Origin of the sequence: Nostoc sp., assembly GCF_036917635.1 — a bacterium.
Classification (GTDB): Bacteria; Cyanobacteriota; Cyanobacteriia; order Cyanobacteriales; family Nostocaceae; genus Nostoc.
Genome location: NZ_JBALCW010000038.1, coordinates 57,672 through 115,342 on the forward strand (window position 1 = coordinate 57,672; position 57,671 = coordinate 115,342).

Consider the following 57,671-nt stretch of genomic DNA (forward strand, 5'->3'; position numbering starts at 1 on the left):
GGTTTGATTTTCGCTCTAGGTTTATTAGCTTGGCGCTTAGAACAAAAGAAGATTCACTTTTTGACTTTGAGCCAAATGTATCTGACTTGGTTGGTATTAGCAGGATTATTTGCTTACCAAAGTTATAAAGCTTGGCAGGTAAACCGAGAACTTCTAATTGGTAAAAAAACCTACACTCCATCTGAACGCTTTCAATTTGGTCAAGTAGCTTTACTCGAATTCACTTACATAACTAGCTTTGGCAGCGAATTAGCAGTTGTTTCCATGCTCCCGGCATTCTTTGAAAAAACTTTTGCTTTAGAGCATGTTATAGCTGGGATGATTGCTGCTAGCTATCCATTCTTAAATTTGGTTTCTCGTCCCAGTGGTGGCTTAATTTCTGATAAATTTAGCTCCCGCAAATGGACAATGACAATTATCAGTGCCGGCATTGGAGTTAGTTATTTGATTGCACATTTTATTAATAGTAGCTGGCCAATTCCGCTAGCGATCGCAGTTACAATGTTGGCCGCCTACTTTGCCCAAGCTGGCTGCGGTGCAACCTACAGCATCGTACCCCTAATTAAAAAGGAAGCCACTGGACAAATTGCCGGTAACGTGGGAGCTTACGGAAATTTTGGCGGCGTAGTTTACCTAACAATTTTTAGCTTAACCGACGCTCCAACACTATTTAGCACAATGGGTATAGCTGCTTTAGTCTGCGCTTTCATGTGTGCCTTCTTCCTCAAAGAACCAAAAGATTCCTTTGCCGCGGCATCTGAAGGTGAATTACCAGAAACCCCAAATACTATCTTCTTAACTGAAGAATAATCAGCTGAACGATGGAGTAGTAAAATTAACCATAAAATCTAAATAAAGTAACTTTACACTTCATCCTTCTATACCAGTCTTAATTCATGAAAATCTCTTTTTCCTCTCTCTGCGCTCTCTGCGTCTCTGCGGTTCGATAAATTAAGCTTTCTAGCAATTGCATTACACACAAATTTCTCAACCCGTCGCTACATCTGAGGTTGCACAATCCAAATAACAAAATGGTACAACCGTCATGAGTGAATTTACTAAAACCCTTTGTCCCTACTGTGGTGTTGGCTGTGGACTAGAAATTTCACCCCCAGCCCAACTTGGCAAAGCAACTAATCGAGATAGCCAAGGAAATCCAACTTGGCGAGTGCGCGGTGATAAAGCCCATCCATCTAGTCAAGGAATGGTTTGTGTCAAAGGCGCAACCATCGCAGAATCTTTAGATAAAAATAGATTACATTACCCAATGGTGCGAGACTCCTTGGATCAAGAGTTTCGCCGCGTTAGTTGGGATGAAGCTTTTAATATCATCACGCAGCGCATTCAAACAATACGCTTTGCCCAAGGGCCAGAAGCCTTATGTATGTATGGTTCTGGCCAGTTTCAAACTGAGGATTATTACATCGCCCAAAAACTGATGAAAGGCTGTCTGGGTAGTAATAATTTTGATGCCAACTCTCGCTTATGTATGTCTAGTGCAGTGGCTGGCTACATTCAAAGCTTTGGCTCAGATGGCCCGCCCTGCTGTTATGATGACTTGGAGTTAACTGACTGTGCATTTTTAATTGGTACTAATACAGCCGAATGTCACCCCATCGTTTTCAATCGGCTGGAAAAGTATCACAAAAAGAACCGCAAAGTCAAAATGATTGTGGTCGATCCCCGGCGCACACCAACCGCAGAAGCAGCTGATTTGCATTTAGCAATTCGTCCCGGTACAGATATCGACTTGTTAAACGGCATCGCTTACTTGTTGATGCGCTGGAACTATATTGATCCGATGTTCATGGACGACTGCACCAGTAACTTTCCGGCTTATGCTGAAGTGATTCGCCACTATCGACCAGAAATAGTAGCTCGTCAATGTGGAATCAGCATTGAAGATTTAGAAACAGCAGCTCGTTATTGGGGTAAATCAGAGCGGGTACTATCTTTGTGGTCAATGGGTGTAAATCAATCCTCAGAAGGGACGGCTAAGGTAAGAACTATCATTAACCTGCACCTGATGACTGGACAGATTGGCAAACCTGGGGCTGGCCCTTTTTCCCTGACTGGTCAACCAAACGCAATGGGAGGACGAGAAGCCGGAGGTTTGTCCCATTTATTACCGGGTTATCGGACGGTAAAGAATCCTCAGCACCGAGCAGAAGTTGAGGAATTTTGGGGACTTCAGCCAGGACAGATTTCGCCAAATCCCGGTTTGACTGCTTGGGATATGATTACTGGTTTGGAAGATGGCGCTGTAGAGTTACTGTGGATTGCGGCTACCAACCCAGCTGTGAGTATGCCAGATTTGGAGCGGACGAAGAAGGCATTATTGCGATCGCCTTTCACTATTTACCAAGACGCATATTATCCCACAGAAACCTCTGCTTATGCTCATGTTCTGCTACCCGCAGCCCAATGGGGTGAAAAAACTGGTGTGATGACAAACTCCGAACGGGTGATAACTTTATGTCAAGCATTTCGCCAACCGCCAAGAGAAGCGAAAGCCGATTGGGAAATTTTCGCCGAAGTTGGACGGAGATTAGGTTTTGAGAAAGAGTTTGCCTTTGCTAACTCCGCCCAAGTTTATGCTGAGTTTGTCAAACTAACTAAAACTCGCCCCTGCGATATGACGGGTATCACTCACGCGCAATTACAATCAGAAGGCCCAACTCAATGGCCTCATCCTGAAGAGAGCAGGGGGAGTAGAGGAGCAGGGGAAGCAGGGGAAGCAGGGGAAGCAGGGGAAGCAGGGGAAGCAGGGGAAGCAGGGGAAGCAGGGGGAGAAGTATTTGCTCACTCTGGGAAACGGTTATATACTAATTTGCGCTTCCACACCCCTGATGGACGCGCTCGATTTGGGGCATATTATTCAAAGGGATTGGCAGAACCACCAGACCCAGATTATCCTTTTGTGCTAACTAATGGACGACTTTACGGACACTGGCATACCCAGACGCGTACCGGGCGAATTGAAAAAATTTGTAAAATGCATCCCGAACCGTTTATCGAAATTCATCCCCGTGATGCTGCTAAATTAGGTATTTTAGATAATCAGTGTGTGGAAGTGCGATCGCGTCGCGGTAAAGCTCAGTTTCCTGCTAAAGTCACAAAAGCGATCGCGCCTGGTACAGTTTTTGTCCCCATGCATTGGGGTTCACTGTGGGCAGATAATGCCGAAGCCAACGCCCTCACCCATCCAGAATCTTGCCCCGATTCGCTCCAACCAGAATTAAAAGCCTGTGCTGTCCAACTGATACCAATCTCTGTGCAAGTTACAGCCAAAGATAAAGATTATCAAACCGCTTCGCAAAGTCATTAGTTATTAGTCCAAGAGAAACCACGCCCACAATGCACTTGGTTTGAATTAGTCCAATATGATTAGTTTTTTCCCCCACCACGAGCGAGGTATGTACCAAAAACTCTTCATCAAAAAATTGGGTTTAAAACTTCCTCATAGGTAATTAATAATCACCAATAGGTAAATTAGTCAATAATGAATAGCCAATAGTGATTATAATTTTTTATGGCTCTCTACTATTGACCCATACCAATTACCATATTTCAAGAGGCTAAATTTCTAGTAACCAGAGGTTTGACCATCTCCAAGTTAAGCTATGGGAAAAAATAAAAATCAGATAGTATTACAAATCATATTTTTTTAATCCTCTAGATTTATCTATGGGATTTTCTTTTATTTAAAAATCAGGTGCAGCATTATGAAAAAGTTACTGAGGGAAATTGTCGGGGCTACCAAAGATGAGAACTTCATGCACATCATTGAAAACATAGAGGTGATAGTTTCTAAAGTTCTATCTATTTTTATGGTGATCGTAATTTTGGTAGCGATCGGGGATTTGGGAATATTTATTTTTAAAGAGCTATTTACAGCACCTTATGCAAAGTTTTACACAACGTTGTATAAAATTTTTGGGCTATTTTTAAATGTTTTAATTGCTTTAGAAATTTTAGAAAATATCACAGCATATTTACGAAAACACGTTTTTCAAGTTGAATTAGTTATTGTCACATCTTTAATTGCTGTTGCCAGAAAAATTATTATTCTTGACTTAGAAAAAGTTGGAGGTATTGATATAATTGGTTTAGGAATTGCTATTCTCGCCCTGTCAATTAGTTATTTGATAATTCGTCTTAGTAATTCCAAAAATACCCGTTAAAAATTCCACATGTCTGGTCTACAATTTAGTTAAATAAGTAGGTATACGTAATTAAACATCTATACAAAACCTCACCCTCAATCTCTCTCCGATGCTTTGGAGAGAGATTGAGGGTGAGGTTTTATATTTAATTTGACCCACTTAAATATTAGGTTAGTCTCAACTTTTAGCAGACAATATATGGGAGCATCCCAATTTTGGCTTAAATCTTTTCCCTCACCCCCAGCCCCTCTCCCATAATATGGGAGAGGGGAGACATAATTCTAGTTCCCGGAATCCTAAATGATGGGATTTGGGGTTAGGGGATGAGGGCTATCAAGGTTTTTGCACCTGACAGGATGCTCCCCAATATATAGCAATTTGATTTGATTTATGAAAAAATCTAGGTATATGTAGGGTGTGAAAGCGTTGCGTAACCCACCGTCCATTGATGGTTAAAACCGACTTTCCGCACTTCATCGTGTAATATGCGTAGATTTCCCATAGGTGGAAAAAAATGGTTAAATCAACAACATAAATCGCCAATGGTATTCAATATTAATACTTAATAATTTGAACATTATTAGGAATTTTTATTGAAAAGATAGATAATACATTTTGAAGTGCGGAATGTGGGTTAAAAAGTTTTAATTTTGAATACTTTCTTATGACAGATTTCTTTGAATTTGAAGCAGACTTTGTTGATTCCCTGCGCTGCATCCCCATGCAGGTGCGTTGCAAATTAGATACTTGTGGCATTAAACTAAAATTGTCTGATTGGAATCAAATGACTACAGCCGAGCGTCAAGCTTTAGTCGAATTACCTTGCACTACAGAAAGAGAAATTCACTCTTACCGCGAGCATATCCAACAATTAATTCTACAGCGCACGGGTATCGCAGCTACAAAATTGCCCATCGAGTCTCATCCTGGATGGCTAGATGCCACTGTACCATCTAGCCTCCAGGAAAAAGCTCAAGAAATAGGTGTAACCTTGACACCGCAACATTGGGCAGGTTTAACGCCCTTACAGCGTTTTGCCTTGATTAAACTCAGCCGCCCAGGACATGAAAATCAAAATTTTAAAAGAGCGATCGCAGAATTCCATCTGCTTTAATTAGTCAATAGTCATTAACACAACAAATGTGTAGGGTGCATTAAAGTTTGTTAACTTGCCTGACAATTCAGGTCATCTGGAAAACCTTACTTCTATTTCTCTCTTCCTTTAAGGAGGAGCCACTGCGCCCTTGCGGCAAAGCCCGACAGCCAGCAGATGGCGTCAGAGACTTTGAATTTTCCCCCTTAGAGCGTCGGGAAGGGGGTTAGGAGGTTTTTCCCCCAGCAAGAACTGCCCACTGCCCCTTTTCCTCCTCATTGACTTTTGCCTTGCCCTACTAACTCATAAAAGACCACTGAAAATTATATATTTTTGGAATACAACAAAATGCAATAAAAAATACTATTCTTTGATAAATTGCCGTGGGTTTAATTTGCAGTTAGGATGTCTTGAGTACACAGCCGATACAATCTGATTTATCCGCCTAACAAGCCAGTTTCAGGATAAACTCAAGAGTAAATGGAATACTTATTTACGTTAAGTAAAACAATTTAAAATTTTGCTTCTATAAATTTAAATTTCTTAGCAGGAAGTGAAGCTATAGTGGATTTAGCAATGCTGCTGTTAATGTGGCTAAGGTTAGTCCTGCTGCCAAATTATATTGAAGAATTAGTTTAGAAACGCACTTCTTATCGATGACAGGCAAACACGCAAGACATAATGCATTTCTGCGGCTAGTGTCTGGTAATGGGGCAGCTTTTGGATCAGAATCTCGCTATTCCCTGCCCCCCAGTAAAGAGATGGTAATTGGACGCGACCCCAGCTGCCAAGTTGTGTTGGATGCCATGATGTACCGAATGGTATCTCGTCGTCATGCAGTGGTTCGTCCCCTCTCTCTATCGCCAGATAGCAAATTCAGCTGGGTGCTTTGTGATTTAAATAGTGCTAATGGCACTTATTTGAATGGACAACGCTTGTATGAATGTCAAGAATTGCACCCAGGCGATCGCATTTCTCTAGGTGCTGATGGCCCGCAATACGTTTTTGAGTACGAGTTTACCTCATTCACCCCGGCCACGACAGTTAACCAAGTTACACCATTACCTTCAGCGACAAATCACCACAGCCACACCCAATTAAAGCAGCCAGATTCTGTTAGCTTCACCCAGCTTTTTCCGATTATTTCCACTGGTAAAGATTTAACTCGTAAAGCTTACCTTATACCGGGAATACTGACTGTAATCTTTGTAGTATTAATGTTTGCTACAGTCGGTCAGCCTCAAGCTAATCAAGTGATTGTAGCTACTTACATCGCCTTCGCTGCCTACTATTTTGTTTACCAACTTTGCGGTAAACAGAAGCCTTGGTGGGTGCTAATGGCTGCGGCACTAGGTACAATGCTGATTTTGCTAAGTCCGCTGTTGGATTTATTTATCTTCGTGTTTCGCACCGTCCTACCTGGAAATTTGCCCTCATCGCAAGAATCTACCACCTTTACAGAGTTGCTGGTGCGGATGTTTTTTGGCGCTGGCTTGATGGAGGAATTACTCAAGGCATTGCCTGTACTAGGGGCTTTTGCCATCGGGAGAATATTGTCTTCACCTTGGCGGGAACGCATAGGCGTCTGGGAACCTCTAGATGGTATTCTCCTGGGAACAGCTTCTGCTGTGGGCTTCACTCTCTTGGAAACTCTCGGACAATATGTACCAGATATTACTCAAAATGTGACGCAACAGGTGGGTACAGGCGCTGCTGGTCAACTGGCGGGTTTGCAACTGCTAATTCCGCGAATTTTAGGCTCCGTAGCTGGACACATGGCTTATAGTGGCTATCTGGGTTATTTTATTGGGTTGGCTGTCCTCAAACCCAGTAGAAGTTGGCAAATTCTCTCTATTGGTTATCTTAGCGCTGCGGCGCTCCATGCTTTGTGGAATGCTACAGGATCAATCAATGCCTTGCTGTTGGTGGTTGTTGGGGTATTATCTTACGCCTTTTTGATGGCAGCAATTCTCAAGGCACGGGCGCTATCACCGACGCGATCGCAAAATTTTGCTACCCGATTTATTAGCCCAAAATAAGAGATTAGGGAGATGAGGGAGAAGAATTAATAATCAATGCCCAATTACTTTTGAATATTTATATCTTGGGATAGATGACCTAATGTTTTAATCAGCTTATTGTGAGGCTAGTGTAGGCTCACTATAGACAAATAGTAAAAATTAGTGGATGCTAAAAATAGCAGCACAAATATCAACAGATAAATCTATTTGCACCGGAAATTTATGTAGAAAAAAGAGACAGTTGATTCAAGTTATGCTTCATATTCAGACTTGTTGAGTTGATTAAAAGCATAAGAAGCGATCGCTAAACTGACCTTTGCTTTCTCTACTTCGGATAAAGCTGTCCACTCGCTATTTTGAAGATTACTGAGTGCAGATGCGGCGTTTTGCGATTCGGTGCAACGCATAGCATAAGCAAAAGGACGAGCCAAAACTAAAAGATCCTCAGTTCCCCAATTTGGTAGTACTGTCTGAACACAGTCAACCAGTTGTTGACTAATTGATTGATGGGCAGCAAAAATTTCAGCAGCTTTGGTGGCGATGGTGTTGAGCAATGCTTGGGGGACACAGGCGGCAAAAGTACTAGATAATGTTTCTTGAAGATTCAGCACTAATGCTTGTTGGGGATTGTGATTAGAGTCTGACGCTTGGGAGATGCCAGACCAAAGTGTGTCTAGATGGCTATAAAAATCTTGCGATCGCTTTGTCAGTTCTTCCTCAAGCAAATCTTGCATTCCAAACTGTTGTTCTAATTCGTCAAAATAAGCTTCTGATTCTTCATCACCTGGATTCCACGGATAGATAGCATCGTCTGGTTCGAGTAAGGCTTCTAATAATTCTAAATCTACATTATATGGCAAAGAAGAGAAAGTATCTGAGCCGTTAATTTTATTAGCCATTTTTCATTACCTCACATATTACTTAGTGGTATTTACAGCTACAACTCCTCAGAAGAGATTTCCGCAAAAGCAGTTGAATTTTTCTACAAAAAAAACAAATTTTAAAGATTGATGCTAAAGACTCAAATTTATTTTTAAAATAGCTCTGCTAGCAGTCTTCAATAATAAACTCCCAGGTTTCAGCTCTAGCACTTCCAAACTTTAACTGCATTCCCGATTTCAATGGGACTTCCTCTCGGAGGATTTGTTGCCAACCATTAGGGCCTAAAAACCAGGTTGTGCCGTAGGTGGAAAAATCTTGCAAGTAATAACTTCGCACCAATGTAGCATCAGTAAGAGTATTGCGGCAAAAGATTTCGGCGTGGCGTTTGGATACAGATGGTTCTGGGATGACAATATCATTGTCTTTCGTGCGGCCGATGCGGGTGACTCCATAACGCAGTAACCAGGTTTTACCTTTTGGGGCGAGCGATCGCAACGAAGCAGAAGGAAGCGGGGAACCGATATCAGGAATGGCTGTGTCTGGTAGTTCGGTAATACCTTCATCCAGATTTTTAATCAGTTCGCCATTGAAATCTGGATGCAGGTAGAGAACAGGCAAAGTCCAAGCAGGTTGATTAAATTTATACAGTGTTAACAACTCTTGCCTAGCCTGGGCTACGGCTTCATCAATTGGCTTGTGCGATCGCAAAGCTTCGGTAAAGGCTTGAATAAAACTGTGGCTTTCATGGTCTGCGATTTCATCGCGCATCCCCAAAACCGCAGGCACACCATGACGAATCAACACTTCGGCTAAACTGCTGGTAGGGATAGCTTGATGATTGATAGCAGCTGGTTGTGCGCCCCAACAGGCGTTAAAAACTGCTAATTTCACACCTGTACGGGTCAATACTTGCGCCAATTCTATCCCATTTAGGGGCATATCTGGTCGCAAAAACAGTAACCCCCCGTCTGGACCTGGCAAACCATGTCCAGCGTAAAACAAAACATTGTATGCTCTGGTTTCTAATTCTTGAATCAACTCCTGTGGAGTTGGTTGTAGGAGTTGATTGACTATACAAGGTGCACATCTTTGGGAATTACCACCCACAAAGGTATCTGCAAGAGTTTGCTGTAGAATAGCAGCTTCTTGTTCTAGTTGCAGCTTGTCATCATGACCTAAAACCAGCAGGATACTTAAAGCCTGGTCAGTTCGCAAATGCGGTAAGGGGTCAACTTCAGTGCTGGTGCGACTAAATAGCAAATCTTGGGAGAGAGACATAGCTGATTGACCAGGTTCACGCTGCATAATTTCCCAAGGCAGAGCAATCAAATCCGGGTCGCGGATTTCTAGGCGGAAGCGCAGACGTGTATCCAGACCCATAGCAATACCGCGACTGCGTTCTAGACTACCAAGAATTTGTCCGTCAAATACCCAGCGCCATAAATTCATTCCCAAGTTTTGCATCAGACGACTGCTGTAGGGGCCAGTGGGTTGACCTGAAGAGGGTGAAATCAAATCTATGGGGAATGGGTTGGACTTTTGGGATGTTGAGTTTGGGGAAATATTTAAGTGACTATGACCAGCAAACATTTGCTGCCATTCTTGCCAGACGTGATTGAGTTCATCAGGCCATACACAGTCACGTAAAACGTAGCCACTGGGATAGGGAGCTTTGACCACCCAAATGGCGAAGTTGTCAGTGCCAGTGTTAAGGAGACGGGCGATCGCCAAATTCAGGGATGGCATGGATTCATTAAAATAAAAACTAAAATAAATAATTTCAAATAACAATTCTCTAAGGTGAAAACTTTCTACTTTTTTACCTTGTAAGTTTTTTACACTGATTGTTACCTGTTATTATTCCAGGTTTTTACCAGTTTATCGATTATTTCACTAAGTTGGACTGCTGTCGTCAGGTGGTTGAGTAACTGGCGGTTGTGTGACAGGTGTACATGGACTTGGTGCATCTTCTGGTAAAACAGAGACACCAAAGCGTTTGAGTTGGGAGAAGTCCAGTAATACTGTTGCTGGCAAAGGTTTTGAATTTGATGGCACTGAGGGTGTTACGACAGGATTATTAGTGTTAGCTGGGGTTTGTGTGTTTTTAGTGGCACAGACTCGCATAGACACCGAAAGATTGCCAGAAGCAGGTTTAGGATTTGGTTTTGTGTTGATAACTTGTAAAAAAGCTCCAGGGGGAAGCGATTGGTTGTTTCCCAAGGATATTGGATTGTTAGTTTTAATTACCCACCCAGGAGAAAGGTTGGCTAGCGATCGCGCTGTGGGTGTCGCTTCGATGGTAGGATTTGAAGTTGGGACTGGAGTGGATGAAATAAACGGGACTAATGGCGATCGCAGTTGCTTCACGAACAATCCCAAACCACCTGCTGCTAACACAAATATTAACGGAACAATCCACTGTAGTGGTAAACCGGAACTTTTCGCAGGTTCAGTGTCTGGAATCACGTGAGTTTTGTGGTTTAGGCCACTTAAAAGTGTCGGATCTGTCGCCCTGGATGTAAAATCAATAGTCTTGGCAGAATAACTCTCTGGAATGACGGCTTTGATCGTAATTTCGGGTTCCCAGTATTGGACTTGATAATGCACTAAAGCGATGGTGACATTATCGTGTCCATTCTTAGTGTTAGCGATTTCTACTAATCTATCTGCAACATCTGCTATGGGGACTTCCCCAACTATAATTGGCAAGATTTCTGTTTCCCAGTACTCCTCCACCCGATCAAAATCACTCAAACCATCGGATGTGAGCAGAAAAACAGCATCTTCGTCGAGCATAAACCGTGTCGATGTGGGATGTAATGAAGTGCTAGGTCCCATACCCAAAGCCTGGACGAGAGAGCCAGCAGCACTCTGTTGTACAGCCTCGCGGTAAATGGCATAGCCTAGCCGCACCTCGCGGGAGGCAACATCATCGTCGAGGGTAACTTGATAACAGCCGTGGCGGGTAATCCAGTAAGCACGACTATCACCGACGTGGGTAATGTACATTTCATGAGCAACAGGCAATGCCATTACTAAAGTCGTACCCATCCTCTGACGGCCTTGGCGATTTTCACTGTCATTGCGCTGACTAATTTTGTCATTAGCAATTGCCACTGCCTTTTCTAGGTCATTAAGTAGCACTGAGGGGTCTATGTGGTCATAAGGAACTTTTGTTAGTTGCTGTACTTGTTGCTGGATGGTTTCGATGGCTAAATTTGATGCGACATTGCCCCCCTCATGCCCACCGATGCCATCACAGACAATTGCTAAGGCTGTTGGCTGGGGTGGTTTGCTCACTAGAGTTCCACTGGGTGGGCTACAGGAATCTTCGTTCCGTTGGCGGCTAGGCCCTGTCTCGGTTTTGGTGATAATTTTGATTGAGGGTGTTTGCGATCGCCCTAACCCAGCAAGTCCGCTATCTAAAACTCCGATTAATTGATCGGTTGAATTAATCTTTCCCTGAATTAAGGAAAGGCTAACCTGATCAACAAATTCACTTATGGCTGGTTTGGCACTATTAACTAATTGCTGCCAAAATTGACCTAATTGGGGCAATTCTGGTGATGGTGCGGCATCGAAGCGCAATTCTAACAAACGGATTAACGATCCTTCTACCCGTAATACATTTGAGTCAAGCAAGCTAGAGACAACACCTTCACTCGCAAGAGGTTGCCACAGATGAGCTATTTGCCATAACCAATTGAGTTGGCGCATTGATGTAGCATCACGCCAAGCCAAGGTTAACTCGCTGCACAAATGCACTTGTTGGATTTTGTCATCTACTAATAATGGAGGTTTTTCTAAAAGTAATATTTCTCGATGGGAAAGGCCATCACCGAGAAAAAGCACTCCATATACCTGCGGTATGTGTAAACGGTAGGGAATCAGTCTCAGATAAGCTTTTAGAGGCTGTAAGTGATCTAACTCAGGCGTTAGCGCTAATAAACCAGGTTTCGTATCTAAAAGAACAAATTTATCAAGGACTAAATAGCGATCGGCTAATATTTCTCCAGGGCTACCCACACTCGGGCCATCTACCACAGTCCAGAGGTAATTTTTGGTTAGGGGCGTGGAACATCGCAGGCAAAACTTATGAGTCAGGGGGTTGGCAGCCTGACAACTTTCATTTGTACAGTAGAGCGTTGCCGCGTCATTTTCCATAGTTTTCGCACCGGGAAGCGATTGGCAATTTCTTTAACAGCATTATTAGGGACAATCTAGACCGCTCATCTTTCTTAAACTTGACATACCCAGATAGATGATGATTTGATGATTTTAGCTGGGGCATATCAGCAGGTGCTAATACTTACTTATCCAAAAAATACGCTCCTAAGTCAACCATACAGCCTCATCATAGCTTCTATTGCTCTGTGATCCATCAAGAAAGCAACTAACAAAAAACCGTGTTACCAAAGCATAACCCAAGCATAAGTGCGCCCCAAGCTTTTGCTGAATTACCCCATCATCAAGAGGCAGATAATCTTGGTATTTATTTAGTTTATAAGTAGGATAGCAATAATTAACTTTAATTAAGAATTAAGATAAGTGAACTATTCAAAATACCTGACTAATGAAGTGGCTTTAAAAATCTGCTAATCTCGTTTCCGGGTTCTTTTTGGGGAGGTCGCAAAGCTTCACAGATTAATCTTCCCCCTTCCAGCAACAAAAGTTTTTCCCTAACCCTCTCCTACGAGGAGAGGGTTAGGGAGAGGTCAGGAAGGGGGTTAGGGGGTTAGGTTAATCGTTAGGTTTTCCAGATGAATCTGAATTGTCAGAAAAGTTCACCCAGATCGCCACCAACTCATTCGCTTATTTTTTGTCGTCCATTGCGACTTGGGGGACTCCCATGCTGTAGTTGGTAACGCGGGCAGATAGATTATAGCTGATTTCGCCGACTTGGAGGAGCGATCGCAGATAATGCTCTAAGTCTGACCCAACACGCCGCAAGTTGTAGTCTGTGAGGTCTGCGCCACTAGATGCTTCTACTAGTTCATCAAATTTTCGATAAACTTTTTGCAGCGCATCTTCATTCCAGTTAAATTCGTTATCTGGGTCAATATCTAACGTTAAGACCTGTTGACTGGGAATCAGTTCGCCATCCCGGTCAATTTCGCCTGCAAAAATGCGGACATGCCGGGTTGTGGACTTGAGCAGCATCGGGTTATCCATAAAAGGGTGTAAGATTTGGGTGGATTACACTGAAATAATTGTAAACGCTATATTCAAGCTTGAATGCTCTCAATTTACAAGCTTTGAACGCAGTTTCAAAAGGGTATATTGAATGAGCATAAGTAAAAATATCACCTGTACTGATTAACTTACTACTTCTGTTAGGAGTTGAAGACACAATTAGCAGCTAGTACTGACAGTAGTCCAATTATTTTTTTGTAAAAATTACTGGGGAAAGTATTTTTATTTGGCGTATACAAACAAGTCAAAGCGATGTGCTAATCTTACCTCCTGCTAAATTTTCCGTACTCATGAAGCCTAAAAGCTAGTGGGGTGAGGCACTCAACAGGAATATTTTGATCTATGTACATTTTTTTATAGAGAACAAAAGTTTTTCCCTGAATAATTCTGCTCATCAATTTATTGGGAATTTTCTATTGCAAAAAACGTACATCAAGTAATTTTACTGAATCGGGCTACATCGACCTCTGGCTTTAATAATTTCGCAAAAATTAAGCGATTTTACTTACGTATAAACACCAAAATTCAAGTAACAAGTCAAACTGTTATTGACGTTAACATAAAGTTGAGGTAAAAAGCTTTAAAAAGACCCGACAACTTCTTACAGAAACTTTATTGTGTAGAATCTTAAAAATTGAATAATAGTTATGGCTTACCATAAGCTATATCTGGCACACTCACATCAAAATCTAGCTTGAAAATAAAACACAGGAGACTGAAATGGAATACAAAGGTGATTGATGAAGAAAAATTCTTAATTCAAGCACTTTGCATTTAAAGAAGATATAAAGAATTTTGCTGGGCATCTACCTCCTTACCCTCATGACCACCAAGTAAAGGAATCTCAATAGCTATGAACTCCAAAGCATTACCACGCCAGATAAATAATCTCGAAGTAGGTGTTTATGAGTGCGAAATCCATCTCAAATTCCGGTTGATTGAGGAAAAGAGTCTATTAGGCGATCGCGAACAACTGTTACAGGTATTACTTGATGCCTTGACCGAGGGTTCTGACGACTTTCTAGAGACACTGCAAGCGTCCGTTAAAGCGCAGGAAGTGTCCGAGTTCAAAGCCTCACCTCAAATGCGACGCCAGTTGATGCGCTTGCGTAATGTTGCTGAAAATCCCCCAATTTAAAGGTGTAATTTAAGTAGCGAAAAAACATGAATTGGGCATCAAATCAAATGTTGATTGCGCGGTTCGGTTGCAATAAAAACGATTTCAGCAAGTAGAATTCATAAAATATTGTGATTTCTCTTTGTGAAAGTCTTAATTTAGCAACACAGAGTCCCAGGAACAGTTTCTCTATAAAAAACTTTGTAGCAAAGGGTACTGGTAGAATCTAAGAGCAAATTCAGCCGGGTGCATTTTACCGAGTTTTTATAAAAACATTGCAGGAACAATAAAATTCTGTGTCTTTACAGATGGGGAATTGGACAACAGGCGCGAATTCAATAAAAACCTAAAAGGCCAAAGTCAAAATAAATAACTTTCCTTTTAGTTTTTTACTTTAACTAAACCAAATCTTAGTTGAGAACGGTAGTTTTCACCCTCTCCCTAAATCCCTCTCCCAAATCTGGGAGAGGGAGTTTGAAATTCTGGCTCCCCGAATCCCAGATTTGGGATTCGGGGTTGGGGGATGAGGGCAAATCCTTTTCATCATGGAAGAACTATAGGTTTCAAGATAGACGTGGTTTAAGTGCCTGATTTGCTGAAATACTTATGTTTTATCTATTACTGGTAATACGTGATGGTTTAGCAGCCAGTTACCTATTGCCAATTACCGACAAGAAGGAGGCAGGGGAGGCAGGGGAGGCAGGGGAGAAGAATTTTCTCCTCAGCAAGAGCAGCAGCCCGCCCCTCTGCCTCTTCCCAATTCCCAATGCCCAATGCCCAATTCAAAAACTGTCTATTTAGCAAGACCGTGTTCTAGGGCGAAACGAACTAACTCTGTACGGCTATTAGTGCCAGTTTTACTAAACAAACGGCTGACGTATTTTTCTACATTGCGGACGCTGGTTTCCAAGCGACGGGCGATTTCTTTGTTCATCAACCCTTCGGCGACCAAGTTTAAAACACTTTGTTCTCTAGGAGTCAAATCAATTTTGAAAGGGGCTGGCGATTGAGAAATGGCATTTCTTTGAGTTAACAATGCCTTAATTTGGGCAATCTGATTGGCTAGTTCAGCAATATTAGGGGTTTCAACGTCATCTCCGGTAGTTGAAGCCTTAGCGGCGCGGCGGGCTAGCAAATTTTCGACTATAGCGACTAACTCATCTGGATCGAAGGGTTTGGGTAGATAGGCATCGACACCAGCATGATATCCTTGGATGCGATCGCCTGTCATACCTTTAGCAGTTAAAAATACTACCGGCAGTGCTTGGAAGCGGGGGTCTTCTCGGAGTTGCTTCAGGAACTGATAGCCATCCACCTGAGGCATCATGACATCGGAAATCACTAAGTCAGGTGTATTCATCTGCATCCATTCCCAACCTTCAAGGGCGTTACTGGCGACTTGAACGCTGAAACCGCTCTCTTGCAAATAGTCCTTCACGGCTTCCCGTATCCCTGGTTCATCATCCACCAGTAACAATTGTGCTGACATTTAAAATTCCCTTGAGTTTACCTTTTTCCAATTTAGCGAAAGTTGACGGGCATTGAACAAAAGGGATAAAGGAAAAAGGAATTGCTTGTTAAGGTTGGGCGACAGCTTAACTAAGGTAACGAGGGCAATGACCAATTTTACGGTCACAAAAAAATAGTTTTGTTGATTTTTCTAATCATCCACAATGGAACCATGAATACGGATGGAAGAATACTTTAAATAATCTGCGTCTCATTATCCAACCACTCTTACTATTTTGATTGATTTATCCCTGGTTAAGTATTTTATCTAATTCACATTTATTGCTAGGATTCAATCATTTAATTGCTGCAATGAATCAATTTAAACCTGGTTATGCTTCTGGATAATTTAACTTATTTACTACTTGCTTATTTCGGAAAGTGACAGAAGAGGGATATGGAAGAGGGGAGACATAATTCTAGTTCCCTGAATCTTAAATGATGGGATTCGGGGTTAGGGGATGAGGGCTAGCAAGGTTTTTGCAGATTTGGGATGCTCCCAAAAACTGTTTGTACCAGTAACGATACAATAGCATTGATTGTCTTGCTGTCAATTTTTTTCGTCCTATGCTGCCAGTCATCTATTCTGACGAATTTTTAGATCACAAGACTGGAAAATACCATCCTGAAAGACCAGAACGTTTAAGTGCGATCGCTACTGCCCTAAAAGCAGCTACATTCGCAGATAAAATTGACTGGCGTGAGCCTACACCAACATCAGAACAGCGATCGCTGATGCCTGTGTTAGTTAAAGCACATAGCCCAGCCTACATCAAAAAACTTTGGCAAATCGCTTCTAGTGGCGGCGGCCCTTTGGATGGAGATACGCCAGTTTCCCCACGTAGTTATGATGTGGCTTTGTTAGCTGTCAGTGCATGGTTAGATGGTGTTGAGGCTGTATTAAAGTCAGCTAATCCAGCTTTTGTACTAGCACGTCCCCCAGGACATCACGCAGAAAGTGATGCGGGGATGGGCTTTTGCCTATTTTCTAATGCTGCGATCGCCGCTTTATTTGCCCTCGAACAACCCGGAATTAACCGCGTCGCCATCCTCGATTGGGATGTACATCACGGTAATGGTACTCAAGCGATCGTTGAAACCCAAGCAGCGATCGCTTACTGTTCCCTACACCAGTATCCCTGCTATCCTGGTACTGGAAGATCGACAGAACGCGGCTTTCATAATAATGTATTAAATTTACCTGTACCCCCTGGTAGTGATATTGCAGTATATCAGCCATTATTTGAAACACAGGTTATACCCTTTTTAGCTAACTTTCAAGCAGATTTGCTGATTGTGAGTGCTGGTTATGATGGCAATGCCGCAGATCCTTTGGCAAGTATCAATTTGCAGCCAGAAGACTACGCTTTATTTACTGATTATTGTCTAGGGATAACTCGTAAAATTTTGTTTGGCTTAGAAGGTGGTTACGACTTTGACTCTCTTTCTCAATCAGTCGTAGCGACAATTGAACATTGTTTATTTTAGGTAATTTCTTTTTTTAGGTAAAACCTCGGAATTCCTAATTGACTGACTTTCGTATATGCACTGAGATGATAATAATCCGAGGATTTGTGGCTGGGATTCCCGACTCTCTAATAAACCGGGAATTTTCTTGGATGTTTCCTTTGGATTTTACAATATAGTCTGCAAAAATAGACAATTTGTGCATACTTATTGTCATGATTATTTGTGAGCTAGTTGACTAATTTAACAACTAGCTTTATGTAAAATTAGGGTGACACAACTTTTGCTCTCAACCAACCTAAGTAATTTCTTTTACCAAGGCTTTCTAATATTCATCAAATCTTCAGCAATAAAAAGTTTGAATGTTGTTCTGAAACAGCTAAAGTTTTGTTAAGATGCAATTGCTAGCATTTTCTCGGCGAAATTCACCTATCGGTGTGTGGAGAAATAAAAAGTACTAGCAGCACAAATTTTAAAAGGTGAAGCAATGACCACCTACATTTTTTTCGATGAAGCCCTACGGATGCTGACAAACGCTTATTTAATATCAGTAGTACTGTTAATAGCAGCTTCTGGTATAGGTTTGGCGGTAATTGAAACAATAGAAAAGGCAGAAGAACCCTAAGTTGACAAATGGCAGTATATTTATTGCCAAAAACCATTGGGTGCAAGTGTTCGCCATGAACAAATCTTGGGAATACTAAAGCATAAAAGTCTTATAGCATTGCAGTCTTAGCTGTAAATCTACCAAATACACAGGTAACTGTAGCGCTATTGAGGCTCTAACCAAGGAGTTACTAGAATGGGTCTATTCGACGCTGTATTGGGTACAGAAAACCAAACCCAAACAGCACTCAATCCAGCAGAGGCTTTTGCTATTATTGTTTTGGCAGCAACAGCCTCAGACGGTTATCTTTCTGTTGAGCAAGCAAATTCTATCACTTTTGTGTTGTCTCGGATGAAACTTTTTAAAAGTTATCCCCATGAGATGATGAACAAGCTGTTTGAGAAAATCTTGGGACTTTTCCAAGGGGATGGCTTTAATAATTTATTTAATGCAGCCAAAGATTGTCTATCTCAAGACTTGCGGGAAGCAGCCTTTGCAGTAGCTACCGATCTAGTTCTAGCTGAAGGTATCGTCGCTGAAGAAGAAAAAAACTTCTTAAATGATTTATATCAAGCTTTAGGTCTTTCTAGAGAGATAGCAGTACAAATTATGCAAGTAATCTTAATTAAAAACCAGGGATAGGGCGATAAAATATATGCTTAATTAAACTATATAAATAGCTTATAAACAAAGGGTGCCAAAGAAGTTAAGCTTCTTTGGCACTATTTTTGGTGTTATTGTAACTAGACTTAGATTTGTGCCTTTTTCAAGAGGTTGTAAATCTTGTTGTTCAATGCAGTATTGTGTGAGAATTCGAGTTTCTAATTTTGAAGTTTAAATTGTAAATTACTTATGCGTTGCTCTACCACCCTAACCCAACTGGTTGAAGTTCTTTTGGCTAATCCGATAAACTTATCTGAAACTGCTTTAACACAAATAAGTTGCGGTATACAAACAGATAGCCGTACCCTAAAGCCAGGTGAAGTATTTCTAGCTTTACGAGGCGATAAGTTTGATGGACATGAATTTGTGCAAACTGCGATCGCAAAGGGTGCAATAGTGGCAATTGTGGATTTTGAATACGAAAATCCGGGACTTCCTATATTACAAGTAAAAGACACCCTCAAAGCATATCAGAAAATCGGCAGATGGTGGCGCGATCGCTTTAACATTCCTGTAATTGGTATAACAGGTTCTGTAGGTAAAACTACGACTAAAGAATTGATTGCGGCAGTTTTAAGGACAAAGGGACGAGTTCACAAAACTTATGAAAATTACAACAACGAAATCGGTGTCCCGAAAACTCTCCTAGAACTTGGCAAAGAAGATGACTACGCCGTGATTGAAATGGCGATGCGGGGTAGGGGACAAATTGCCGAACTAACACAAATAGCACGTCCAACAATTGGAGTGATTACCAATGTGGGGACGGCACATATTGAATTACTCGGTTCGGAAGAAGCGATCGCTGAGGCAAAATGTGAGTTATTAGCCGAAATGTCTGCTGATAGTGTGGCAATTCTCAACCACGACAATCCTTTATTAATGGCCACAGCAGCAAAATTTTGGCACGGAGAAGTTTTAACTTACGGCTTTTCTGGTGGGGATATCCAAGGGCAATTAATTGATAACGACCAGGTGGAAGTTGCAGGAATCCAACTGCCTCTACCTTTGCCTGGTCGTCACAATGCGACTAATTTCTTGGCAGCTTTAGCGGTGGCAAAGGTGTTGGGGATTGATTGGGCATCTCTCAAAGCAGGTGTGATGGTGGATATGCCCACAGGGCGATCGCAGCGATTTACCTTACCCAATGATGTGGTAATCTTAGATGAGACTTATAATGCTGCACCAGAAGCTATGATGGCAGCGTTGCAATTATTGGCAGAGACACCAGGAAAACGGAAAATTGCCGTGTTGGGTGCAATGAAAGAATTGGGAGAGCGATCGCAGCAGTTGCACCAGCGAGTGGGAGAAACAGTGAAAAAGTTGAATTTAGACGGCTTGTTAGTTTTGGTAGATGGACAAGATGCCGAAGCGATCGCTATTAGTGCTGAAGGTATCCCATCGGAGTGCTTTGCAACTCATGCTGATTTGGTGGCTAGGTTGAAGACATTTATGCAAACAGGCGATCGTTTATTATTTAAAGCCGCCCATTCAGTGGGACTAGATCGGGTAGTCAATCAATTACGTGCAGAATTTTCTAGATGATAAGCTAAAAAACAAATAAGCTTGCATAACCCTTATTAAATATAACTCTTGTGGGGTGGGCATCCTGCCCGCCCAGCTTATGCAAGTTTATTTGTGGAACAGCTTACCACTAGAAACCCAACGTCTCACAATACTGCTCGGTTTCGTTACTCAACCCAACCTACATTGGAGTTATTTTTTAGGCAAAACCTACGCAGTATTGGCTCTACTATAAGTTACTTGTAACTCAAGTTAGACAATGGTTAAGTTAGTTAAGTTGCCTTTGTAGCCAGTAATCTCAATCACAGCATTCGTAAGAGCAGAAAATCCATAAGTACTATCATTCAGTACCAGGAAAGTCCGTTGATGATTGCCTGTACCAAAGGTAAAAGTTCCCGCACCTTTAGCCGGAACAAAACCAAAACCATTTGTAGCAAATGTCCGTTGTATATCCAACAGATTTAGACTTGCAACAGTGCCAAGTGGAACCACACTCTCGGCTGAAACTGCATTCGGACCATCAATTTTGTCTTCAGAGATGTTAAGATCAGTAATTCTATCAAAGCCAGACAGCAACGAATCGCTCAGGCTGTTAAATACAAACTTATCAGCGCCATTACCACCTGTAAGAATATCACCACCAGCGCCGCCGTTGAGGATGTCATTACCGTTATCACCAACTAGTTTGTCATTTCCAGCTAATCCAAACAGTTCATCGTTACCGTTTTTACCAGAAATTTTGTCATTGCCAGCCCCACCGGTGAGTATATCTTTACAGTTGCCACCGTTTAAGATTTTACCAGGAACATTTACTTCTGTGGTAGTCTGGCTGATGATTTGAGAGTTGGCATTATACAGATAACTAGCAACTGCATCAGTAGTGCCATCGCCGTTTTTGTCAATATCTGCCGAAGTCAGTTTGCCATTGGCATCATAGTTATAACTGGTAATCTCGTCAGCGATGCCATCATTATTTTTGTCAGCTACCTGTGCAGCTAGTTTATTATTAGCGTTGTAGCTGTAAGCAGTCACCTGATCAATGATGCGATCGCGGTTATTGTCAATTTCTTGTGAACTTAGCTTGCCAGTATAATCGTAGATATAAGTGCCAACCGCATCAACTACACCATCGTTGTTGAAGTCATAGCTGGCGGTAGCGCGTCCATAAGTAAAAGTTAGGGAAGAATCAGCGATGCCGTCGCCGTTGTAGTCATTACCTTTTTGGGATGTTTGGTTGCCATTGGCATCATAAGTATAGGTTGTCACAGAATCAACGATGCCGTCGCCGTTGCCGTCATTGCTTTCGGATGTCCGCTTCCCATTAGCATCATAAGTAAAGGTTGTGACAGAATCAACGATGCCGTCGCCGTTGTTGTCATAGCTTTGGGATGTCAGGTTGCCTTTGGCATCATAAGTAGAAGTGCTGACGTAATCGGCTATGCCGTCATTGTTGCTGTCCTCGCTTTCGGATGTCTGGTTGCCATTAGGATCATAAGTAAAGGTTCTCACATCATCGGCTATGCCGTCGCCGTTGTTGTCACGACTAAAGGATGTCTTGTTGCCATTGGCATCATAAATAGAGCTTTCAAAATAATCAACTATGCCGTCGCCGTTGTTGTCACGACTAAAGGATGTCTTGTTGCCATTGGCATCATAAATAGAGCTTTCAAAATAATCAACTATGCCGTCGCCCTTATAGTCAACGCTCCGGGATGTCTGGTTGCCTTTGGCATCATAAGTATAGTTCGTGATAGAATTAGTTTCGCCGTAAAAACTTTCGGATGTCAGGTTGCCTTTGGCATCATAAGTATATTTTGTGACCTCATCATTGATGCCGTCATTGTTGCTGTCACGACTAAAGGATGTCGGGTTGCCGTTGGCATTATAAGTATAGGTATCGACAGAATCAACGATGCCGTCGCTGTTGCTGTCACGACTAAAGGATGTCTGGTTGCCGTTGGCATCATAAGTATAGGTGTAGACCCTCTTAGCGATGCTGTCGTTATAGCTTTCGGATGTCTTGTTGCCTTTGGCATCATAAGTATAGGTTTCAAAGATATGAACATTGGCATCGCCATTGTAGTATAAACGTCTGGATGTCTTGTTGCCATTGGCATCATAAGTATAGGTGTTCACACTACCAATGCCGTTATCGTCAATGCTTTCGACTGTCCGGTTATAGCTGTATTTAATAACTGAGTCTGTTGTCCCATCGCTGTTTTTGTCTATATTCTCAGATATCACATTGCCATTGGCATCGTAAGTGTAAGTTGTAGTTGATGTCATAAACTTCTGTTTCTTTATTAATATCTCTATGACTATACATGAATACTGGAGGGTGGGTAATCGAAACTCATTGCAAGTTGTGAAATATATTTATACTACATCAGTAATCTAAAATATTGCAAGCGATGTCTAACCTATAAGCCTATATGCGTCTACGCACTGCTTTAGGGACTTCCAAATAAAAAAAGACTCAACTACTTCTTGTGGGGTGGGCAAGATGCCCACCCCACAAGATTGGGTAATTTATTTCTTGGAAGTCCTTTACCCGATCAGAAGGTGCGATCGCAGAGTTGTAATTATTGGCAGACACACCCAAATATGGCAAAATTGCCGTATTGGGTGCTATGAAAGAAGTGTAAATAGTGATGTCTAACGACTTGCCTAAATGCGTCTATGCAGTAGCGAGTTGAAGAAGCAGTGCGATCGCAGACTATATTAGGACTTACGCAAGAACCCTCTAAAACTTTTATTCCTTTGTGTCCTTTGCGGTTTGTTTTATCATGATTTTGCGTAAGTCCTATATATGTAGATTTTAGGCGTTGTTAGAAAGACTAGGGTTATTACTGTAGCGTCTTTGAAAAAGAATTGCTGCCAAATTAGTTACTAAACACGTAATTGCTAACCACAGCAAGATATAAGTAGGAGCCATCACCACGCCAATCTGGAACCAAGTATATACGTGCAGTATCATTACAGAAGCGAAAAAGCTAGCAATTCCAGCAGATTGCCACACTTGATAGGATGGGCGACGTAACGCTACCAGGCTCATCGTTAAAATTGTGACAAGTAAGTTCGCTGGTACGAGAAATGCACAAATACTAACGCAGTTGCCACGAGAGAACTCAGCTAAGGTGTTTAAATCGAGCATTAATTTGTTGGGATAGGTGTTAGCTTTTTAAGAATTTAATTTATTGTATTTTAAAGTAACGAAATATATATTAATATCTGAGTGAGTAATCACATTGCAAATATAACATAAATTAAACTATTGAGTTACGTTTTGATACTCCCAATAGTTAGTTAATTATAAAGATTTTGGATAAGTAGGGTGGATATTTTCCACCCTAGTGGAATTAACCCGGTAAAATTACCGTATCGATAACGTGTACCACACCATTATCAGCTTCGATATCTGCTGCTAAAACTGTGGCATTTTTAACTTCAAAACCATCAGAAGAATTAATTTTAATGGGTGAACCTTCTACAGAATTAACCGTACCGAGTTCTGCCAAATCAGCCTTTAGCAGCTTTCCTGGAACGACATGATACTTTAAAATCCGCGTTAGCTGGGGAATATTCTGTAACAGAGTTTGGATAGTTCCCGGTGGTAACTTGGCAAAAGCATCGTCATTTGGTGCAAAGACAGTGAACGGGCCAGGACTTTTTAATGTTTCTACTAAACCAGCAGCTTGTACAGCTGCCACCAGTGTTTTAAAAGACTCAGCCGTAACAGCAATATCAACAATATCAGCCATATATCTTACCTAAATCTCTGCAACAGATTTTAAAGGATAATAAACCTATTTTAAGTTTTATTAAACAAAATAAATTTAAAATCAGGCATTGAATAAACAATGCCCAATGCCCTGTTTGTCCAATGCCGATTAATTATGATTAGCCTTCCAGTTTGCTAAATCAGTTAAAGAGCGATCGCGGTAACGTCCATAACGCTCCTGTTTACTTTTTATTTTCGCACCCAGTTCGGGAAAAATCCCAAAGTTGGGTGGCATTGGCTGGAAATGCTTCGGCGAAGCGGAACTAATAAATTCCAATAACGCACCCATCATTGTTGTTGGGGGTAAAACCAAAGCTTCTTTACCTAAAGCTAGCCGTGCTGCATTAATTCCCGCCAAGCAGCCACCCGCAGCCGCCGCAGTGTAGCCTTCAGTACCAATCAACTGTCCAGCAGCTAACAATGTGGGACGCTCTTTAAATTGCAGAGTCGGATGCATTAGCTGAGGAGCATTAATAAAAGTGTTGCGGTGCATCACTCCCAATCGCACAAACTCTGCCTTTTCCAAACTTGGAATTAGCTGAAATATTCGCTTTTGCTCACCCCAGCGCAGGTTCGTTTGGAATCCTACCATATTCCACAGTTGACCTGCTTTATCTTCTTGTCGTAACTGCACCACAGCATAACACCGTTCCCCTGTGCGAGTATCTGACAATCCCACTGGCTTTAGGGGGCCGTAGCGCATGGTATCTTCCCCACGCTGTGCTAGTTCTTCAATGGGTAAACAAGCTTCAAAAAATTTCGCCGTTTCCCGTTCAAAACCTTTGAGTTCTGTTTGTTCAGCAATACATAGTTCTTCTCGAAACCTTAAATACTGCTCTTTATTCATTGGGCAGTTGAGATAAGCAGCTTCACCTTTATCATAACGTGATGCCATAAAAGCAACGTCACGGTTAATCGATTCTCCCACAATAATCGGACTAGCGGCATCAAAAAAGCTGAGGTATTCCATCCCGGTAAAGCGGCGCAAATCTTCGGCTAAGTCGGGACTCGTTAAAGGCCCAGTTGCTAAAACCACAATTCCTTCGGGAATTGCAGACACTTCACCCCGGCGAAATTCAATTAAAGGATGACTCGCTAAAGTTTGAGTCAAGTCTTGGCCAAATTGTCCCCTATCTACCGCTAGCGCCCCACCGGCAGGTACGGCGTGTTCATCGGCTTTAGAAATGACGATAGAACCCAGTTGGCGTAATTCTTCGTGCAATAATCCAGCGGCGCGATCGCTTGCCATTGCCCCAAAGGAATTACTGCACACTAATTCTGCCAAATGTTCTGTATGATGAGCAGGGCTGAAGCGTTTTGGCCGCATCTCATGGAGAATTACCGGTACGCCAGCTTGGGCTATTTGCCAAGCGGCTTCTGTCCCAGCTAATCCACCTCCAATTACTTGTATCGGTTGTTGTTCCATAGATAATCTCTGCTATGCCTGTATTTTCTGTAACTTTCAAAAAAGAACTGATTTGGAGTCAACAATTATAAATTATCTGTATCAATTCCCTTTTGTTTGAGTTTAGCTAACAATTCTTGATAGCGATCGCGCTCTTTTTCTAATTCTTCTAAAGCCGCTTCCTTTGCTTGAGTTTCCCGTTCTGCACGCTGGCGTTCTTGTTCCCGTAACTGGTCAATTTCTACGGGTGTCAAAAACTTTTGTCCGGTAGAAGAAACAATTTCCAGGGTATCCGGTGTTAACGTAAAACTGATTTTCAAACGCGGACTTACCCAGCCATTCATCTCTTCAATAACTTCAAAACTATCTCCAGAACGGAGCAAGCCATTTAAATCATTCTTGTCTGGATCGTAAATATAATACTCTTCTACACCGTAGCGCTGGTAAAACTGCAATTTTTTGGTCATTTCTTTGAGGGTGTTACCTGGCGAGAGAATTTCAAATACTACTTGTGGGGGTATATTTTCTTCTTTCCACTGTAAGTAAGAACCTCGTTTTCCTTTTGGTCTGCCAAAGACTACCAACGTATCAGGCGCTTGTTTAATATTGGGGCTTCCTTGAACTGGATACCAAAATAAATCTCCGGCGATAAATACATCAGCCGACGATGCAAATAGGATTTCTAAATTTTCTTTAATTTTGACAATCCATGTAAATTGTTCTGTATTATCTGCCATTGGCTGTCCATCGCTTTCTGGGTAGATGACTTGGATTGTGGTTTCTGGTGTGACTTGTTGTACCATTGCTGCACCTCAAAGTATGGGATTTTTAGCTGATATTTATAATTGAGATAAGTAGGTAGGCAAGATAAAACCAAACTATGTAACGAAAAGTAAAATCTCTGTATTTGGCTCGTAGTTGCGCTGTCTTGCGCTTTAGCGCAACTACGAGCCAGTAATGATTATTTGCACCCACTTACTTAGCGATCGCGTTAATTTAAGATGCGATCGCTTTTCTGCACTTTATTGATTTGATGGCGTTTGCTGTCCTGCTTGCTGGACTTGTGCAATATCTAAATCTAACGCCTGTGCTATCTGTTCCACAGTTAAATCTAGTGCTTTCAGCAATGTATTTAGACTTGTTCAATTTCTTACCCATGCTTTGGTTAAATCGTCTTAATTTTAGCGTAGGTCAGTCCTAGCTACCGTAGCCGCCAAATTTTGATGTTTTTGTCATCACTAGCACTAACAAGGGTTTTACCATCTGGACTGAAGGCGATGGAATTAACCGCGTCAGAATGCCCTGTAAATCTGTGGATTTCCTCTCCCGTTGCTAGATTCCACAGTTTGATGGTTTCGTCACCAAAAGTAAGACTGGCAAGGGTTTTGCCATCTGGGCTGAAGGCAACAGAACTAACCATGCTGGAAAGCTCTGTGAGTGTGCGGATTTGCTCTCCTGTTGCTAAATTCCACAGTTTGATGGTGTTGCCACCAACACTAACACTAGCAAGGGTTTTGCCATCTGCGCTGAAGGCGACATAAAACAAGGGAAAATCCCCTGTGAGGGTGCGGATTTGCTGTCCTGTTGGCAAATTCCACAATTTGATGGTGTCGTCCTGACTGCTACTAACAAGGGTTTTGCCATCTGGACTGATGGCGACGAAATCAACCCTGTCAGAATGCCCGATGAGAGTGCGAATTTTCTCTCCTGTTGCTAGATTCCACAGTTTGATGGGTTCGTACAAACTATAACTGGCAGAGGTTCCATCTAGGTTATAATCACTAACAAGAGCAAGGGTTTTGCCATCTGGACTGATGGCGACGGGACTAACTGAAAAGGACTCCGTTGGGAGGGTGCGGGTGCGGATTTGCTCTCCTGTTGCTAGATTCCACAGTTTGATGGTTTTATTACTAACACTGGTAAGGGTTCTACCATCTCGGCTGATGGCAACGGAACTAACCGAAAAGGACTGCCTTGGGAGGGTGCGAATTTGCTCTCCTGTTGTTAGATTCCACAGTTTTATCGTTTTGTCATCACTACCACTGGCAAGGGTTTTGCCATCTGGGCTGATGGCGACGGAATTAATCTTATCGGAATGACCTTGCAGAGTTTTAATTGGAGTAATTGTTGCAATCGTTTTTGGCGAGTCTGTAATTCCAGAAAATAACGGAATCCAAAATAATCCTATTAGAATAAAAACATTAACTGCAACAGCGTAAAGCAGCATCAGCTTTGTTATTAGTGGGGCGTTAGCAAGAGCTTGTTTTAATGGTGAAATTGCTCTCACAGCCGGTGATGCAGCTGCAATTACTGGCTGGGTTGGGAGTACTGGTGATGGTGGTAGATTTAAATCTTGTAAAACTTCCGCCGCCGACTGGTAATAACGCTGCTGGTATTTTTCTTGCAACAATTTATCCAGTATTCGCCCCAAATCCTGACTTACTGGTTGCTGTAAATGCTGTCTCCAATTAGCACCCCAACCATAACCTTGTCGTTTCCACAGTTCCCAAGGGTGAATTCCAGTCAAAAGGTGAAAGCAAGTTGCACCAACACTATATAAATCACTGGCTCGGTAAGCTTTACCACCCTCCATTTGTTCCAGTGGTGCATAACCAAAAGAACCGATTGCTGTTCCTGGTTGCGTCATTACCGTCATCGTCAGTTGCTTGGATGCACCAAAGTCAATTAGTACCAACTTACCATCACTGCGACGAATGATATTCTCTGGCTTGATATCGCGGTGAATGACTTTCTGTTGATGAACTGTTTTGAGAATTTCTAACAAATCGAGCAATAATTCTCTAACTTTCTGCTCATTGAAAATTCCCTGCTGTTGTAATTCCGCCAATAAATTCTGCCCGTCGATAAACTCCTGCACCAAATACAGACGATTATCTTCCTCAAAATACGCCAACAGTGTGGGAATTTGGGGATGTTTTCCTAACTGTTGCAGTCGCTTTGCTTCTTGCTCAAATAGTTCTGTAGCTTTATTGAGTGATGCTGTTCCCTGTATTTGCGGTGCAAATTGCTTGATGACACAAGGCTCATTCAGCTTGTCTATATCTTCGGCCAAATAAGTTTTACCAAATCCCCCAGCCCCCAATGATTTAACAGGGCAATAGCGATTTCTTAGCACTACCAATCTTGTGCCGCAGTTGGAGCAAAACATTGTGCCATCAGGATTAGGCTGATTGTGGCAAGCTGAATTGAGGCAGCAGAGCATAACTGTGCTTTTATTGGCAAATGTAATTATTATCGCCAATTTTGACTCAACTCAGATTCTACTATTATGGAAATTTCCGATCGCGCACTTCCCCGGCATAATCTTGCACAGCTTTGGTAATCGTCTCCCGCAAGTTTGTGTAAACTTTGGCGAATGGTGGATGCTTCTCGGCAAGTCCGATTACATCTGAGGTAACTAAAACTTGTCCATCACAGTGAGTTCCTGCACCAATACCAATTGTCGGAATGCTCAATTTTTGTGTAATCTGCATTGCCAAATCTGCGGGGATATGCTCTAAGACTAGAGAAAATACACCAGCTTGTTCAAGAGCGATCGCTTCAAGTAAAATTTTCTCACTCGCTTCTTGGGTTTTCCCTTGTTGTCGCAAACCGAGTTGATGTACTGATTGCGGTGTCAAACCGACATGACCCATCACCGGGATTCCAGCTTCTACCAAACGAGTAATAGTTTCTGCGATCGCAGGATAGCCACCTTCCAATTTTACCGCCTGAGCGCCCGTTTCCTTCAGTACCCGCCCAGCTGAGTGCATTGCTTGTTGGAGACTTTCTTGATACGTCAAGAATGGTAAATCTACAACTACCAATGCCTGTTTAACCCCACGGCGTACAGATTTGGCGTGGTAGATCATTTCATCCAAAGTTATCGGCAGTGTTGTTTCATACCCTAGAACTACTGACATAGAGTCGCCCACAAGGATTAAGTCTACACCAGCTGCATCGATGAGTTGAGCGATCGCATAATCCCAGGCCGTCAACGCCACAATTGAACGTCCCTGTTGTTTCCATTGAATTAATTGCTGGGTAGTGATTGCCATTTTTTTAGTGCTGAGTGATGAGTTAAAAGTGATGAGTGAAGAGTTAGGAGTAAATAGTTCAGGGTTTAATTTAATTCATAATTTCTAATTCCTAACTCTTAACTCCTAACTTGTTACTTAACGGCGCGACTGAAAGCAATATGGGGTTTTGCACTACTCGTCTTGGGCATTAACCAAGCTAAACCTTCACTAGTGCCTATCCATAATTTATTGGCAATGTCAGGTGCAAGGGCAAGAACCCGACTAGAAGGAAGTCCAGCAACTTCTGCATCTAGCACAGCTCCTGTATTTGGATTTAATCGTAACAAACCATTGTTAGTCCCGACCCACACACTACCATCTTTAGCAAAACGTACCGCCGTCACATTACGCCCACGCAGACGAGTTACAGACCGTAACACTGCACCAGTTTTTGGGTTAATAACTAGCAAATTATTTGGCATTCCTGCCCAAATTAACCCTTCTGGACTAATAGCTAAAGCTTGGACAGTCGCCCCTGGTAAATCGGTTATCCGCTTCATAATCACAGCACTAGCAGTATTTACCCGCACCAATCCATCAAGTGTACCAACCCACAGTTGACCTTCAGCATCTAAAGTCAGAGTGTTGGCGCTGACACCAGGCAGATTTTTTAATGTCGTCATAATCAAGCCTTGGTCAGGACTAATTAGGGCTAAACCGCTATCAGTTCCAGTCCATAAATAACCCCGTTTGTCAACTAACAATGACAACACCCGTTTAGAAGGCAAAAATAAATTCTGCGCGGTGATTTCGCTAGTACGGGGGTCTACTCGGAACAGTCCATCATAACTTCCTACCCACAAACGTCCTACTTTGTCTTGGGCTAAAGCACCAATGGCAACATTCGGTAAACTAACACGAGAAATAATCTTGCCGGTTTTAGGATCAATCCGCGATAGTCCCCGCCAAGAACCTACCCAAAGGTTGCCTGTAACATCTCCCAGTAAGTTACCCACACGATAATCAGTTTCTGGCGAATGTTCTTGCACTCCCCGCTCATCGGGCAAAGGTTCTACTCGCGGTGGCGGTGCAGAAGGTGGATAAGCAGGAGTTACATCAGATGAATTAATATCAGGGGTTTTTTGCGCCGATCCTATACTTGGTAAAGCTATCAACCCCAGCAAGATAGAAGTAGTCAATAAACTAGTACGCTTGCAAAACAATACCACGGTGACATTTCCTTTGGAGACAGTACCCAATAGCCTTTACCTAAACTGGCTTTGGGTTAGTTCCAGTGTTCCCCTAGCCGGGATTTTTTAAACGTCATCTGGAATTTTCCTCAAATTTAATGGAATTGAGCATTGGGGAAATAATTCTTATAACTCCAAACTCCTAACTCCTAACTCCAAACTCCTAACTCCAAACTCCAAACTCCCAAAAAGCTTCCTTACAGTTATTGATGACACGTTGTAAAGCATCTGTAACAAAATGTTAAATCTTTATGTAATAACAAAATTAAATATATAAGTTAAAAACTTTCAAAGAATAACTTATCGAATTATTGATATATTGTGGAATAAGTTACAAATTACGTGGTGTGCAATTTTTTATCTTTACGCTCACGACTCTGCTAAATCTCTGTCAAGTAAATTCTTTTCTGGTATCTTTTCCATCAACGGAGAAGATATAGGGAGTGTAGAGGCGGGAATCTGTGCCAGCCAGCCCAATCCCCTGAATACCCCGATTTGTAGGGAAATTATCTAAATCAAGCCGCAAAAGCGGAAGTTTTGGTGAAATTGAGAAGGTTTAGTTAAGTGCGAAGAAGAGGTAAAAAAGAATTTTGATTCGTAAGAAGAGGGAACAGTAGAAGCGCTAGGTCGTGTACCCCTAGAAGGGGATAACACTGGTGAGGAGGGCTACCACCGGGACCATTGTGTCAGCCGCAAAAAAACTGCTACCCTTTGCCAAAAACAACCCTTAACAAAAATTTTTTCCGTTCTTTTCCCCGATGAAGGGGAAAAAATGGGGTGAGGGGAAGTTGCACAAAACATGATTTGATAATTAACAAGAGTGATTTCAGGGAAGGATAAAATATGTCTTACGCTCAAACGAAGACTCAGAGCAAGTCTGGGTATCAAGCCGGGGTTAAAGATTACAGACTAACTTATTACACACCCGATTACACACCAAAAGATACCGATCTTCTAGCTGCGTTCCGCATGACACCCCAGCCTGGTGTTCCTCCCGAAGAAGCAGGTGCGGCTGTAGCGGCTGAGTCTTCCACAGGTACATGGACAACTGTGTGGACTGACTTGCTCACCGACCTCGATCGCTACAAAGGTCGTTGTTATGACATCGAACCAGTTCCCGGTGAAGACAACCAGTACATCTGCTACGTTGCCTATCCTCTGGACTTGTTTGAAGAAGGTTCTGTAACCAACGTTTTGACCTCAATTGTCGGTAACGTATTTGGTTTCAAAGCTCTACGGGCGCTGCGTCTAGAAGATATTCGCTTTCCAGTAGCTTACATCAAGACCTTCCAAGGGCCTCCCCACGGTATCCAAGTTGAGCGCGACAAGTTAAACAAATACGGTCGTCCTTTGCTGGGTTGTACGATTAAGCCCAAATTGGGTCTTTCTGCTAAGAACTACGGACGCGCTGTATACGAGTGCTTACGCGGTGGTTTAGACTTCACCAAAGACGACGAAAACATCAACTCCGCACCATTCCAAAGATGGCGCGATCGCTTCTTGTTCGTAGCTGAAGCTATCAACAAAGCTCAAGCAGAAACCGGTGAAATTAAAGGTCACTACCTAAACGTTACCGCTCCTACCTGTGAAGAAATGCTGAAGCGGGCTGAGTACGCTAAAGAACTCAAAATGCCCATCATCATGCATGACTACCTCACCGCAGGCTTCACCGCCAACACCACATTGTCTCGTTGGTGCCGTGATAACGGTATTCTGTTGCACATTCACCGTGCTATGCACGCTGTAATTGACCGTCAAAAGAACCACGGTATCCACTTCCGTGTATTGGCTAAAGCCCTACGTTTGTCTGGTGGTGACCACATCCACACCGGTACAGTAGTTGGTAAGTTGGAAGGTGAGCGCGGCATCACAATGGGCTTCGTTGACCTATTGCGTGAAAACTACATTGAGCAAGACAAGTCTCGTGGTATCTACTTTACCCAAGACTGGGCTTCTCTACCTGGTGTAATGGCAGTTGCTTCTGGTGGTATCCACGTATGGCACATGCCCGCCCTGGTAGAAATCTTTGGTGATGACTCCGTACTACAATTCGGTGGTGGTACTCTAGGACATCCTTGGGGTAACGCTCCTGGTGCAACCGCTAACCGCGTCGCCTTGGAAGCCGTTGTTCAAGCTCGTAACGAAGGCCGCAACTTGGCTCGTGAAGGTAACGATATCATCCGCGAAGCTGCTAAGTGGTCTCCTGAACTAGCTGTTGCTTGCGAACTGTGGAAAGAAATCAAGTTCGAGTTTGAAGCAATGGATACCGTCTGATCAAAAGTTAAGAGTTAGAAGTTAGGAGTTAAGAGTTACATTAATTCATAACTCATAACTCATAACTCATAACTCATAACTGTTGACGGCTGGGGTCAAGCATGAATCTTAAGCAAATTGCCAAGGACACAGCCAAAACTCTCCAAAGTTACCTGACTTATCAGGCTCTAAGGACAGTATTGGCACAGCTAGGCGAAACGAATCCTCCATTAGAACTTTGGTTGCATAACTTTTCGTCTGGCAAAATTCAGAATGGTGAGTCATACATTGAACAACTGTTGCGAGAAAAACCAGATTTGGCTTTGCGAATCATGACTGTCAGAGAACACATTGCCGAAGAAATCATAGAATTTTTACCGGAAATGGTTCGTACTGGCATCCAGCAAGGCAATATGGAACAGCGTCGCCAGCATTTAGAACGCATCACGCGAATAGACGCATCTAACCCCAGTCTGCAACCAGAACAGCAAACAACTTCAGATCCGAATTTGGATAACTTATCTAATTAGTTCGGTCAATTTAGTAGTCAAAAATCGCAACCCATTATCAGAAACTATGCAAACTTTACCAAAAGAGCGTCGGTACGAAACCCTTTCTTATCTGCCCCCCCTGACTGACGCTCAAATTGCCAAGCAGATCCAGTACATTTTGAATCAAGGTTACATTCCAGCGATCGAGTTTAACGAAACTTCTGAGCCAACAGAATTATATTGGACAATGTGGAAGTTGCCTTTGTTCGGTGCTAAATCCACTCAAGAAGTATTGAGCGAAGTTCAAGGATGCCGTTCTCAATTCAGCACTAGCTATATCCGTGTTGTGGGTTTTGACAACATCAAGCAGTGCCAAATTCTCAGCTTTCTTGTTCACAAACCTAACAAAACCAACAGATACTAAAAGCTAGCTCTTAGTAATTAGTTTATCTCTATAAGGAGAGGGAGAATTATCTGCCTCTCCTTATTTACTAGTTTTTTTGAAACGCAGAGGGACGCAGAGGAAAACGCAAAGGGGCGCGGAGTTTTTCTCTGCGTTCCTCTGCGTTTCCCTTAGCCTACCTTTGCGTTTTTTAAGATATTAATAAATGGAATTACAGCATCTACAAGAAGTTAGAATTTGTTTCGTTGGTGACTCCTTTGTTAATGGTACTGGCGACCCAGAATGTCTTGGTTGGACAGGGAGAGTATGTGCTAATGCTAATAAAAAAGGTTATGACATTACTTACTATAATTTAGGGATTAGGCGTGATACGAGTAGTGATATAGCAAAGCGTTGGTTACAGGAAGTATCACTGCGATCGCCTAAAGAATATGATGGCAGAGTTGTGTTTTCTTTTGGATTGAATGACACAACATTAGAAAATGGTAAAACTCGTGTGCATTTGGCAGATTCTATCAAAAATGCCCGTGAAATTTTAAGTAAAGCTCAAAAGTTATATCCTGTTTTAATGATTGGACCCGCACCATACGCAGAACACGAAGATCCTCAAAGAAAGCAGAAAACTATAGATTTATCTAAACAATATGCTTTGATTTGTAAAGAATTAAATGTACCTTATTTAGACGTTTTTACGATATTAGAAAAATCAAATATCTGGATTAATGAAGCAAGAGCTAATGATGGTGTTCATCCCAGAGCAGGCGGTTATGCAGAATTTGCTCAAATAGTAGAAAATTGGGACGCTTGGTTAAATTGGTTTCCTCTAACTTAATCGAGCATTCAAAGTTAGGATAGTGGTAGCACCTGATTTTTATATCCAAAGGTGGTAACTATGCAACAAATTACTCTAGCTGAAGCATCTCAAAATTTACCTGATTTAATTGAAGCAGCACTCGGTGGTGAAGAAATCATCATTATCAAAGATAATCAACCTTTGGTGAAATTAACTCCTGTGTCGCCAGTCCAACGCCGCCGTAAACCTGGAAGTGCAAAGGGTTTAATTACAATATCTGATGACTTTGATGAACCACTGGAAGATTTTAAGGAATATATGGAATGATATTACTGTTGGATACACATACTTTTATTTGGTATGTGACTGACAATTCAAGACTTAGTAATCAAGTACTAGAGTTCATCAATGATGAGAATAATGAAATTTTGCTAAGTATCGCTAGTCTATGGGAAATAGCTATTAAGCAGAATTTAGGAAAGCTTAGTTTTAATCAGTCATTTGAAATATTCATCACACAGCAACTGAATCTGAACGATTTTAGTTTACTCGATATCAAAATTAGCCATGTTACTGTTGTTGCCACACTACCCTTACATCATCGTGACCCATTTGACCGAATTCTAATTGCACAATCGATAGTGGAAAATATACCTATACTGAGTGCTGATAAAATTTTAGATGCATATCCAATAAGACGTTTATTGTAGGTAGCGCTCCTTTTCTACCAAAAGATAAATAAACAGTCATCGCCAAAAAAACTTAACATTACTTTAGGCAGTGCTAGGCAAAAATAATTTTATGAGTTATTACATCGCTCCCCGCTTTCTGGACAAATTGGCTGTCCACATCACCAAAAACTTTCTAAAGCTTCCTGGCGTGCGAGTCCCTGTGATTTTAGGTATTCACGGACGCAAAGGAGAAGGCAAAACATTTCAATGTCAATTAGTCTTCGAGAAAATGGGTATCGAGGTGACTAACATCTCTGGCGGCGAGTTGGAAAGTCCAGATGCAGGAGATCCAGCGCGGTTGATTCGACTGCGTTATCGGGAAACAGCAGAACTAATCAAAGTACGCGGCAAAATGTGTGTACTGATGATTAACGATTTAGATGCGGGTGCTGGACGCTTTGATGAAGGCACTCAATATACTGTAAATACGCAGTTGGTGAATGCCACACTGATGAATATTGCTGATAATCCCACAGATGTGCAGTTACCTGGAAGTTATGATTCCACGCCTTTGCATCGTGTACCGATTATCGTTACAGGTAATGATTTTTCTACCCTCTATGCCCCGTTAATTCGGGATGGACGGATGGAGAAATTTTACTGGGAACCAGACAGAGACGACAAGGTGGGAATTGTCAAAGGGATTTTTGAAGCGGATGGACTTTCGCAGAAGGAAGTTGAACAGCTAGTTGATACTTTTGTCAATCAGTCGATTGACTTTTTTAGCGCTTTGCGATCGCGCATTTATGATGAACAAATCCGTAACTACATCCATCAAGTAGGTTTTGAGCAGGTGTCCTTGAATGTGGTTAACAGCGTTGAAGGCCCACCAGAATTTAAAAAGCCAGATTTCAGGCTGTCTCACTTAATAGAGTCTGGTAACTTCCTCGTTGGTGAACAAAAACGGGTGGAAAATTCCCATTTGGTTGATGATTACAATCGACTCAATCGAGGTAGAAATTCTCAATCTGCACCACCTGCTGTAACACCAATTAATCAGCCGTCAAGCAATGGTGGAACTCAAGAAGCAAAAATTAATGGATTCCAGAAACAGCAAGCATCGAGTACCCATTTGAGCTTGGATACACAAGCTCAAATTAGGCAATTATTATCTCAAGGTTACAAAATTAGCATTGAACACGTAGATGAACGCCGCTTCCGCACAGGTGCTTGGCAAACTTGTGTTCATAGCCACATCGATGCCGAGTCTGATGCAATCTCAAATTTGGAATCAACTCTGACAGAATATAGCGGTGAGTACGTGCGCTTGGTAGGTATTGATCCAAACGCCAAGCGGCGGGTGGTGGAGACGATTATTCAGCGTCCGAATGGGAAAAATTAGTCATTGGTCATTGGTCATTAGTTATTAGTTATTGGTCGTTGGCAAAGAAAGTGGGCGGAAAAACTTTCTTACTATGGACTAATCTAAACCATGTTCTTTGTGGGCGTGGTATCTCTTGGACTAATGACTAATAACTATAGGACTTACGCAAACAATAGCCAAAACCCTGATTTTATGGTAGGGACAATTCATGAATTGCCCCTACCGCGTGTAGTTTTGCGTAAGTCTTAAACTAATAACTAATGACTCTGGCGTTGCGATTTGATAGCTGAATCATTACGTTTTACTTACAGGTAGGGGCTGAAGCCGAGTTCACCTTTGTTAAATCGCCACTGAATACTCCCGACGCATAGTGGCTTGTCATCAGCAGCCCATGTGCGAGGGAGGCGCACTTTCAGGATGGAAAAAACTAAAGTTAAGGGATTTCCAAGAAAGAAATAATTGGCGTTGCTGATTCCATGTATGAAAATGATTTTGCATAATACCAAAATCACTGTAAGTAGGTAGGCAAGATAAAACCAAACTATGTAACGAAAAGTAAAATCTCTGTATTTGGCTCATAGTTGCGCCCTCTTGCGCTAAAGCGCAACTACGAGCCAGTGATGATTGATTTGCACCCACTTACTTAGAGACGTAGCACTGCTACGTCTCTACATCCAGATTCATACTTCAATTCAACAACGCCCCTTAATTGTTTAGATTTTTGCAGCAAAAAAATGCTGCTTCACCACGTCTAAGCGTGAACAATTCCAATAATCGACATGGGAGACAATCAAACCATCAGAGTTAATACCTAATTCACTCCAACCAGGAATAGAGATTCGTGGCTTCCAGGGAAGAGGAGTATTCCAACTGAGTGTCCACTCAGTTTTTATTGTGTCTCCTAAACGTTGAATGTTATGTAAGTCCATTTGGGGAGCTAAAAACACAGTTTCGATGAAATTAATCATCTGTTTGTAACGTTTAACGCCACGAAATTTATTTAGCGGATCTTGAAAATAAACGTCTGGAGCGTAAATGCTGTAAGTTTGATTTACTGGGAATCTTTGATAGTCTTCTTTGAGGATTTCAATGATATCCATGATAAATAAATATATGTGTAAATTGGTTATATGGAAACGTGGCGCGGATATAAATCCTTATGAAAAATTGAAATCAACTCTCATTCCATAAACGTTCTAACTGACGCCGCCAAGCAACTAAAACTTCTTCTCGCGCCTCTGAGCTTTGATTTATTTCACCCATCAATCCTTCAGCATAAAAGCGTTCCAAGCTTTGCATAGTAGCTTGAAGAGATTGTCCTTGCTGTTTTGCTGCCTGAATAATTTGCCGGATACGGCTTTCAATTAGTTGATTAAAGACATTATCTAATCTAGCCTGATGGAGAGATACAAGTCGATTAATTGCATTGCACAAATCTGCACCCACTAAAGTGCTACTGTTATGTTGAAATACTCCCCAAATCACCCCTTCATACAAAGCGTAACGTACTTCTTGAGTGTCATCAAAGTTGGCTTCTAGGAACTGTTCTAAAAATGGTTGGGCTTCTTGGATAGGCACAATAGGTAGTAAAACTCGCAACCAAGTATTATCTTCGGAAAGCAGCACCAACAGCCGGAAAGCTAAAGTGTCTACTTGCCACGATCCAGGAGCGCTCACACCTACGGCTGATGTGCCAAATAATTCTGTTAGCGTACTCGCAATTTCTTCAGGTGTCATAAGCTTTTTTTGAGATATAGCCTCTAGATTAGCGCAGAGGTGCATCAGCCTATTCACTAAAACCCTGTGCTACTTGCTTGCTGGACAATTTTCATTCTGAAGACTTAGTGGGGGCGTACACTTAGCTGTACGCCCCCACAAATGAATCTATTTCACTGACTTGAAATATTTTATTAGATTATCGAATTGCTCAAAAACACGATGCCGATCGCACAAAAAGCAAAGCCAGCAATGCTAATTTTCCAAGGTAAAATTCGGTTTATTTCTCCCATACCCATCGCACTACCAATTTCTCTGGCACTCATGGCAACTGCAAACAGAGTTAAGGTCATGCCTAGTATATAGGCAATTAATGGCATCCTTCCTGCCCCGATAATAGATTCAGCATCAGCGTAACCCTGAAATAAACCAGCGCTGATGCCCACCAGAGCAAGTACGATAAAGTTTGGTTGATTTGGCATCATCAGCATAGTACCAAAAACGATGGTAGAAATGGCGATGGCTGCGCCCGCCGAAGGCATCGCTATTTCTGTGCCTGGTAAATTTAGCTGAAATAAATGAATTATAATCCCCAAGATTGATGCTATGACAAAACATCCAGCGATCGCAGCACCACGAACAAACACAGATGAGAGTAAGCCAATAGCAATAATACCAATTAAACAATTCAAACCAAGTACTGGATCTGCCAATCCCCAGATAAAGCCTTCCCAGCAGTTAGAGATGGTATGCTCAACAGGTGTTCCACTCAATGAACTCAGTAAGCTAATTAAAATTAGAACTGCGATCGCCCCAATATGGGGATGAATTAAACTCAAGGTGTAAAATTCCCCCAAAGCATGGGATTTTGATAATTTAGTTTTGAACATTACCATCTGCCAAATTAGTTTTTTCGGTAATTTATACTACCCACATAGCTAAAAAAACTAACGTGAAGAGGGTAGCTCCACCCTCTCCCTAAATCCCTCTCCCTCTCTCTGGGAGAGGGAGTTTGAAATTCTGGCTCCCCGAATCCCTCTCTCTGGGATTCGGGGTTGGGGGATGAAGGCAAATCCTTTTCATCATAGAAGAACTATAGGTTTCAAGATAGAAGTGGTTTAAGTAAAAGCTATTTGAAGTTTTTTCACTGCTTTTTGAATTAATCGATTACTTTTGGTCACAATACTCGGCTGTTTTAGCTGTTGCGGCCTTTTCTGCGGTTCCTTAAGAAAACGATAGTATAAAAACTCATCTCTGTAACAAATTTTGACATCTTCCCCTTGAGATAAACGGGCGAAATCAGTATAAGAATAATTCATATAGTGAATGCGATGAATTGGTTTTAATTCATCTTGGTTGTACAGGACATTATCAATATTTACAAAGAGGTCTGAGTTAGCACAGTTACCTGTTCTGTCTTGACCATTAAGACTGAGGGTAAAATTAAATAAAGGCAGATTTGATTTCCATGTCAAATAATTAAATAAATGTGCATCATCCCACCATGCAGTTAGCCATTCAACCTCTCTATCTTCAATTAATAATTTTTTATATAAATCTAAATCTTTTTTGGGAAATAACCCTGATTTTGAACCAAAAAAATCAGAGCAATGAAGTCTAGGACGTATATCTTTTTCGTAAACAATCTTATATTTTTCTAAAAGCGGAATATTTAATGGTACTTTTGTGCGTTCTTTAGTGTGTATCCAGTCATCAAACACAAAATCGTATGCGTTTAATTTTTCCAAAATATCATCAACTGGCTTCATTAAAAGGCTGTCAGCATCACAAAATATAAACTTATCAAAATGTCCGTCAAAAACACACATTTTTCTTTGTAAGTGACCTGATGACCACCAATTCCGTGAGATTTTGGAACTTTTAGTACCTGGATGAACTGCCCAAACTTGGTGAGCAAAGTCTTCCCAACATTGTATTGCCTCCCAATTATCAAAAATGCTGACGTTTTTTTTAGACTTTACTTCTTTTTGAACTAAGTCTAATCTCTGATCATAGGGAATAATACAAACAGGAATATCTGGGCTAACATTCACCTCAATACTATTCAATAATGCTACTAACTGATCGTAAACCGCATCATTTGCAAGTGTATAAATACCGAAAGATTCCATAAGATAATATCCTGATTTTTACATTTAGTTTATTTATGACGCTTCTTGCCCCATCGTCCGCGCAACTTACATAGCAGAATTCAGGAGTAAGGGACTGACAAATAAAAAAATACCCAAAAAACTCTCTCCTCCTTATTCCTCTGTGTTCTCTGTGTCTCTGTGGTTCGTTTATTTGAGTAATTTATTTCTTGTCAGCCCCTAAAACACCCTTTGTAACAGACGAATCGTTGTGTACCTCACTTTCTTTAAAATCTGCTGGAATCTTGCACCAGGCGACTAGAAGTCGCGCCTACACCGTTAAAAAAATTTTGAACAGAGGTAATTTGTCAGATATTTTAATCAAAAATTATACAGGCTGGATAAGGAATTGTCTTTAATATTAAATGTTGTACTAGTGCAATAATTCCTCAACCTGATGCTGGCTCCACAAAGTTCTGTATAAACCCTCTTGTTGCAACAGTTGTAAGTGATTGCCTGTCTGAACAATTATTCCTTTTTCCATGACAAAAATCCGGTCAGCCGCCGCCGCCGCCGATAATTGATGCGTAATGAAAATTACTGTTTTGCGTACAGTACCACCAGAGAGATTTTTGAGGATTTGCGTGGCTGTTTGATTATCTACACTAGAGAGGGCATCATCCAAAATTAACACTGGAGCATTGACCAGCATAGCCCTAGCTAAGGCAGTACGTTGTCGTTGACCGCCAGAAAGAGTTATACCGCGTTCACCAACAATAGTTTCATATTGCTGGGGAAAATTGTTAATTTCTGATTTAATTTGGGCAAGTTTAGCGACAGATTCGATCTCTTCTTGTTCGCTAAGTGGATCGCCGTAGCGGATATTATTTTTGATTGTAGTGCTAAATAGAAAACTATCTTGAGGAACGTAGGCGATCGCACTTCGTAAATCTGCCAACGCTATCTTAGTAATATCCACCCCATCTAAAAATAATTGTCCTGATTCAATATCTAATAAGCGCGGCAAAGCATTGGCCAGAGTGGATTTTCCCGAACCAATTGCCCCAACAATGGACACCGTTTCTCCCGGGGCAATGGTAAAGTTAACATTTTTTAGGGCTGGAGTAGTGGAACCAGGGTAAGTATAGGTAAGATTTTTAGCTGTCACTTCTCCTTTAAGTTCAGCTACTGGTAGATGTATGGCATCGGCTGTGTCTTGAATTTTCGGTGTGACAGAGAGAATAGATTCAAGCCTATCGATACTAACTTCACCCCGTTGATAGGCCGTGATTGTGAATCCTAAAAGGGCTGTGGGGAAAACTAAACGCTCTACATAAATTAACAATGCTAAAAAATCGCCAACCTGAAGCGTTCCAGAAGACATCCGCGCTGCCCCTAGCCAGATAATTACTAGCGAACTAACATTAGCTAGCCCGCCAATTAGCGGAAACAGTGTATTTCGGAGTTTTGCCAGTTCCAAGTTAGCAGTCAATAGCTGCTGATTTTTCTTAGCAAAGGCTCGACGCTCGTTTGCTTCTTGGGCATAGATTTTAATTAAGGCAATGCCACTGATATCTTCTTGGATGAGTTCGCTGATGTCAGAGAGTTGCTCTTGGACTGCTGCTTGTTGTTTGCGTAAGCGATCGCTAAACAGACTCACTAACAACAGCATAAAAGGGTACACTGCCAGTGAGGCTACTGTGATATCCACACTAATCGCCAGCATTACTGGCAGTGTCAGGGCGTAGGCAAACACGGTATTTGCCAAACTCAAAACTGCAAAACCTAATAACCGCTTGATATTGTCCACATCACTGGTAGCCCGATTAATCAAATCGCCAGCAGTATTACTAGCAAAATAAGCAGGCTCCAGCTTGAGTAAGTGTTCAAAAATCCGTTGTTTCAGGTCAAATTCCACCTGACGCCCCACCCCAAATAACCAAATACGGGATGCCATCCGCATTAGCCACATCGCCGAACTGAGTAAGAAAATAATTACTACATCATGTAATATTTGGTTCAAGACGAAGGTTGTGGAGAGTTTGTCAACACCAGCGCGAATCAACAAGGGGATATAAACGCCCAGTGCATTAACAGACAACAAAGCGAGAATGCCTAAAGACGCCTCCCGCCAATGGGGACGTAAGTAAGCAATGAGTTTAGCGATTCGTCGGGATTTTGCCATTAAAGCAATTTTGCAACTTTATCATCCTAGATTAACTGCTAGTCCAAGAAGACAGCTATGTAGAAGATTGGGGACTGGGGATTGGGGACTGGGAACTGGGAAAGAATGGGGTCTGAATCCCTATTTAAATTTTCCCAATCCCAGGTCTTTAGTTTAATGAAACCCTTGCAAATTCGTAATTCCTCCGGGCTGCGTTACTAAAGCGTGGTATCGCGGTCTTTTTAGTATTTATTTTTTTACTTTATAGCGGTTCTCAGTTGAGTAAGTACTGAACCCCACCCCCAACCCCCTAAGAGCAAGCGGGGAGCTTGCTCTGATGTACCTCATGCGATCAGGAAACGCTATATTACCTCTGAACACGTAAGAACCTGTAAATTTCAACGAGATAATTTTCCCAAATTCTTGTTGTCAATTGCAACGTTTCCGCATTCGGTACAAAGTCTTCAAGTCGTAAACCACGTGCGCGAATATCTTGGAGATTTCCTTGTAATAGGTAAGGAGGCACTCTCAAATTATAAGAAAGAATGCCATCCCCCGGCACATCTGAGATGTTCTGAGGGATGGTTTGTTGCCCTAATGCCACCAGCGTGCCAGATATTGGTGTAGCAGTTGCTACGTAGGTTTTACCTGTCATGGCTAGAGGTGCCCGATAAAGGAAATAGGCGACTGCTGGTGTACTTGCCAACAGCAAAATTGTCAGCGCCCAACCTACCAAGTATCCTCCTGGTTTGTCTATTCCGCCTCCTTTGATTCTCTGAGCTGCAAAAATCATCAGTAAAACAGAGGCTCCTAGAGGTTTGAGTGGAAAAGACAGCATCCTCCACAACGAGGCTACAGCTGGCTCACTGGGGTTAAGAAATGATAGGGCTACGACTATCAAGATAACAACCAGGATTAATCGGCCGACAAAACTTCCAGAAGGATAAAATCGCTGGAACAGAGAATATACGATAGTGCCAATCAGCAGCCACAGCAGTACTCGGCTTAACAATAGAAACATAGATTAACTCTCAAATTTTCTGGTGCAGTGAGCCAATGTGGTGGTAAGACAGTCCGCCTTGCTTGGGATTTTTACGCCACTTCTCCTGAACAGGAGAAAAAGTGGCTCCCCAAGAGGAACTGTCGTGCATGGTTTCCCTGCATAAAACAACTAGCGACTTCTTAGTAGCGACGCTAGGAGCGTCACTTGTAAGGGTCAATCTAGAGGTTTCGGGAAATGAATTTATTTTATTGCCAAATTGTAATCGCACTGTTTGACTTAAAATACCTCAAACCTCACACCCAAAGACTACCGTCGTAGTGATTTTAGTGCAATTTTTTGACACTGCGTCTATTATTTATATTTTTTCAGAAGAGTAATATAGTACCGATAAACTAAATTAATTAAATAATCCACTCAAAAGAAAAAACTATGTCGTCTGGAAAGCCTAGCATTTTGGTAACGGGGGGAGCTGGATATATTGGTTCTCATGCGGTGCTTGCTTTGAAGCAAGTGGGTTATAACGTTGTCATACTTGATAATCTGGTCTATGGGCATCGTGACCTGGTAGAAAAGGTTTTAGAGGTAGAACTGATAGTAGGGGATACAGGCGATCGCGCCTTGCTAGATCAGCTATTTAAAACCCACGATATTGCGGCTGTAATGCACTTTTCTGCTTATGCCTACGTCGGAGAATCGGTGACTGACCCAGCTAAATATTACCGCAATAACGTTGTTGGTACTTTGACCCTCTTAGAAGCGATGCTGACGGCATCTGTGAAGAAATTTGTCTTTTCTTCTACCTGTGCCACCTACGGGGTACCAGAATTTATACCCATTCCAGAAAACCATCCCCAAAATCCGATTAATCCTTATGGCGCTACAAAGCTGATGGTAGAGCGGATTCTTTCTGATTTTGATGTTGCTTACGGTTTTAAATCAGTGCGTTTCCGCTATTTTAATGCTGCTGGAGCTAATCCCAGTGGCTTACTTGGCGAGGATCACAACCCAGAAACACATTTGATTCCCTTGGTGCTGATGACAGCTTTAGGCAAACGAGAATCTATCTCAATTTTCGGTACTGATTACCCTACGCCCGATGGTACTTGTATTCGTGATTATATTCATGTTAACGATTTAGCAGATGCCCATATTTTGGGATTGGAATATTTATTAAAAGGTAGCGACAGCGAAGTTTTTAATTTAGGTAATGGTAGCGGTTTCTCTGTCAGAGAAGTAATTGCAGCTACCGAAGAGGTGACAGGAATTTCTATACCAGTAGAAGAACGCGATCGCCGTCCTGGTGATCCCCCAATTCTCATTGGCGCTAGCGAGAAAGCCAGAACAATTTTAGGCTGGCAACCTCAGTATCCATCCATCAAGGATATTGTCGCTCATGCGTGGCAGTGGCATCAAAAGCGACACAAATAAAATAAATTAAAAGTAAAAAATTACAAGTGTTGGCGTTGCTGCCACCAACACTTGTATAGCAAAGTGCTGAATGCTGGGTAAAAACCCAGTTTTTTCAAGCCTTTGAGCAATCAACACTGTCCTAACCTATGTGACTACGGCTATATATTATTAACCAGATTACAAAGAAGCTAGGCAGAAAGGGTAGACAGGAAAATGTCTCAAGGCAGTTTCACCAAGAATTGCCTAGAATTAAGACGTAAAAGCGATCGCACAAAATTTGCGGGATGAAGTACCTCAATATTCAAGACACAGACACTACCCTCACAGCGCTACTTGATGAGGTGGCAGCGACTCAAACTGAAGTTGTGGTTACTCGTGATGGCATTCCAGTTGCTCGCATTGTGCCTTGGCAAGCAAAACGAACTTCTACCGATCACTACCCATTGCGGGGAATGCCGATTGTGATTGCAGAAGATTTTGACGAACCTATGCCGGAACTTTGGGAAACCTTGGGCGAATGATTTTGTTAGATACTCATGTTTGGCTTTGGTTACTGCATGATCCAAGTCAGCTATCGAGTCAGGCGCAAGCCGCAATTGATTCAGAAGAACCACAAAGTGGCTTGCTGGTGTCTGCTATTTCAGCATGGGAGATTGCAATCAAGTTCAGCATTGGAAAACTAACGTTACCCTTGCCGGTTAATGAATGGTATGCGTTGGCGCAAACACACTCAGGCATTGTCATAGAGCATTTAAATCCTCGTACTGGCGATCGCCAGTACACAGCTACCGGATAATTTTCATAAAGATCCAGCAGACAGAATTCTAGTTGCGATCGGATCGCCAGGCGATATGGAATTCCTTTGGTAACTTGTGATGCGAAAATTCTCAACTACCCTCATGTGCAAACGATCTGGTGAACTGACTCATAGAAAGGGAGACACAAAGAAAAATGTCTCCCTACTCCCCATTTTCTCTCATACTTCGCAGTACTACAAATAAGATGCCGATAAATCCGAGGATTGGAAGTGCGATCGCCCAAATTGGTAATTGCTGAGATTCACCCTCTACTAAATTACCATTGACATCTCGCCTATTTTGTGAATCTTGTGTAGAACCGCCTGCCACAGTAACTTCAAATTTGAACTTAAAGGGTTTGAATCTTGCCCCAGATACTGGTTTACCATTCAGTTGCAACTGATAAATACCTGGCTTAGGAAAGACAACTTCCGCACCTGGAATGCCTTGATAACGTTCAGCTGCCACAGGTTGTAACTGTGGCTCTAACAGGGGTGGCTCTCCTTCGGCATAGGGTTCGGCATAAACAGCCAACTGACAATTACACTGTGACAAGGGAATCACCCTTCCACCTCTGCGGGTAAGTGCAAACCAGGCTTGGCTTGATTCTCCAGCCCGAGGATTATCATTTGGTTCAATGTGGAGAGTGCCACCGACATCTCCAGCTACTTCCACTTTATGAGCAAAAGCAGGGTAAATATTAGTTATTGGTATAACTAAGCAACTCAGGAATAATAAATACTTTATTGTTCCTTGATTCCAGGAAATGCCTTTGAGCGCGTAAACCCTCTGTTTTTGACTCGTTGGCATGGAGCCAGAAAATAAGGATAATTTACCGCGATTTGGTTGGGGGGACATAAAACTTTTCTACGGCTAACTTTGACCAAAAAAAGCGCGAACGTACCATCAAGATACTGAGGGTAATAATTACCATCAGTACTACCGCTAATTTATTTCCCCAAGTTGATTGCAAGGAACCCAGGTAATGGGAACCAATCAACACAGTATGAATGGCACTCAAGAGCAAGGCTGGCACACCCAATAGATGAATCTGTCGCCAACGCTTGCCCAAAGATTTCTGCAACGATTCCCAACTCGTAAAAGCGGCGGGGGACATTAATACCAATGCTACAGCACCCGCAGCCATACCCCATTGAAATTCTAGCGGCATGAAAGAAAAGGCGGCAAAATTCCATTGCAATGAGTGTTCTATCATGTGGGCGGTGTGAACTACAGAAAGCACAAAAGATCCTACCCCCAAGCCCCGGCGGTAACGCAGTGGTGATGCCCACAAGCCACTAATAGGACGCGCAATTAAAGCCAAGATTAAGCAGATTAAGGCGGCGTGTCCGGTGTAATCTACCATTGTGTCACCAGTCCGCAACAAGGTAATCACGCCAATTATCAGTGTCACCCAACCGCCTAATCGAAACAACTGACTGCGCTTGTCTTTACTTACCAACGATGTGGAAACGCCCACGCCTAGCATCGTGGGTAGAGTTCCCAAGCCAAAAGCCAGCATAGTTGCCCCACCCATCCATAAATTGCCAGTTTCAGCAGCTTTAATTTGGGCAGCATACAAAAAACCACAGGGCATTAAACCCCAAGTCATCCCCAAAAGCATTGGTGTCCACCATTTGGTTTTTAAGGAAAGCTTAACCATTCCTGTGCTGAGGCGATCGTGTAAACTACCTTGTAATAAAGGATGTAACACGGGAATGCGCGGCAGTAAACCGGGTTTTACTTGTCCTAAGCCAAACCAAATCAGCATGACACCAGTTAAAATTGCCATCCAGCGCCGAAAGTCGCTGCCAACACCCGCTAGCTGTCCACCTTGCAGCAATACCGAACCTAGCGCCCCAATACCAGCACCGACTAGAGCATAGCTCAACATCCGCCCCAGGTTTAGCAGGAGATGAAATTTTAATTGCTGTTGCCAAGTGTCGGACTTTTCTAAGGTTGATGTCCCTTTCGGCTGATGAGACAGAGAAAACGCCACCGTTAGGGGGCCACACATCCCAAAGCAATGCCCAAAACTCCCCAGGAACCCCACGATCGCTATCAGCAAAAAATCTACCATAAAAAAAGCCCTGAGTTCTGAGTCATGAGTCCTGAGTGTCAGAATAAAGATTTTGAAGAAGTAATAAGAAATTCTTTTTTTCTTTGCTCAGTACTCCTCTAGTGCGGCACTGTACGTGAAGTTGCGATCGCTGTCAAAAGACGAACTGTCAAACTTGATATTTACTCTAGGAAAGAAAGCCTGGGTGCAAAACTCCCTACACACAAGCTTCTGAGAGCCACTGCTGCTTACCTTCTTGGCCGGGAGTGGCTTTTTTAGTTTTTAGATAAATGTAATCACACAGCTTTTAATTAATAAACTTATTAACAATTTATTAAATAATTTTAATATATTCATAATGCTTGAGTATATATCAAGTTTATATTATTTTAATAATTGATATTTTTTGAAGTACATTTACTTCATACCCAGTGCATGAATTTCCAATAAAAGTTTATATATTAATTCAGTAGATACTTGTTTTAACAATATAGTAAATAGTCCGTTATGACATACTCAAAAATAGAATACATTTATCTTACATGCTTTCTGATTGGCTGTAGCGCCGAAGTACAGGAGTAAATAGTTTTGCCTCATGGAAAAATTTCATCTATGCATCTACTATTGATTTGTGAATCCTCAAACAAAGAACATTTATATAAATCTTTTAGAGAAAGTGATTGCCCTGCATTTAACAGAATATTAATGTTGTTGCCTTAGTGAGATGAAGTAAAGGGCAAAAATATTTCTGAAATATCTGTATTTGACAACAAATCATCATTCTTTTTCAGGACAATGGGATTAAGCTATGCGCCAACAAATTTGACAGCGTATGAAAACCTGGAAATAGAGAGGGTAGCCAAAATGACATCTTTTGAATCGAATGAGATTAATGCCGTTGAATTGAATGGCATCCGTATGGAAATTATGTTGCCAAACTTCGTAGCACTAGCTATTCCAGAAAACAAACCAGATGCCAACGCCCCGGTAAGGTTTGGGATTAGTGTTGCTAACAATACGTCAAAGCCACTTGTGTTTACCCAAAATAATTACTTAGTTCCAGAACTTGTAGGATTAGATGGGCAAACATTAGAACGAAAAAATCCTGTAGACGAAACTCTTGCGAGTGAAGTATATGATTGTACTCTAGTTATGCCTGAAAAAAAAATAGTCTTTGGTATAGAGGCAAAGCTATTCTGGCAAAATAACAAGCTTCAATTTTCTAACGGTAGCAGACTAAATTACTCCTGGTTTTTTGATGCAATTAAACCAGGTACATATCAACTTCGGTTTATATATGACAGTCCTGGTCAACCAATACGATGCTACGACAAGGAAATAGGAGAGGTTAGGACTGTAGAAACAATTGAAAAAGTTAGCAAAGCCACAAATTTTGTGAATCTTTACTTGGTTAATCACATCCCAACTCCAAGTAATGCGATTGAAGTTGATGGACTTCTTTTTGAAACTCTGTTAACAGAGCGTGTAATAATTGTTCCGAAAAAAAAGCTTAAAAGCAAAAACTCTTCAGTAAAGTTTGGTATTCGTGTTACCAACCTTTCGCCAACTCCCCATCGCTTCATATTTTTTGGTTTAACTCCAGAACTTCAGGATGCTAATGGACAATTAATACACAAAAGTGGTGGTAGAAATGCCACTAAGTATCCTCAAGAGGTTGATTATATGTTGGCGATGCCTGGAGAAAGTGTAACTTACTTTTTAGAAGGAAAGTTTGAGGAACGTAAAAAACTTCAAGGGAATGAACCTTCTGGAGGAGTCTGGTGTTTTGATAATCTCAAACCTGGTAAGTATAGAGTCCGTTTTACATATCGAAACGAAAATACAGTGGCAATAATCGATAAAGGAAGTAATGAAGATATGAAATTACTAGAGGGGATTTGGAAAGGTATGGTATCAACTCCTTTTGTTGATTTTCGCATAACACAATAAATTAATAATATAAAAAGATTTTTATTGTGTCTACTTAGTTGAATATTTCTCAAATTTAACTTGATAAAGGATTTCTAAAAATGCGCTCACTAAAATATCACATAGGTGGGTTAACTTCGTTATTCATGATTGCATTTAGCAGTAAGGCTGGGCTTGCTTTCACTTTAATCCCTCCTTCATCATCTGATTCTAGATATTCTACCTATACCTCTACCTGAACCAGTTCCCCTTCCAGTACCAGTACCTCCTATCGTTTGTAACCCTAGTAGCGGCGGCGGTGGATGCGGTAGGAACTTTTCTAATGAGAACTCGAATCAAGAACTTTTACTTTTTAATAGTGATGCTGCGGATGATACAAATATCAGTAGCGACGATGTACTTGAAGATGATGAATCGTCATACTTTGATAGCGATGATACATCCTGGATTGAAAATGAAGAAGTATCTTTCATTGGCAGCGACTTGTCATTTTGGACAGAAGATGAAGACCTAGCAATCTTAGAAAGTTATACCTGGGGATTTGCGCTACCCTAAGTCTGTAAGCCAAGGATAAATCACATGAGAAAATGGATTTGGCTGATGCTGTTGGTGCTGATGGCAGTTGCCGTGGTGGGTAGCAAAGGTAGCACGTTTTTTGAACAACGTCCGTCGCCAGCAATTGTTGAGCGCATTCCAGTGGAAACACCCCAACCACAGGCAAAGCCAAAGGAAGTTAACAGTGTGCCGCAAGTGTCTACTGACAAGCTGTTAACCCATATTCAAAAGTTGAATTTTCAGCGCTACACAACAAAAGAGCGATCGCTTACTCGTACTTATATCACAACTGAACTCACAAAATTAGGCTGGAAGCCTAAATTAGAAAAGTTCTCTGAGGGTGTGAATATTTTTGCCGAACGCCCAGGAACGAGCATTGCCACTAAAGCAATTCTCGTAGGAGCGCATTACGACACTGTTGCTTTATCCCCTGGTGCTGATGATAACGCTAGTGGTGTAGCTGTGGTGCTGGAAGTAGCCCGGTTGCTGGGTTCCCGTCCTACGCCACGGACGTTACAGTTAGCTTTTTTTGACAAAGAAGAAGCAGGACTTTTGGGTAGTCAGGCTTTCGTTAGCAAGACAGCACGCTTACAAAATTTAGGCGGAGCGATCGTTATGGATATGGTAAGTTATGCATGTTACACTCCTGGGTGTCAAAAATACCCTGCCGGATTGCCTATTACGCCAATTAGCGACAAGGGCGACTTTTTGGCGGTAGTCGGTGATACAGAACATTTACCTTTGCTGAGTGCCTTTCAAAACTCACAGATGCTCCCTTCAACCGCTCTGAATAAACAAAAATCAATGCCATCAGTTCTAACACTACCAATTCCTTTTAAAGGTTTACTGACACCAGACACCCTACGCAGCGACCATGCACCATTTTGGTATCAGGGTGTGGGTGCTGTGCTGGTGACAGATACCGCAAATTTACGGACTCCGCACTATCATAAACCTAGCGATGTTCCAGCGACTATCGAGCGATCGTTTTTCACCGGAGCAGCACAGATTGTAGTCAATGCGACTACTGTCTTGTTAGAAAAAAACGAAGTTTTGGAAACTCAACCACCAAGCGGATTGAATAATTCGTAATACTTCGGCTACGCTCAGTACAAGTTCGTAATTAAAGAGCAAATGACTAATTCGGCGTAGCGGTACTAGTTTTTGGTTCAGGAAAAGTCAAAGTCCAATTGTTTTTATGATTGATTTGAAAGTACAAACCTTGGAGAATCAACCGCAGAGCGGTTCGAGTTCTAATGAAATTCCTTACCAGATAAGTTCCTGGTTCAGCAATGACATTGTTATAGTTTTTTATCTGACCAAATTGTTTTGAACAGTAACTGCCAGCACCTTTTACTGTTAATACAAAAAATGGAGCGTTTTTATATTTATCAGGAATCATAAAAATTCCATATACATGGTGACGACCACGCCACGGCTGAACTATAACCTTAGTAGCATGTACTTGGAACTTTGTAGTTTTTGAAGCAAGAAAAGCCTCAGAATTGCAATCAGAATTATTCACAGGCCACCACAATATAATAATACTCATAGAGAGCAGCAAAATCAAAACATAGCGGAGTCTGCGATGCATAAAGCCAAAAGAAATTGTTGATGTGGTTGGTAGAATTTTGATGGGTAATAGTAGATGCGAGCGCTTCCCCTGTTCTAGACCTTCCTTACAGTATTAAACCTAGCTGAGAAACAATCAGGCTTTTGTGGCTGTCAACACTGATTTATGCTCAATTTTTTAGCTGTGATTAATTATACAACTCGTTACTTTTGTTATATTTAGGACTTACGCATCAAGTACGAAATGTAGGGGCAATTAATGAATTGCCCCTACGATAAATCAAGGCTTTCAGTGCATTTTTGCGTAAGTCCTAATATTTTTGATGTAACTCTGTTTGAGGAGATCGGCGCGACGGCGAATAGCCTGTCATAGACATCGCTATCAAGTTCAGCTAGAATTCTACTTTTATTTCTAAGTAATTATTGGGGTAGTCAAATACACAAATATTCGTTATATTCCCGGAAGAAGATTTGGTATAAATATTTATGATAAGAAGTTGGGAAAGTCTTAAGACAATTCTGGGTTTCTTTGGGGCGTTGGGCAAAGCCCTTGCCGTAGGCATCGCACTTACACAATTCGGGGCAAATACTCCGGCCATTGCGGCTGACACAGTTGTTGTGCGTTTGGGTTTATTTACAGAAACCATCTCCCTTGCTGAGTTGCAAAAGGCTGCAAAAACTGGGGAATTGCCTGGGAGTTTGCAGCCTTACGCTAAAGGATTATCTGAACAACAAAGGCGCTTTTTCTTGGGGGCGTTGGGTATGAATATACCGATGAATGTTGTCACAATTGATAGGTTAGTTAATACCCAGATTGGTACAACTATTCTCAGTGACTTTGCTACAGCCTTAGCCCGAAAGGACAAAGCTGGGGTGCAAGCACTCAGAGCAGGATTGGTATTAGGTTCTACTGCACCGCAAGGTCTTTCTATACTGAGTTTTATCGCGGCTTATCCCAGTAAACGCCTAGAAATTGATTTGCCAAAGGCTTTTATAGTTGCAGAGAATTTGAATACAGCTTTTTGGCGGACTCAGCAATTTATGCTAGCTATTGCTCCCCAACTCGACCCCAAAACGTCGCAGATTGCTTACCCTTTTGATCCCAGCCAACCAGGAACCGCTCAAGTAAAAATACTCAACTTAAGCCTGAATGACCAAAAGCGCGATCGCAAAATTCCAGTTGATGTTTACTGGTCAACTGCTGCAACTCCCGACAAACCCGTAATTGTCTTTTCTCACGGCTTTATGTCAGTCCGCACGGACTTGCGTTACTTAGCAGAACATTTAGCATCCCACGGTTATGTAGTAGCAGCTTTAGAACATCCCGGTAGTAATGAGGCAAATACTAACTTAGCATTGCAAGGCAAAACCAGAGTTATGAAGCCTCAGGAGTTTTTAAATCGCCCTCAAGATATTAGTTTTGTTCTTGACGAATTAGAAAAGCTCAACCAAACGGCTAATCATCCCCTGCAAGGGAAACTTGCAACCAATAAAGCGATGGTCATTGGCTATTCTTTTGGTGGTGGTACAGCTTTAGCACTCGCTGGAGCCGAGTTACAACTGGAACATCTTAAACAACGCTGTAAAAAGAATTTGGCTATCTTGAGTCTGGGAGAAGCTATGCAGTGCATTGCTCAACAACTGCCACAAAATACCTATCAACTCCGAGATACTAGAATCAAACAAGCGATCGCTCTCAATCCTACAACTTCTCTGATTTTTGGCGAAACTGGGTTAACTAAGGTGCAAGTTCCTACCCTTATTTTAGCAGGTTCCGCAGATAAAACCACCCCAGCTTTAACTGAACAGATTGTGGGATTTGACAAAATCCTATCCCCAAAATGGCTAGTTGGTATACTTGGCGGTACTCATCTGAGTGTCAAAGACCCTAGTAAGACTTTGGATCAGATAGGACAACCAAATACACCAATTAGTGGCGGTGAAGTTGTGGGCGAACAAGCAGCAGATGTTCGCAAGTACGTTAAAGGTATAGCCTTGGCTTTTGCCGCACAGATGACTCCAGAAGCTAAAAACTACGCTATTTTTCTCACATCCGATTATGCCCAATTTGCTTCGACTGCGGCATTTCCATTTCGCCTAATGAGGCAGATTCCTCCTGATGCTATGGCTGTGGTGAAAGAATTTGTTAAGAAATAAGCGACTTCCAATTAAAGAAGTATCCAATTTTGTAAGTAGGTCGGCGAGAAAAAACCAAACTATGTAACTAAAAGTAAAATCCCTGTATTTGGCTCGTAGTTGCGCTTTAGCGCTGAAGCGCAACTACGAGCCAGTGATGATTATTTGGGACTACTTACTTAAGTAGCTTGTTTACAGCTATTTTCAGGTAAATAGACCACACTGTAGGGGCACGGCATCAGTAAGATTATTGTATATACCAGAAGATTGTGGATGCCGTGCCCCTACTTTTGATCTGTGGTTCAAATACTTGAATTCTGCTGTAAGAGTAGGGATACTTATGGTCTACACACAAGTCGAAAAAAGCTCGATTTCCATTGTTCTCTTGTTTCGATGCGGAGCATGAGAATGGCTATTAGGGGCTGCTGCCTCTAAGAGGATGTTTTAAAAGTGTCGTTATAGCAACTTGATATTAAAGGTGTAGCGTCTATTAAATCTACACTAAAAATTTACAGTAAAAATAACTATTTACACATAAACTTTATAATTTTTAATTAAAAATAATAGAAGCTTAAAAGTATAAAAAAAGTAGGAGCATCTGCTGGATAATACACATGTATTCTACCTAAAATGCCAAAATTGAAGAAGGCAGCTATGCTGAAGGCAATTAGAGGAGGTCTGAATCCCCTTCTAATTGAAGATTAGTGAATTTACAATTTAGTGGGGTCTTAAACCCGTTTTAAGCAAGACAAAAAGGCATATCTTACAACTTTTTTGTGCATAGCTGCCTTCTGTCTTGCCTGAAGGACAGATAAATGAATACAACTTACTTAGTACTAAATAAGCTTGTATATTTATTTGTGTAAATTCCTTTAAAATCACAAAAATATTAGAGCATTTTTATCCGTTAAAGCTACAGATAAACCCAAAAAAAGAAATATCAATACTTGTTTGATTTCCTGAAATCCTAAGTATTTTCAGACATCCCATCTTGTCAAAGTAATTTTGCATTCTGAATTAGACAATTACCCTATTTGAGTCAAACTCATGAAACTTTATACAACTCTTGAGATCGAGCAACTCCAGCAAAGTGAAGACCTTCCTTACTTGATTGAAGTTATGGATTGGGTGAAAAATTTTTTAGGAAGACCTCATCCTGACTTAGGTAGACGCGGCGTTGTTTGCCCTTTTGTACCTTCTTCTCTCAAGTCAAATAACATTTGGCTAGCAGTCATTTGCACAAAAAATTTGTGTTTAGAGCAAGTAGAAGCAATTGTGAGATCCTACTTAGATGTCTTCCTTAAGAAAGAAGCAGACGATGACGATAAAGAATTAGGAATAAGTAAAGCCTTTGTACTTATCTTTCCTGATGTCCATATAGAAGAGGCGTCTAAAGTAATTGATGGTGTCCAAAAAAAACTTAAACCTATGTTTGTTGAGTCAGGACTGATGCTAGGAGAATTTCATAACCGGACTGAGAATCCTGGGCTACATAACCCCAACTTTCGACCACTTCGCAGCCCCATACCTTTGCTGGTTATCCGCCCGATGACTGAAATTGACCTTACCTTTCTGATGAGTCCAGATAACCCACACCTACGTATTCGGTATCTGGAAGCTTATTTAAAGCATTTTGGTCATAAACTTACAGATGAAATAAAGTTTAAAAATGCTCATCAAGCATTGGCTTTAGCGAAAGAACAACTTAAACAAGAAAATTTGGTGAATTATTGCAATATAAATGAATCCGGTTCAATTAAGTAAGAGGATGTTTGGAAAGTCTTAAGTTATACCAAAAAACCATTTCTAATCCTCTCTCCATTTTGGAGAGAGGTATTGAAACCCCATTCTCTTGTAGGAAAGGGGGACAGGAGGGTTAGGTTCTGAGGCTTTTGGTGTTTCATGCAATACTTTTCAAACATCCTCTCAAGCTTATGCAACTCTATACAACTCTGGAAATCGAACAACTCCAGCAAAATCAAGACCTTCCTTACTTAATTGAAATTATGAATTGGGTGAAAAATTTTTTAGGAAGACCTCATCCTAACTTAGGAAGACCCGGCGTAGTTTGCCCTTTTGTACCTCACTCTCTCAAGTCAAACAGTATTCGTCTAGCAGTTATTCACACAAAAGATTTGTATCCAGAACAATTAGAAGAAATTGTTGGAAGTTACCGAGATATCTTTCTTGATATGGAAGTTAAAGAGCAGGAATTAGCAATAAATAGAGCCTTTTTACTTATCTTTCCTGACATCCATATAGAAGATGCTTCTAAACTAGTAGATAGTGTCCAACAAAAACTTAAACCTTTCTTTGTTGAGTCAGGACTGATGATAGGAGAATTTCATAAACGTAATGAAACTCCTGGTTTGCACAACCCAAACTTTCGTCCACTTCGTAGCCCTATCCCCTTGTTGGCTATCCGGTTTATGGTTGAAGCTGATCTCCCGTTTCTTGAGAGTCCGGCTGATCCATACTTACGTATTCGATATCTGGAAGCTTATTTAAAATGTTTTGGTCATAAATTTACAGATGAAACCAAGTTTAGAAATGCTCATCAAGCATTAGCTTTAGCGAAAGAACAAACAGCTATTTTCAGGTAAATATACCATTCTTTAAGACCACAGCAATGCTCATGCGTGTCAACGCCAATCGGCGGGAATTTTATCCCTTCAAAGGCGGGAGGGATAGTGTTTCGCCGATTTAGTCCTTAGTCATTGGTACTAATGATTAAGATTTACGAGCTGCATTTCAGTAATGATAATATCAGCGATCGCAATTTAAAATCCCAACTCTATGCCATTGGTAATACTTATTGTGTATGAAGATGCGCTAAACCATATTAATGTTATATTTTTTAATCTTTATAGCTAATGATTTCTGATAATAAGTACTGAATAAGCATATTCAGGCTGGGAAAACTTCCCCTGCCCCCAGAACCGCTATCGGGAATCGGAGGACAGGGGGGTTGGTAGCCGATGGGTACATAATACGTAGCAATTTTTTTTTGTAACGAACTTATGTAAAGCTGTAAAAGAAAATGCATTGTTAAACATTCTCTATGAACATCCATAAAGTCTCTACTACTCCCTTAAGCGACCAAAAGCCTGGTACTTCTGGGCTGCGGAAAGCAGTTAAGGTTTTTCAGCAGCCCCACTACCTAGAAAATTTTATCCAATCCATCTTCGATTCTGTAGGGGACTTGCGCTTTCAAACCCTAATCCTGGGTGGTGACGGTCGTTATTACAATCGCCAAGCCATTCAAATCATTTTGAAAATGGCTGCGGCTAATGGCATTGGACGGATTAAAGTTGGTCAATGGGGAATTTTGTCTACTCCTGCAACTTCCGCTATTATTCGCAAGTATCAGGCTATTGGTGGCATCATCTTGTCTGCTAGTCATAATCCGGGCGGGCCAAATGGTGACTTTGGTGTGAAATATAACATTAGCAACGGTGGCCCAGCCCCGGAAAAGGTGACAGAGGCTATCTACGATCGCACTAAAGTGATTGATAGCTACCAAATTCTGGAAGCACCAGATGTAAATT

General features: G+C 41.7%; 49 protein-coding genes and 1 pseudogene (2 of these 50 cut by a window edge). 28 read left to right on the plus strand and 22 right to left on the minus strand.

Annotation, left to right across the window (positions count from 1 at the left end; translation table 11 throughout):
- The 5 genes from V7K32_RS10570 to V7K32_RS10590 form a co-directional block, all read left to right on the plus strand.
- Window positions 1–810, plus strand: partial view of a NarK family nitrate/nitrite MFS transporter gene (locus tag V7K32_RS10570; protein WP_334992850.1) — the 3' portion only. 687 nt of this gene lie to the left of the window's left edge; 810 of the gene's 1,497 nt are visible here — the last part of the coding sequence; its start codon lies beyond the left edge, outside the window; the stop codon is at window positions 808–810.
- Window positions 811–1,045: 235 nt separating this feature from the next.
- Window positions 1,046–3,328 carry a molybdopterin oxidoreductase family protein gene (locus V7K32_RS10575; protein ID WP_334992852.1) on the plus strand — a complete coding sequence of 761 codons (2,283 nt, stop codon included), beginning with the start codon at window positions 1,046–1,048 and terminating at the stop codon, window positions 3,326–3,328.
- Between the two features lie 397 nt (window positions 3,329–3,725).
- Window positions 3,726–4,184, plus strand: coding sequence for a phosphate-starvation-inducible PsiE family protein (locus tag V7K32_RS10580; RefSeq protein WP_334992854.1), 459 nt, complete (start codon window positions 3,726–3,728; stop codon window positions 4,182–4,184).
- Window positions 4,185–4,830: 646 nt separating this feature from the next.
- Complete coding sequence (locus V7K32_RS10585) at window positions 4,831–5,280, plus strand: nitrate reductase associated protein (protein ID WP_334992856.1); 450 nt, start codon at window positions 4,831–4,833, stop codon at window positions 5,278–5,280.
- Window positions 5,281–5,915: 635 nt separating this feature from the next.
- Complete coding sequence (locus tag V7K32_RS10590) at window positions 5,916–7,298, plus strand: PrsW family glutamic-type intramembrane protease (protein ID WP_334992858.1); 1,383 nt, start codon at window positions 5,916–5,918, stop codon at window positions 7,296–7,298.
- Window positions 7,299–7,531: 233 nt separating this feature from the next.
- Here the strand turns inward: V7K32_RS10590 and V7K32_RS10595 are convergent, their stop codons facing one another.
- The 4 genes from V7K32_RS10595 to V7K32_RS10610 all read right to left on the minus strand — a co-directional run bounded on the left by V7K32_RS10595 (window position 7,532) and on the right by V7K32_RS10610 (window position 13,334).
- Entirely contained in the window at window positions 7,532–8,179 is a 648-nt protein-coding gene (locus V7K32_RS10595) for a hypothetical protein (RefSeq protein WP_334992860.1), read from the minus strand.
- Between the two features lie 148 nt (window positions 8,180–8,327).
- A complete protein-coding gene (locus V7K32_RS10600) occupies window positions 8,328–9,908 on the minus strand; it encodes a CHAT domain-containing protein (RefSeq protein ID WP_334992862.1) in 1,581 nt (526 codons plus the stop codon).
- Between the two features lie 147 nt (window positions 9,909–10,055).
- Window positions 10,056–12,326 (minus strand): PP2C family protein-serine/threonine phosphatase, encoded by a 2,271-nt coding sequence (locus tag V7K32_RS10605; protein ID WP_334992864.1) that lies wholly within the window; start codon window positions 12,324–12,326, stop codon window positions 10,056–10,058.
- 648 nt (window positions 12,327–12,974) lie between these two features.
- A complete protein-coding gene (locus V7K32_RS10610; protein WP_334992866.1) occupies window positions 12,975–13,334 on the minus strand; it encodes an NAD(P)H-quinone oxidoreductase subunit M in 360 nt (119 codons plus the stop codon).
- Between the two features lie 874 nt (window positions 13,335–14,208).
- On the opposite strand from V7K32_RS10610, the gene V7K32_RS10615 reads away from it, so the two are divergent.
- Window positions 14,209–14,493, plus strand: coding sequence for an Npun_R1517 family heterocyst differentiation transcriptional regulator (locus V7K32_RS10615; protein WP_334992868.1), 285 nt, complete (start codon window positions 14,209–14,211; stop codon window positions 14,491–14,493).
- Between the two features lie 585 nt (window positions 14,494–15,078).
- Complete coding sequence (locus V7K32_RS10620; protein ID WP_334992870.1) at window positions 15,079–15,273, plus strand: hypothetical protein; 195 nt, start codon at window positions 15,079–15,081, stop codon at window positions 15,271–15,273.
- Here V7K32_RS10620 and V7K32_RS10625 read toward each other — a convergent pair.
- Entirely contained in the window at window positions 15,266–15,961 is a 696-nt protein-coding gene (locus V7K32_RS10625) for a response regulator transcription factor (RefSeq protein ID WP_334992872.1), read from the minus strand. The two genes, V7K32_RS10620 and V7K32_RS10625, sit on opposite strands and share 8 nt — an antisense overlap.
- Window positions 15,962–16,107: 146 nt before the next feature.
- Between V7K32_RS10625 and V7K32_RS10630 the strand changes: the two are divergent.
- The 5 genes and pseudogenes from V7K32_RS10630 to V7K32_RS10650 all read left to right on the plus strand — a co-directional run.
- Window positions 16,108–16,329 (plus strand): annotated as a pseudogene (locus V7K32_RS10630) (IS701 family transposase); the annotation flags it as partial.
- A 219-nt stretch (window positions 16,330–16,548) separates the two neighbouring features.
- Window positions 16,549–17,469, plus strand: coding sequence for a histone deacetylase family protein (locus tag V7K32_RS10635; RefSeq protein ID WP_334992874.1), 921 nt, complete (start codon window positions 16,549–16,551; stop codon window positions 17,467–17,469).
- A 466-nt stretch (window positions 17,470–17,935) separates the two neighbouring features.
- The gene (locus V7K32_RS10640; RefSeq protein WP_334992876.1) at window positions 17,936–18,073 is read left to right on the plus strand and encodes a hypothetical protein; all 138 of its coding nucleotides are present in this window, start codon (window positions 17,936–17,938) and stop codon (window positions 18,071–18,073) included.
- Window positions 18,074–18,250: 177 nt separating this feature from the next.
- Window positions 18,251–18,697, plus strand: a complete 447-nt coding sequence (locus tag V7K32_RS10645) for a tellurite resistance TerB family protein (protein ID WP_334992878.1) — start codon at window positions 18,251–18,253, stop codon at window positions 18,695–18,697.
- Window positions 18,698–18,907: 210 nt separating this feature from the next.
- A complete protein-coding gene (locus V7K32_RS10650) occupies window positions 18,908–20,263 on the plus strand; it encodes a UDP-N-acetylmuramoyl-tripeptide--D-alanyl-D-alanine ligase (RefSeq protein WP_334992880.1) in 1,356 nt (451 codons plus the stop codon).
- Window positions 20,264–20,494: 231 nt separating this feature from the next.
- Here V7K32_RS10650 and V7K32_RS10655 read toward each other — a convergent pair whose 3' ends face one another.
- The 8 genes from V7K32_RS10655 to V7K32_RS10690 all read right to left on the minus strand — a co-directional run bounded on the left by V7K32_RS10655 (window position 20,495) and on the right by V7K32_RS10690 (window position 30,706).
- Window positions 20,495–22,528 carry a bluetail domain-containing putative surface protein gene (locus tag V7K32_RS10655; RefSeq protein ID WP_334992882.1) on the minus strand — a complete coding sequence of 678 codons (2,034 nt, stop codon included), beginning with the start codon at window positions 22,526–22,528 and terminating at the stop codon, window positions 20,495–20,497.
- A gap of 532 nt (window positions 22,529–23,060) precedes the next feature.
- Window positions 23,061–23,396: a hypothetical protein gene (locus V7K32_RS10660; RefSeq protein ID WP_109007125.1), complete on the minus strand. Its 336-nt coding sequence runs from the start codon at window positions 23,394–23,396 to the stop codon at window positions 23,061–23,063.
- 205 nt (window positions 23,397–23,601) lie between these two features.
- Window positions 23,602–24,003 (minus strand): fasciclin domain-containing protein, encoded by a 402-nt coding sequence (locus V7K32_RS10665; RefSeq protein WP_190913727.1) that lies wholly within the window; start codon window positions 24,001–24,003, stop codon window positions 23,602–23,604.
- A gap of 129 nt (window positions 24,004–24,132) precedes the next feature.
- A complete protein-coding gene (gene trmFO, locus V7K32_RS10670; RefSeq protein ID WP_334992890.1) occupies window positions 24,133–25,449 on the minus strand; it encodes an FADH(2)-oxidizing methylenetetrahydrofolate--tRNA-(uracil(54)-C(5))-methyltransferase TrmFO in 1,317 nt (438 codons plus the stop codon).
- Between the two features lie 65 nt (window positions 25,450–25,514).
- Window positions 25,515–26,231: a Uma2 family endonuclease gene (locus tag V7K32_RS10675; RefSeq protein WP_334992892.1), complete on the minus strand. Its 717-nt coding sequence runs from the start codon at window positions 26,229–26,231 to the stop codon at window positions 25,515–25,517.
- 398 nt (window positions 26,232–26,629) lie between these two features.
- Window positions 26,630–28,651, minus strand: a complete 2,022-nt coding sequence (locus V7K32_RS10680; RefSeq protein ID WP_334992894.1) for a serine/threonine-protein kinase — start codon at window positions 28,649–28,651, stop codon at window positions 26,630–26,632.
- A 64-nt stretch (window positions 28,652–28,715) separates the two neighbouring features.
- A complete protein-coding gene (gene panB, locus V7K32_RS10685) occupies window positions 28,716–29,486 on the minus strand; it encodes a 3-methyl-2-oxobutanoate hydroxymethyltransferase (RefSeq protein ID WP_334992896.1) in 771 nt (256 codons plus the stop codon).
- A 113-nt stretch (window positions 29,487–29,599) separates the two neighbouring features.
- Complete coding sequence (locus V7K32_RS10690) at window positions 29,600–30,706, minus strand: ligand-binding sensor domain-containing protein (protein ID WP_334992898.1); 1,107 nt, start codon at window positions 30,704–30,706, stop codon at window positions 29,600–29,602.
- An 834-nt stretch (window positions 30,707–31,540) separates the two neighbouring features.
- Here V7K32_RS10690 and V7K32_RS10695 point away from each other — a divergent pair.
- The 7 genes from V7K32_RS10695 (at window position 31,541) to V7K32_RS10725 (ending at window position 36,710) form a co-directional block, all read left to right on the plus strand.
- The gene (locus V7K32_RS10695; protein ID WP_334836511.1) at window positions 31,541–32,971 is read left to right on the plus strand and encodes a form I ribulose bisphosphate carboxylase large subunit; all 1,431 of its coding nucleotides are present in this window, start codon (window positions 31,541–31,543) and stop codon (window positions 32,969–32,971) included.
- A gap of 101 nt (window positions 32,972–33,072) precedes the next feature.
- Window positions 33,073–33,480 (plus strand): RuBisCO chaperone RbcX, encoded by a 408-nt coding sequence (rcbX, locus tag V7K32_RS10700; protein WP_334992900.1) that lies wholly within the window; start codon window positions 33,073–33,075, stop codon window positions 33,478–33,480.
- Between the two features lie 46 nt (window positions 33,481–33,526).
- Window positions 33,527–33,865 (plus strand): ribulose bisphosphate carboxylase small subunit, encoded by a 339-nt coding sequence (locus tag V7K32_RS10705; protein WP_324977594.1) that lies wholly within the window; start codon window positions 33,527–33,529, stop codon window positions 33,863–33,865.
- Window positions 33,866–34,049: 184 nt separating this feature from the next.
- Window positions 34,050–34,676 (plus strand): GDSL-type esterase/lipase family protein, encoded by a 627-nt coding sequence (locus V7K32_RS10710; protein ID WP_334992905.1) that lies wholly within the window; start codon window positions 34,050–34,052, stop codon window positions 34,674–34,676.
- 60 nt (window positions 34,677–34,736) lie between these two features.
- Window positions 34,737–34,964, plus strand: coding sequence for a type II toxin-antitoxin system Phd/YefM family antitoxin (locus V7K32_RS10715; RefSeq protein ID WP_334992907.1), 228 nt, complete (start codon window positions 34,737–34,739; stop codon window positions 34,962–34,964).
- Entirely contained in the window at window positions 34,961–35,347 is a 387-nt protein-coding gene (locus V7K32_RS10720) for a type II toxin-antitoxin system VapC family toxin (RefSeq protein WP_334992909.1), read from the plus strand. The genes V7K32_RS10715 and V7K32_RS10720 overlap by 4 nt, the downstream gene beginning before the upstream one ends.
- 91 nt (window positions 35,348–35,438) lie before the next feature.
- Window positions 35,439–36,710, plus strand: a complete 1,272-nt coding sequence (locus V7K32_RS10725) for a ribulose bisphosphate carboxylase small subunit (RefSeq protein ID WP_334992911.1) — start codon at window positions 35,439–35,441, stop codon at window positions 36,708–36,710.
- Between the two features lie 695 nt (window positions 36,711–37,405).
- Here the strand turns inward: V7K32_RS10725 and V7K32_RS10730 are convergent.
- The 6 genes from V7K32_RS10730 to V7K32_RS10755 form a co-directional block, all read right to left on the minus strand.
- The gene (locus V7K32_RS10730; protein WP_334992913.1) at window positions 37,406–37,792 is read right to left on the minus strand and encodes a DUF2358 domain-containing protein; all 387 of its coding nucleotides are present in this window, start codon (window positions 37,790–37,792) and stop codon (window positions 37,406–37,408) included.
- Window positions 37,793–37,865: 73 nt separating this feature from the next.
- A complete protein-coding gene (locus V7K32_RS10735; RefSeq protein ID WP_334992915.1) occupies window positions 37,866–38,429 on the minus strand; it encodes a leucine zipper domain-containing protein in 564 nt (187 codons plus the stop codon).
- A 173-nt stretch (window positions 38,430–38,602) separates the two neighbouring features.
- Window positions 38,603–39,298: a HupE/UreJ family protein gene (locus V7K32_RS10740; protein WP_334992917.1), complete on the minus strand. Its 696-nt coding sequence runs from the start codon at window positions 39,296–39,298 to the stop codon at window positions 38,603–38,605.
- Window positions 39,299–39,526: 228 nt separating this feature from the next.
- The gene (locus V7K32_RS10745; RefSeq protein ID WP_334992919.1) at window positions 39,527–40,540 is read right to left on the minus strand and encodes an Npun_R2821/Npun_R2822 family protein; all 1,014 of its coding nucleotides are present in this window, start codon (window positions 40,538–40,540) and stop codon (window positions 39,527–39,529) included.
- A gap of 391 nt (window positions 40,541–40,931) precedes the next feature.
- Window positions 40,932–42,683, minus strand: a complete 1,752-nt coding sequence (locus tag V7K32_RS10750; protein WP_334992922.1) for an ABC transporter ATP-binding protein — start codon at window positions 42,681–42,683, stop codon at window positions 40,932–40,934.
- A 346-nt stretch (window positions 42,684–43,029) separates the two neighbouring features.
- Window positions 43,030–43,683 carry a hypothetical protein gene (locus V7K32_RS10755; RefSeq protein ID WP_334992924.1) on the minus strand — a complete coding sequence of 218 codons (654 nt, stop codon included), beginning with the start codon at window positions 43,681–43,683 and terminating at the stop codon, window positions 43,030–43,032.
- Window positions 43,684–44,094: 411 nt separating this feature from the next.
- Between V7K32_RS10755 and galE the strand changes: the two genes are divergently transcribed.
- From galE to V7K32_RS10770, 3 genes are all read left to right on the plus strand, one after another.
- On the plus strand, window positions 44,095–45,093 hold the full coding sequence (gene galE / locus V7K32_RS10760; protein WP_334992926.1) for a UDP-glucose 4-epimerase GalE: 999 nt from the start codon (window positions 44,095–44,097) through the stop codon (window positions 45,091–45,093).
- A 266-nt stretch (window positions 45,094–45,359) separates the two neighbouring features.
- Window positions 45,360–45,596 (plus strand): type II toxin-antitoxin system Phd/YefM family antitoxin, encoded by a 237-nt coding sequence (locus V7K32_RS10765; RefSeq protein WP_334992928.1) that lies wholly within the window; start codon window positions 45,360–45,362, stop codon window positions 45,594–45,596.
- Window positions 45,593–45,871 (plus strand): type II toxin-antitoxin system VapC family toxin, encoded by a 279-nt coding sequence (locus tag V7K32_RS10770; RefSeq protein ID WP_334992930.1) that lies wholly within the window; start codon window positions 45,593–45,595, stop codon window positions 45,869–45,871. Before V7K32_RS10765 ends, V7K32_RS10770 begins: the two co-directional genes overlap by 4 nt.
- A gap of 163 nt (window positions 45,872–46,034) precedes the next feature.
- Here V7K32_RS10770 and V7K32_RS10775 read toward each other — a convergent pair whose 3' ends face one another.
- Both V7K32_RS10775 and V7K32_RS10780 read right to left on the minus strand, forming a co-directional pair.
- A complete protein-coding gene (locus V7K32_RS10775; RefSeq protein WP_334992932.1) occupies window positions 46,035–46,730 on the minus strand; it encodes a hypothetical protein in 696 nt (231 codons plus the stop codon).
- Complete coding sequence (locus tag V7K32_RS10780; protein WP_334992934.1) at window positions 46,705–47,952, minus strand: urease accessory protein UreH domain-containing protein; 1,248 nt, start codon at window positions 47,950–47,952, stop codon at window positions 46,705–46,707. The genes V7K32_RS10775 and V7K32_RS10780 overlap by 26 nt, the downstream gene beginning before the upstream one ends.
- 843 nt (window positions 47,953–48,795) lie before the next feature.
- Between V7K32_RS10780 and V7K32_RS10785 the strand changes: the two genes are divergently transcribed.
- Window positions 48,796–49,881 (plus strand): hypothetical protein, encoded by a 1,086-nt coding sequence (locus V7K32_RS10785; RefSeq protein ID WP_334992936.1) that lies wholly within the window; start codon window positions 48,796–48,798, stop codon window positions 49,879–49,881.
- A 558-nt stretch (window positions 49,882–50,439) separates the two neighbouring features.
- Window positions 50,440–51,507: a M28 family peptidase gene (locus tag V7K32_RS10790; protein ID WP_334992938.1), complete on the plus strand. Its 1,068-nt coding sequence runs from the start codon at window positions 50,440–50,442 to the stop codon at window positions 51,505–51,507.
- 46 nt (window positions 51,508–51,553) lie between these two features.
- Here V7K32_RS10790 and V7K32_RS10795 read toward each other — a convergent pair whose 3' ends face one another.
- Window positions 51,554–52,009 carry a hypothetical protein gene (locus V7K32_RS10795; protein ID WP_334992940.1) on the minus strand — a complete coding sequence of 152 codons (456 nt, stop codon included), beginning with the start codon at window positions 52,007–52,009 and terminating at the stop codon, window positions 51,554–51,556.
- A 464-nt stretch (window positions 52,010–52,473) separates the two neighbouring features.
- Here V7K32_RS10795 and V7K32_RS10800 point away from each other — a divergent pair, with 464 nt between their 5' ends.
- The 4 genes from V7K32_RS10800 to V7K32_RS10815 all read left to right on the plus strand — a co-directional run.
- Entirely contained in the window at window positions 52,474–54,144 is a 1,671-nt protein-coding gene (locus V7K32_RS10800; protein WP_334992942.1) for an alpha/beta hydrolase, read from the plus strand.
- Between the two features lie 1,026 nt (window positions 54,145–55,170).
- The gene (locus tag V7K32_RS10805; protein ID WP_334992944.1) at window positions 55,171–55,887 is read left to right on the plus strand and encodes a DUF6875 domain-containing protein; all 717 of its coding nucleotides are present in this window, start codon (window positions 55,171–55,173) and stop codon (window positions 55,885–55,887) included.
- Between the two features lie 170 nt (window positions 55,888–56,057).
- Window positions 56,058–56,726, plus strand: a complete 669-nt coding sequence (locus V7K32_RS10810) for a DUF6875 domain-containing protein (RefSeq protein ID WP_334992946.1) — start codon at window positions 56,058–56,060, stop codon at window positions 56,724–56,726.
- A gap of 458 nt (window positions 56,727–57,184) precedes the next feature.
- Window positions 57,185–57,671: the 5' end (the start) of an alpha-D-glucose phosphate-specific phosphoglucomutase gene (locus V7K32_RS10815; protein ID WP_334992948.1), read on the plus strand. 1,148 nt of this gene lie beyond the right edge of the window; only the first 487 of its 1,635 coding nucleotides appear in the window; it begins with the start codon at window positions 57,185–57,187; the stop codon falls past the right edge of the window.

Bases quoted from the DNA above. Each gene is read 5' to 3' on its own strand.
- V7K32_RS10740 (WP_334992917.1), bottom strand. From the start codon at position 39,298: ATGTTCAAAACTAAATTATCAAAATCCCATGCTTTGGGGGAATTTTAC.
- V7K32_RS10755 (WP_334992924.1), bottom strand. From the start codon at position 43,683: ATGTTTCTATTGTTAAGCCGAGTACTGCTGTGGCTGCTGATTGGCACT.
- V7K32_RS10790 (WP_334992938.1), top strand. From the start codon at position 50,440: ATGAGAAAATGGATTTGGCTGATGCTGTTGGTGCTGATGGCAGTTGCC.
- V7K32_RS10585 (WP_334992856.1), top strand. From the start codon at position 4,831: ATGACAGATTTCTTTGAATTTGAAGCAGACTTTGTTGATTCCCTGCGC.
- V7K32_RS10620 (WP_334992870.1), top strand. From the start codon at position 15,079: ATGTTTTATCTATTACTGGTAATACGTGATGGTTTAGCAGCCAGTTAC.
- V7K32_RS10645 (WP_334992878.1), top strand. From the start codon at position 18,251: ATGGGTCTATTCGACGCTGTATTGGGTACAGAAAACCAAACCCAAACA.
- V7K32_RS10735 (WP_334992915.1), bottom strand. From the start codon at position 38,429: ATGACACCTGAAGAAATTGCGAGTACGCTAACAGAATTATTTGGCACA.
- V7K32_RS10720 (WP_334992909.1), top strand. From the start codon at position 34,961: ATGATATTACTGTTGGATACACATACTTTTATTTGGTATGTGACTGAC.
- V7K32_RS10785 (WP_334992936.1), top strand. From the start codon at position 48,796: ATGACATCTTTTGAATCGAATGAGATTAATGCCGTTGAATTGAATGGC.
- panB (WP_334992896.1), bottom strand. From the start codon at position 29,486: ATGGCAATCACTACCCAGCAATTAATTCAATGGAAACAACAGGGACGT.
- V7K32_RS10665 (WP_190913727.1), bottom strand. From the start codon at position 24,003: ATGGCTGATATTGTTGATATTGCTGTTACGGCTGAGTCTTTTAAAACA.
- V7K32_RS10590 (WP_334992858.1), top strand. From the start codon at position 5,916: ATGACAGGCAAACACGCAAGACATAATGCATTTCTGCGGCTAGTGTCT.
- V7K32_RS10805 (WP_334992944.1), top strand. From the start codon at position 55,171: ATGAAACTTTATACAACTCTTGAGATCGAGCAACTCCAGCAAAGTGAA.
- V7K32_RS10635 (WP_334992874.1), top strand. From the start codon at position 16,549: ATGCTGCCAGTCATCTATTCTGACGAATTTTTAGATCACAAGACTGGA.
- V7K32_RS10705 (WP_324977594.1), top strand. From the start codon at position 33,527: ATGCAAACTTTACCAAAAGAGCGTCGGTACGAAACCCTTTCTTATCTG.
- V7K32_RS10730 (WP_334992913.1), bottom strand. From the start codon at position 37,792: ATGGATATCATTGAAATCCTCAAAGAAGACTATCAAAGATTCCCAGTA.
- V7K32_RS10715 (WP_334992907.1), top strand. From the start codon at position 34,737: ATGCAACAAATTACTCTAGCTGAAGCATCTCAAAATTTACCTGATTTA.
- V7K32_RS10810 (WP_334992946.1), top strand. From the start codon at position 56,058: ATGCAACTCTATACAACTCTGGAAATCGAACAACTCCAGCAAAATCAA.
- V7K32_RS10770 (WP_334992930.1), top strand. From the start codon at position 45,593: ATGATTTTGTTAGATACTCATGTTTGGCTTTGGTTACTGCATGATCCA.
- V7K32_RS10710 (WP_334992905.1), top strand. From the start codon at position 34,050: ATGGAATTACAGCATCTACAAGAAGTTAGAATTTGTTTCGTTGGTGAC.
- V7K32_RS10800 (WP_334992942.1), top strand. From the start codon at position 52,474: ATGATAAGAAGTTGGGAAAGTCTTAAGACAATTCTGGGTTTCTTTGGG.
- V7K32_RS10605 (WP_334992864.1), bottom strand. From the start codon at position 12,326: ATGGAAAATGACGCGGCAACGCTCTACTGTACAAATGAAAGTTGTCAG.
- galE (WP_334992926.1), top strand. From the start codon at position 44,095: ATGTCGTCTGGAAAGCCTAGCATTTTGGTAACGGGGGGAGCTGGATAT.
- V7K32_RS10750 (WP_334992922.1), bottom strand. From the start codon at position 42,683: ATGGCAAAATCCCGACGAATCGCTAAACTCATTGCTTACTTACGTCCC.
- V7K32_RS10775 (WP_334992932.1), bottom strand. From the start codon at position 46,730: ATGTCCCCCCAACCAAATCGCGGTAAATTATCCTTATTTTCTGGCTCC.
- V7K32_RS10745 (WP_334992919.1), bottom strand. From the start codon at position 40,540: ATGGAATCTTTCGGTATTTATACACTTGCAAATGATGCGGTTTACGAT.
- V7K32_RS10675 (WP_334992892.1), bottom strand. From the start codon at position 26,231: ATGGTACAACAAGTCACACCAGAAACCACAATCCAAGTCATCTACCCA.
- V7K32_RS10650 (WP_334992880.1), top strand. From the start codon at position 18,908: ATGCGTTGCTCTACCACCCTAACCCAACTGGTTGAAGTTCTTTTGGCT.
- V7K32_RS10795 (WP_334992940.1), bottom strand. From the start codon at position 52,009: ATGCATCGCAGACTCCGCTATGTTTTGATTTTGCTGCTCTCTATGAGT.
- V7K32_RS10660 (WP_109007125.1), bottom strand. From the start codon at position 23,396: ATGCTCGATTTAAACACCTTAGCTGAGTTCTCTCGTGGCAACTGCGTT.
- V7K32_RS10765 (WP_334992928.1), top strand. From the start codon at position 45,360: ATGAAGTACCTCAATATTCAAGACACAGACACTACCCTCACAGCGCTA.
- V7K32_RS10725 (WP_334992911.1), top strand. From the start codon at position 35,439: ATGAGTTATTACATCGCTCCCCGCTTTCTGGACAAATTGGCTGTCCAC.
- V7K32_RS10625 (WP_334992872.1), bottom strand. From the start codon at position 15,961: ATGTCAGCACAATTGTTACTGGTGGATGATGAACCAGGGATACGGGAA.
- rcbX (WP_334992900.1), top strand. From the start codon at position 33,073: ATGAATCTTAAGCAAATTGCCAAGGACACAGCCAAAACTCTCCAAAGT.
- V7K32_RS10615 (WP_334992868.1), top strand. From the start codon at position 14,209: ATGAACTCCAAAGCATTACCACGCCAGATAAATAATCTCGAAGTAGGT.
- V7K32_RS10575 (WP_334992852.1), top strand. From the start codon at position 1,046: ATGAGTGAATTTACTAAAACCCTTTGTCCCTACTGTGGTGTTGGCTGT.
- V7K32_RS10595 (WP_334992860.1), bottom strand. From the start codon at position 8,179: ATGGCTAATAAAATTAACGGCTCAGATACTTTCTCTTCTTTGCCATAT.
- V7K32_RS10580 (WP_334992854.1), top strand. From the start codon at position 3,726: ATGAAAAAGTTACTGAGGGAAATTGTCGGGGCTACCAAAGATGAGAAC.
- V7K32_RS10600 (WP_334992862.1), bottom strand. From the start codon at position 9,908: ATGCCATCCCTGAATTTGGCGATCGCCCGTCTCCTTAACACTGGCACT.
- trmFO (WP_334992890.1), bottom strand. From the start codon at position 25,449: ATGGAACAACAACCGATACAAGTAATTGGAGGTGGATTAGCTGGGACA.
- V7K32_RS10610 (WP_334992866.1), bottom strand. From the start codon at position 13,334: ATGGATAACCCGATGCTGCTCAAGTCCACAACCCGGCATGTCCGCATT.
- V7K32_RS10780 (WP_334992934.1), bottom strand. From the start codon at position 47,952: ATGGTAGATTTTTTGCTGATAGCGATCGTGGGGTTCCTGGGGAGTTTT.
- V7K32_RS10695 (WP_334836511.1), top strand. From the start codon at position 31,541: ATGTCTTACGCTCAAACGAAGACTCAGAGCAAGTCTGGGTATCAAGCC.
- V7K32_RS10680 (WP_334992894.1), bottom strand. From the start codon at position 28,651: ATGCTCTGCTGCCTCAATTCAGCTTGCCACAATCAGCCTAATCCTGAT.
- V7K32_RS10655 (WP_334992882.1), bottom strand. From the start codon at position 22,528: ATGACATCAACTACAACTTACACTTACGATGCCAATGGCAATGTGATA.
- V7K32_RS10640 (WP_334992876.1), top strand. From the start codon at position 17,936: ATGACCACCTACATTTTTTTCGATGAAGCCCTACGGATGCTGACAAAC.